The organism is Actinoplanes sp. NPDC051494, from assembly GCF_044454705.1.
Taxonomy (GTDB): domain Bacteria; phylum Actinomycetota; class Actinomycetes; order Mycobacteriales; family Micromonosporaceae; genus Actinoplanes.
In genome coordinates, this window is the sequence record NZ_JBITDZ010000009.1 from 170155 (window position 1) to 227825 (window position 57671).

45 protein-coding genes and 2 tRNA genes (2 of these 47 only partly in view) are annotated in these 57671 nt (G+C 68.4%); 18 read left to right on the top strand and 29 right to left on the bottom strand.

The annotated features are described in order from the left end of the window. Positions 1–444, bottom strand: the 5' portion of a protein-coding gene (locus ACIA6A_RS28355; RefSeq protein ID WP_396100935.1) for a YbaK/EbsC family protein. It extends 117 nt beyond the left edge of the window; 444 of the gene's 561 nt are visible here — the first part of the coding sequence; the start codon lies at positions 442–444; the stop codon falls past the left edge of the window. Between the two features lie 96 nt (positions 445–540). Between ACIA6A_RS28355 and ACIA6A_RS28360 the strand changes: the two genes are divergently transcribed. Further along, positions 541–1056, top strand: coding sequence for a hypothetical protein (locus ACIA6A_RS28360; RefSeq protein WP_396100936.1), 516 nt, complete (start codon positions 541–543; stop codon positions 1054–1056). A 3-nt stretch (positions 1057–1059) separates the two neighbouring features. Here ACIA6A_RS28360 and ACIA6A_RS28365 read toward each other — a convergent pair whose 3' ends face one another. Beyond that, positions 1060–1458: an NUDIX domain-containing protein gene (locus ACIA6A_RS28365; protein WP_396100937.1), complete on the bottom strand. Its 399-nt coding sequence runs from the start codon at positions 1456–1458 to the stop codon at positions 1060–1062. A gap of 79 nt (positions 1459–1537) precedes the next feature. Further along, complete coding sequence (locus ACIA6A_RS28370) at positions 1538–2812, bottom strand: class I SAM-dependent methyltransferase (protein ID WP_396100938.1); 1275 nt, start codon at positions 2810–2812, stop codon at positions 1538–1540. Between the two features lie 117 nt (positions 2813–2929). Here ACIA6A_RS28370 and ACIA6A_RS28375 point away from each other — a divergent pair, with 117 nt between their 5' ends. Then, positions 2930–3481 carry a GNAT family N-acetyltransferase gene (locus ACIA6A_RS28375; RefSeq protein ID WP_396100939.1) on the top strand — a complete coding sequence of 184 codons (552 nt, stop codon included), beginning with the start codon at positions 2930–2932 and terminating at the stop codon, positions 3479–3481. A gap of 423 nt (positions 3482–3904) precedes the next feature. Here the strand turns inward: ACIA6A_RS28375 and ACIA6A_RS28380 are convergent. From ACIA6A_RS28380 to gyrB, 6 genes are all read right to left on the bottom strand, one after another. Beyond that, positions 3905–3980: transfer RNA gene (locus ACIA6A_RS28380), tRNA-Ala, on the bottom strand. Positions 3981–3993: 13 nt separating this feature from the next. Then, a complete protein-coding gene (locus tag ACIA6A_RS28385) occupies positions 3994–4122 on the bottom strand; it encodes a DLW-39 family protein (RefSeq protein WP_396100940.1) in 129 nt (42 codons plus the stop codon). Positions 4123–4158: 36 nt separating this feature from the next. Continuing rightward, a tRNA-Ile gene (locus ACIA6A_RS28390) sits at positions 4159–4235 on the bottom strand. Positions 4236–4334: 99 nt separating this feature from the next. After that, positions 4335–5213 carry a DUF3566 domain-containing protein gene (locus ACIA6A_RS28395; RefSeq protein ID WP_396100941.1) on the bottom strand — a complete coding sequence of 293 codons (879 nt, stop codon included), beginning with the start codon at positions 5211–5213 and terminating at the stop codon, positions 4335–4337. Positions 5214–5216: 3 nt separating this feature from the next. Continuing rightward, positions 5217–7727, bottom strand: coding sequence for a DNA gyrase subunit A (gyrA, locus tag ACIA6A_RS28400; RefSeq protein WP_396100942.1), 2511 nt, complete (start codon positions 7725–7727; stop codon positions 5217–5219). 138 nt (positions 7728–7865) lie between these two features. Continuing rightward, the gene (gene gyrB, locus ACIA6A_RS28405) at positions 7866–9818 is read right to left on the bottom strand and encodes a DNA topoisomerase (ATP-hydrolyzing) subunit B (protein ID WP_396100943.1); all 1953 of its coding nucleotides are present in this window, start codon (positions 9816–9818) and stop codon (positions 7866–7868) included. Positions 9819–10436: 618 nt separating this feature from the next. Between gyrB and ACIA6A_RS28410 the strand changes: the two genes are divergently transcribed. Then, positions 10437–11003: a hypothetical protein gene (locus tag ACIA6A_RS28410; protein WP_396100945.1), complete on the top strand. Its 567-nt coding sequence runs from the start codon at positions 10437–10439 to the stop codon at positions 11001–11003. A gap of 3 nt (positions 11004–11006) precedes the next feature. On the opposite strand, the gene ACIA6A_RS28415 is transcribed toward ACIA6A_RS28410, so the two are convergent. The 5 genes from ACIA6A_RS28415 to dnaA form a co-directional block, all read right to left on the bottom strand. Further along, positions 11007–11570, bottom strand: coding sequence for a DciA family protein (locus ACIA6A_RS28415; RefSeq protein ID WP_396100946.1), 564 nt, complete (start codon positions 11568–11570; stop codon positions 11007–11009). Continuing rightward, on the bottom strand, positions 11563–12690 hold the full coding sequence (gene recF / locus ACIA6A_RS28420; RefSeq protein WP_396100947.1) for a DNA replication/repair protein RecF: 1128 nt from the start codon (positions 12688–12690) through the stop codon (positions 11563–11565). Before recF ends, ACIA6A_RS28415 begins: the two co-directional genes overlap by 8 nt. Before the next feature lie 3 nt (positions 12691–12693). Continuing rightward, the gene (gene gnd, locus ACIA6A_RS28425) at positions 12694–13566 is read right to left on the bottom strand and encodes a phosphogluconate dehydrogenase (NAD(+)-dependent, decarboxylating) (protein ID WP_396100948.1); all 873 of its coding nucleotides are present in this window, start codon (positions 13564–13566) and stop codon (positions 12694–12696) included. A gap of 38 nt (positions 13567–13604) precedes the next feature. Then, complete coding sequence (gene dnaN, locus ACIA6A_RS28430; protein ID WP_396100949.1) at positions 13605–14738, bottom strand: DNA polymerase III subunit beta; 1134 nt, start codon at positions 14736–14738, stop codon at positions 13605–13607. Positions 14739–17014: 2276 nt separating this feature from the next. Then, on the bottom strand, positions 17015–18820 hold the full coding sequence (gene dnaA / locus ACIA6A_RS28435) for a chromosomal replication initiator protein DnaA (protein ID WP_396100950.1): 1806 nt from the start codon (positions 18818–18820) through the stop codon (positions 17015–17017). Between the two features lie 642 nt (positions 18821–19462). On the opposite strand from dnaA, the gene rpmH reads away from it, so the two are divergent. The 9 genes from rpmH (at position 19463) to ACIA6A_RS28480 (ending at position 32519) form a co-directional block, all read left to right on the top strand. Continuing rightward, positions 19463–19600 (top strand): 50S ribosomal protein L34, encoded by a 138-nt coding sequence (gene rpmH, locus ACIA6A_RS28440; protein ID WP_203837280.1) that lies wholly within the window; start codon positions 19463–19465, stop codon positions 19598–19600. Positions 19601–19634: 34 nt separating this feature from the next. After that, positions 19635–19991: a ribonuclease P protein component gene (gene rnpA / locus ACIA6A_RS28445; RefSeq protein ID WP_396100951.1), complete on the top strand. Its 357-nt coding sequence runs from the start codon at positions 19635–19637 to the stop codon at positions 19989–19991. Then, a complete protein-coding gene (yidD, locus tag ACIA6A_RS28450; protein WP_396100952.1) occupies positions 19988–20245 on the top strand; it encodes a membrane protein insertion efficiency factor YidD in 258 nt (85 codons plus the stop codon). The genes rnpA and yidD overlap by 4 nt, the downstream gene beginning before the upstream one ends. A 1-nt stretch (position 20246) precedes the next feature. Further along, entirely contained in the window at positions 20247–21281 is a 1035-nt protein-coding gene (gene yidC, locus ACIA6A_RS28455; RefSeq protein ID WP_396100953.1) for a membrane protein insertase YidC, read from the top strand. A 143-nt stretch (positions 21282–21424) separates the two neighbouring features. Further along, entirely contained in the window at positions 21425–21988 is a 564-nt protein-coding gene (locus tag ACIA6A_RS28460; RefSeq protein ID WP_396100954.1) for a protein jag, read from the top strand. Between the two features lie 813 nt (positions 21989–22801). Continuing rightward, positions 22802–23560 carry a 16S rRNA (guanine(527)-N(7))-methyltransferase RsmG gene (gene rsmG / locus ACIA6A_RS28465; RefSeq protein WP_396101157.1) on the top strand — a complete coding sequence of 253 codons (759 nt, stop codon included), beginning with the start codon at positions 22802–22804 and terminating at the stop codon, positions 23558–23560. 969 nt (positions 23561–24529) lie between these two features. Then, a complete protein-coding gene (locus ACIA6A_RS28470) occupies positions 24530–25552 on the top strand; it encodes a ParA family protein (RefSeq protein WP_396100955.1) in 1023 nt (340 codons plus the stop codon). Beyond that, a complete protein-coding gene (locus tag ACIA6A_RS28475; RefSeq protein WP_396100956.1) occupies positions 25549–26607 on the top strand; it encodes a ParB/RepB/Spo0J family partition protein in 1059 nt (352 codons plus the stop codon). Before ACIA6A_RS28470 ends, ACIA6A_RS28475 begins: the two co-directional genes overlap by 4 nt. Positions 26608–31628: 5021 nt before the next feature. After that, entirely contained in the window at positions 31629–32519 is an 891-nt protein-coding gene (locus ACIA6A_RS28480; protein ID WP_396100957.1) for a hypothetical protein, read from the top strand. 977 nt (positions 32520–33496) lie between these two features. Here ACIA6A_RS28480 and ACIA6A_RS28485 read toward each other — a convergent pair. Next, a complete protein-coding gene (locus ACIA6A_RS28485; RefSeq protein ID WP_396100958.1) occupies positions 33497–34471 on the bottom strand; it encodes a D-alanine--D-alanine ligase in 975 nt (324 codons plus the stop codon). Then, a complete protein-coding gene (locus ACIA6A_RS28490) occupies positions 34468–35760 on the bottom strand; it encodes a PLP-dependent aminotransferase family protein (RefSeq protein ID WP_396100959.1) in 1293 nt (430 codons plus the stop codon). The genes ACIA6A_RS28485 and ACIA6A_RS28490 overlap by 4 nt, the downstream gene beginning before the upstream one ends. Positions 35761–35970: 210 nt before the next feature. Between ACIA6A_RS28490 and ACIA6A_RS28495 the strand changes: the two genes are divergently transcribed. Continuing rightward, a complete protein-coding gene (locus tag ACIA6A_RS28495; protein WP_396100960.1) occupies positions 35971–36639 on the top strand; it encodes a GNAT family N-acetyltransferase in 669 nt (222 codons plus the stop codon). Here the strand turns inward: ACIA6A_RS28495 and ACIA6A_RS28500 are convergent. The 8 genes from ACIA6A_RS28500 to ACIA6A_RS28535 form a co-directional block, all read right to left on the bottom strand. After that, positions 36636–37787, bottom strand: a complete 1152-nt coding sequence (locus tag ACIA6A_RS28500; RefSeq protein WP_396100961.1) for an N-acetylmuramoyl-L-alanine amidase — start codon at positions 37785–37787, stop codon at positions 36636–36638. The two genes, ACIA6A_RS28495 and ACIA6A_RS28500, sit on opposite strands and share 4 nt — an antisense overlap. Positions 37788–37942: 155 nt before the next feature. Continuing rightward, complete coding sequence (gene trxA / locus ACIA6A_RS28505; RefSeq protein ID WP_396100962.1) at positions 37943–38266, bottom strand: thioredoxin; 324 nt, start codon at positions 38264–38266, stop codon at positions 37943–37945. Positions 38267–38296: 30 nt separating this feature from the next. Then, entirely contained in the window at positions 38297–39256 is a 960-nt protein-coding gene (gene trxB, locus ACIA6A_RS28510; protein WP_396100963.1) for a thioredoxin-disulfide reductase, read from the bottom strand. A 139-nt stretch (positions 39257–39395) separates the two neighbouring features. Then, complete coding sequence (locus tag ACIA6A_RS28515) at positions 39396–40283, bottom strand: hypothetical protein (RefSeq protein ID WP_396100964.1); 888 nt, start codon at positions 40281–40283, stop codon at positions 39396–39398. Continuing rightward, complete coding sequence (gene sigM, locus ACIA6A_RS28520) at positions 40280–40999, bottom strand: RNA polymerase sigma factor SigM (protein WP_396100965.1); 720 nt, start codon at positions 40997–40999, stop codon at positions 40280–40282. Before sigM ends, ACIA6A_RS28515 begins: the two co-directional genes overlap by 4 nt. Positions 41000–41086: 87 nt before the next feature. Continuing rightward, positions 41087–42640 carry a protein kinase family protein gene (locus ACIA6A_RS28525; RefSeq protein ID WP_396101158.1) on the bottom strand — a complete coding sequence of 518 codons (1554 nt, stop codon included), beginning with the start codon at positions 42638–42640 and terminating at the stop codon, positions 41087–41089. Between the two features lie 179 nt (positions 42641–42819). Continuing rightward, entirely contained in the window at positions 42820–44655 is a 1836-nt protein-coding gene (murJ, locus tag ACIA6A_RS28530) for a murein biosynthesis integral membrane protein MurJ (protein ID WP_396100966.1), read from the bottom strand. Between the two features lie 52 nt (positions 44656–44707). Then, entirely contained in the window at positions 44708–45634 is a 927-nt protein-coding gene (locus tag ACIA6A_RS28535; protein WP_396100967.1) for a hypothetical protein, read from the bottom strand. A 21-nt stretch (positions 45635–45655) separates the two neighbouring features. Between ACIA6A_RS28535 and ACIA6A_RS28540 the strand changes: the two genes are divergently transcribed. Further along, complete coding sequence (locus ACIA6A_RS28540; RefSeq protein WP_396100968.1) at positions 45656–47086, top strand: CCA tRNA nucleotidyltransferase; 1431 nt, start codon at positions 45656–45658, stop codon at positions 47084–47086. A gap of 4 nt (positions 47087–47090) precedes the next feature. On the opposite strand, the gene ACIA6A_RS28545 is transcribed toward ACIA6A_RS28540, so the two are convergent. After that, positions 47091–48131: a hypothetical protein gene (locus ACIA6A_RS28545; RefSeq protein ID WP_396100969.1), complete on the bottom strand. Its 1041-nt coding sequence runs from the start codon at positions 48129–48131 to the stop codon at positions 47091–47093. After that, a complete protein-coding gene (locus ACIA6A_RS28550) occupies positions 48128–48682 on the bottom strand; it encodes a SigE family RNA polymerase sigma factor (RefSeq protein ID WP_396100970.1) in 555 nt (184 codons plus the stop codon). The genes ACIA6A_RS28545 and ACIA6A_RS28550 overlap by 4 nt, the downstream gene beginning before the upstream one ends. Positions 48683–48717: 35 nt before the next feature. On the opposite strand from ACIA6A_RS28550, the gene ACIA6A_RS28555 reads away from it, so the two are divergent. After that, positions 48718–49197, top strand: coding sequence for a methylated-DNA--[protein]-cysteine S-methyltransferase (locus ACIA6A_RS28555; protein WP_396100971.1), 480 nt, complete (start codon positions 48718–48720; stop codon positions 49195–49197). Positions 49198–49259: 62 nt separating this feature from the next. On the opposite strand, the gene ACIA6A_RS28560 is transcribed toward ACIA6A_RS28555, so the two are convergent. Both ACIA6A_RS28560 and ACIA6A_RS28565 read right to left on the bottom strand, forming a co-directional pair. Then, complete coding sequence (locus ACIA6A_RS28560; protein WP_396100973.1) at positions 49260–50339, bottom strand: inositol-3-phosphate synthase; 1080 nt, start codon at positions 50337–50339, stop codon at positions 49260–49262. Between the two features lie 21 nt (positions 50340–50360). Further along, complete coding sequence (locus tag ACIA6A_RS28565) at positions 50361–50975, bottom strand: PadR family transcriptional regulator (RefSeq protein ID WP_396100974.1); 615 nt, start codon at positions 50973–50975, stop codon at positions 50361–50363. 189 nt (positions 50976–51164) lie between these two features. Here ACIA6A_RS28565 and ACIA6A_RS28570 point away from each other — a divergent pair, with 189 nt between their 5' ends. From ACIA6A_RS28570 to ACIA6A_RS28580, 3 genes are all read left to right on the top strand, one after another. After that, positions 51165–51638 (top strand): DUF5318 domain-containing protein, encoded by a 474-nt coding sequence (locus ACIA6A_RS28570; protein ID WP_396100975.1) that lies wholly within the window; start codon positions 51165–51167, stop codon positions 51636–51638. 391 nt (positions 51639–52029) lie between these two features. After that, on the top strand, positions 52030–54594 hold the full coding sequence (locus ACIA6A_RS28575; RefSeq protein ID WP_396100976.1) for a transglycosylase domain-containing protein: 2565 nt from the start codon (positions 52030–52032) through the stop codon (positions 54592–54594). Positions 54595–54722: 128 nt separating this feature from the next. Beyond that, positions 54723–56270, top strand: coding sequence for a glycosyltransferase family 87 protein (locus tag ACIA6A_RS28580; RefSeq protein WP_396100977.1), 1548 nt, complete (start codon positions 54723–54725; stop codon positions 56268–56270). A gap of 51 nt (positions 56271–56321) precedes the next feature. Here the strand turns inward: ACIA6A_RS28580 and ACIA6A_RS28585 are convergent, their stop codons facing one another. Further along, positions 56322–57671, bottom strand: partial view of a hypothetical protein gene (locus ACIA6A_RS28585; RefSeq protein ID WP_396100978.1) — the 3' portion only. 1176 nt of this gene lie beyond the right edge of the window; the window shows 1350 of its 2526 coding nt (coding positions 1177–2526); the start codon falls outside the window, past its right edge — the gene reads right to left on this strand; its stop codon occupies positions 56322–56324.

A 57671-nucleotide genomic window follows, 5' to 3' on the forward strand; every position in this document is an offset into this window, starting at 1 on the left:
GGCGATGACGCGGGCGTCGACCAGGACCGGCCAGTCCTTCGGGAGGCCGATGGGGGTGATGCCGCCGTATTCCATGCCGGTCAGGCGGACCGCGTCGTCCATCGGGGCGAAGCTTGCCTTCCGGGCGTCCAGGTGGCGGCGGACCAGGCCGTTGACGTCCGCCCTGGTCGTGGCGAGGACGACGCAGGCCGCGTACCTGGTGATGTCGCCTCGCCGGCCGGCCACGATCACGCAGTTGGCCGACTCCTCGAGGCTGACGTCGTAGGCCTCGCAGAAGGCCGCGGTGTCCGCCAGCGTGGCATCGATCGGGGCGACCAGCACCTGGTCACCGTCGATGGGTGCCTCGGCGGGCCAGACCTCCAGGGCGGCGGCCACCGGAGCGGCGAGCAGGTCGAGGCGGGAGATCGCGGGTTCGAGCTTCAGGCTTCCGATCACGCACGACATCCTCCCCCGATTCGGCCGCCCTAACCACTCGGGACCGGCAAGGTCGTCGGGTGTTCCGCCTCAGACCTGGGGCGATCCTGCCGACTGTCAGTGGATGTGAGAGAGAGACGTAGCGGCAGAGTCGGGACCGTCAGTGGCCTCGCCCTGTTGGCCGGTGGTACGGCGGTCGCCGCTGTCGCCGGGGGCGCGCACTCGATCTTCGCCACCATTCTGCTCGGCATGCTCGCGGTCGGGATGGGGCATGCCCTGCTCACCGAGGTGCAACGTCAGGCCCGCCGGCGCAACGTCGGCGGCTGGGCCTCCCATGACACGGTCAACACCGTGCTGCTCGCGAGCTGGGCGGGGGGCGCGCTGAGTGCGACACTCCTGGTTGTCGCGCCGGCGACGGTCCGGGCCGTCGGTCTCCTGCTGGCCCTCGCGTACGCGCTGAGCTGCGTCTATTTCGTCGCCGAGCGCTACCGGACCATCTCGGATCCCCCGCCCGCGGAACCGAGGGAGCCGAAGTCGCCGGCGCAGCTCGAAGCGCAGCGACCGAAGCCGGACGTCACCGGCCTGCGCCCGCATCCCGAGGTCACGTCCCAGCGGCAGGAAGCCCCAGCCGAGACGGTCTGACCGTCAGTCCAGACGCATCGCGACGATCATCGGGGGGATCGGCACCAGCCCGTCCTCCCCGGGCAGCACGTCCGGCAGCGGAACCCAGTCCAGTCCGATCGGTTCCGGCCCGTCGACGTGGGGGCCGAGTTCCGGCTCCCCGTCGCCGACAGTGCACGCGAACACCGAGGTCATACCGGACGGGTACGGCATGTCCTGGAGGTAGCGGGCCTCTTTGACCACCAGCCCGACCTCTTCCAGCACCTCACGGCGTACGGCGTCTTCTGCTGTCTCTCCCGGGTCGATCCCGCCTCCGGGCAGTGTCCACCACTCCCGAAGTCCTTCTCGCCGGCTCCGCTCGTGCACCATCAACACCCGCCGGTCCCGCACGATGATGGCAGCGGCTCGTCTCCGTCCACTCACGAGTGAAGGCTACTCAAGCCGGCCCGCCCGGTGTGCGCCGGAACGGGTACGCAAGCGCGAAGAACTGATGAAACCGGTATCAGGGCAGCCATCCTTCTCTGGTCGGCGCCATCCCGCTGGTGCCGTCTCGTGGGGTCTTGACGCAGAGCACCTGGTTGACGCCGATATGCGCCCGCTCGAACGCGATCGCCGATGCGGCCATGTAGAGGCGCCACACCCGCGCGCGGCCGGGCGTCGTGAGGTTCACTGCGGTGGACCAGTCGGCTTCGAGATTACCCACCCACGCGCGCAGCGTCTTGGCGTAGTGCTCCCGCAATGCCTGCACGTCCCGGACTTCGAATCCGGCCGCTTCCAGGAGACTCACGGTCGTGCCGATCGGCGCCAACTCACCGTCCGGGAACACGTACGCGTCAATGAAGCTCCGTTGTCTGCGCCCGGCCGGCGCCGGATCGGGATGCAGGGCTGCGATCTGGTGGTTGAGGAGCCGTCCACCCGGCTTGAGCAGGTGAAACAAGATCCCCGCATAGTCGGCGTACGGCCCGGTGCCGACGTGTTCGGCCATCCCGACACTGGAGATCGCGTCGAAGGCGCCGTCCTCGACGTCGCGGTAGTCCTGCACGCGGATCTCGACGTGGGCGGTGAGACCCGCCTCGGCGATCTGTTTGCGGGCGTAATCGGCCTGCTCGACCGACAGGGTGATCCCGACCACATCCACGCCGTATTCGCGGGCAGCGTGCAGCGCGAGGCTCCCCCAGCCGCAGCCGACGTCGAGCAATCGCATCCCCGGCTTGAGGTCGAGCTTGCGGCAGATCAGGTCCAGCTTGTCGCGCTGCGCATCGGCCAGCCCGTAGTCGCCGGTCCAGTACGCACACGAGTAGACCATGCTCTCGCCGAGCACGATCCGGTAGAAATCGTTGCCGACGTCGTAGTGATGGCTGATCGCCTGCCGGTCCCGGCGCTTGCTGTGCCGGGTGCCCGCCATCGCGATCTCTTCGTCCGGCGGCTTCGGCTGCGGCCCGGCGATGCCGAGTCGCAGCAGGTCGGCAACGTCCGCCGGCGTCGGCATCGAGCGTCCGCCGGGGGCGGAACCCCAGATCAGGCCGGCGGTCCGGTGCAGGGCTTCATACAGATCACCCTCCACATCAAGATCCCCCGACACGTACGCGCGAGCGAGCCCGAGTTCGTTCGGCTGCCACATCAGCCGGCGCAGGGCCCGGCGCCGCCGCACGATCAGGACCGGGGCATCGGGCGGGCCGGCCTCGGAGCCGTCCCAGGCACGTAGCCGGACGGGAAGCGGCGCCCGCAGCAGACTCTCCAGGAGTCCGAGCAGCTTGGTCGCGGTGGAAGAGGACATCGCACCCCTCTAAAGGTTAGTCCTGCTAAATATCCACCCGGCAAACTTAAAGATGTAAGTACCATGCATTACTTTGTGACGCAGAACTCGCCGCCCACGCCATTTAGGCTGGCAGGCGTGTATGCGATCAAGCTGGGAACCGGGGCCGAGCTACGCCCTCTCGAACCGTGGCAGGGCCAGGAATTTCTCGACCACATGGACCGGGCCCGCGACAGCGTGGACCCCTGGATTCCCTGGGCGTCGCTCAGCACCAACCTGGCGTCGGCCACCGCCACTTTGCAGCGCTACGCCGACAAAGCCGCTCAGGACAAGGGCCGCATCTACGGGATCTGGCAGGAGAACGTCCTGGTCGGCGGCGTGATGTTCGTGTCCTTCGACGCCGCCGGCGGCGTCTGCGAGATCGGTTGCTGGCTCGAACCCGCGGCGACCGGCCGGGGTCTCATCACCCGGGCCGCCCACCACCTCGTCGAATGGGCCTTCACCACCCGGGGCATGTATCGCGTCGAATGGCGCTGCGGCACGGACAACACCGCGAGCAGCGCGGTGGCGGCCCGCCTGGGAATGACCCGCGAGGCCGTGCTCCGCGGCAATTACCTGTACCGGGGCATCCGTCACGACACCGAGATCTGGACCCTCCTGGCCCCCGACCGGCCGCCGTCGACCCGGTGATCCCGCGCGGGAACCGCCGGCACCACCTTTGGTCAACCGGCCGATGTCCGACCCGGCCCGGATACCGGGGAGCACCGCCTCGCGGCCGCCCCGCACATCCCTGACCGCCCGCTGTGCACCGCGTCGGCGTTCGGTGTGAGCCGACCGCGGCGACGTCTCTGACCGGCGAGATACCCGGTGTCCGCCTGGATCCGCTGTGTCTGGGCCACCCCAGCAGCCCGTTCGAAACGGCTACCGGTCTGCGCGCCCCCGTCTCGGCATCATGTGCCGGCTACCGGAGGACAGCGAGGCCGATCCCGCGCTGGCGGCCGGTGCGCAGCCCGGTGGGATGCCCCGGAGGCCGAGGGGAACTCCGTTAAACAAGAACGGGACCACCGTGAGGTGGTCCCGGATGACCCGCGTCGCCGAGGGTCTTGGTCGGTGTGGTGGAGCCCAGGAGAATCGAACTCCTAACCCCCGCCTTGCAAAGGCGGTGCTCTGCCAATTGAGCTAGGGCCCCTAGACGGCCGGACCTATCGCAGGTCGGGTGCCGTGGTGGCTTCGTGCCAGAGGGCGCGCTCGTCGCTGGAGGCCTTGACCTTCTTGACGACCAGAGCCGTCACCCCGACGAGGCTGGCGACGATCAGGAGCTTCTTGAGCATTGACGGTCCCCTTGGTGTAGCGGTGGGAGGACTGCTTGGTGGGGCTAGCTGGAATCGAACCAGCGACCTCAGAGTTATCAGCTCTGCGCTCTAACCGACTGAGCTATAGCCCCGCGACAGCGATAGGAAGATTACCGTAACCGCCTCGCCGTACTCAAATCGGGGGCGGCCACCGCGTCACCGCGGCGGCCGCAACCCGTTTGACGTGCAGATCAGTCGCGCTCGGCGAGCGTGAGCTCGATGCCGCCGACGAGGTCGGCGCACACGTTGTAGATGAACGCGCCGAGCGTGGCCAGGGCCGTGAAGAGCACCACGTTGACCGCGCCGATCAGCATGGAGGTGCCGATGACACCCCAGGCCGTGATGCGGAAGCCACCACCGGTGGTGGCCGCCGCGTCGGCGCCGCCGCTGGCGCTCACCAGGGACGCGAGGCTGGTGTTGACCTCACCCCAGACGCCCATGGCGTCGAGGGCCAGGTACAGCACCGAGGTGGCGACGACCACGACGATGAACAGGACCACGGAGACCGCGAAGGCGAACTTCATCACGGACCAGGGGTCGATCCGCTTGAGGTTCAGCCGCGCACGCCGCGGACCGCGGGCCGCGGCCGACGAGACCGTGGACCGGGCCGAGCGGACCGCCTCGGACACGCGTGCGGCGCCCACCGCGGCCGCGCCGCTGGCCGCGGGACCGGCGGGGCGTTTGGGCGCCTCACCGGGCCGCTGAGGGGCCGTCTGGGGGTTGGCCGGCGGCGGGGTCACCGCCGAACGGCCGGCCTGGCTGCCCGGGGTCGCGGCGCCGCCGCTCTTGCCCTTGGTGACGATCGGCACAGTGGCCGAACCTTTCGCCACCGAGGGACCGCCCGGCCGTTTGCCATCGGCCGGGCCCTCGTTGCTGTCAGCGGCGGGTTCACCCGGCGGCGGGGCCATGCCCGGCGCGCGAGTGAACTTCGGCGAGGACGGGGCATCCGCGGGGACAGCCGCACGGCCAGCGGCCTCGCGTCCGTTCGATGCGGCGCCGTCCTTTTTCGGCTCCTCATCGACGGGAGTGGCCGAAGCCCCCGCGCCCGACTTCGCCTGTGTCTCCGGCATCAACTAGTCCTGTTCGTCAGGCTCGTCGGCATTGCGAGCAAGCGCCACGATGGTTACACCTTCTGGGAGGTCCATCAGCTTGACCCCCATTGTGTTCCGATCCCGCGTGCGCCGTACAGGCTTCACGGGAGTCCGGATGACACCACCATTGCTGGTGATGGCAAACAGTTCATCCTCCGGGTCGATCACGAGCGCCCCGACGAGACCACCACGACGCTCGGTGATCTTGGCCGTCAGCACGCCCTTGCCTCCCCGCCCCTGGACTGGGTACTCCTCGATCGGCGTTCGCTTGGCATACCCGCCATTGGTAGCGACCAAAACGTCCAGGCCATCACGAACCACCTCCATCGCGAGCAGCTCGTCGTTGTCGCCGAAGCGCATGCCGATCACCCCGGAGGTCGCCCGTCCCATCGGCCGCAGCGCGTCATCAGTCGCGTTGAACCGGATGGCCTGGGCCTTCTTCGAGACCAGGAGCAGGTCGTTCTCCTGTGCTGCCAGCGCGGCGCCCACCAACTCGTCGTCCTCCCGCAGGTTGATGGCGATAATGCCACCGCTGCGGTTGGAGTCAAATTCCTCGAGCCTGGTCTTCTTCACGAGACCATTCTTGGTGGCGAGCACAAGGTACGGCTCGACCTGGTAGTTCGGGATCTGGATGATCTGCGCGATGTGCTCGTCCGGCAGGAAGGCGAGCAGGTTGGCGACGTGCTGTCCCTTCGCCGTACGGTTCGCCTCGGGCAGCTCGTACGCCTTGGCGCGGTAGACCCGGCCCTTGTTCGTGAAGAACAGAATCCACGAGTGCGTGGAGATCACGAAGAAGTGGCTGACGATGTCGTCCTGGCGCAGGGTCGCGCCGCTCACGCCCTTGCCACCGCGCTTCTGTGACCGGTAAAGATCGACCTTCGTGCGCTTCGCGTAACCAGTTCGTGTGATGGTCACCACAACGTCCTCGCGCGTGATGAGGTCTTCCATCGAGACCTCACCATCGAACGGGATGATCTGGGTCTTCCGCTCGTCACCGAAGCGCGCGACGATCTCGGCCAGTTCCTCGGAGACGATCGCCCGCTGCCGCTCGGGCTTGGCGAGGATGTCCTTGAGGTCGGCGATCTCGAGCTCGATCTTGGCGAGCTCGTCGATGATCTTCTGGCGTTCCATCCCGGCGAGCCGGCGCAGCTGCATGTCGAGGATGGCCGTGGCCTGGATCTCGTCGACCTCGAGCAGCTGCATGAGGCCCTGACGGGACTCCTCGACGGTCGGCGTGCGCCGGATCAGCGCGATGACCTCGTCGAGCATGTCGAGGGCCTTGACCAGACCGCGCAGGATGTGTGCGCGTTCCTCGGCCTTGCGCAGACGGAACGCGGTCCGCCGGCGGATGACCTCGATCTGGTGCTCGACGTAGTACCGGATGAACTGCGCCAGGTTGAGCGTGCGGGGCACGCCGTCGACCAGCGCCAGCATGTTGGCGCCGAACGTCTCCTGCAGCTGGGTGTGCTTGTACAGGTTGTTCAGCACGACCTTCGCGACCGCGTCGCGCTTCAGGACCAGGATCAACCGCATGCCGGTACGGCCGGACGACTCGTCCCGGATGTCCGCGATGCCGGTGAGCTTGCCTTCCTTGACCAGCTCGGCCACGCGCTCGGCGAGGTTGTCCGGGTTGACCTGGTAGGGCAGCTCGGTGACGACGAGACACGGCCGGCCCCGGGCGTCCTCCTCCACCTCGACCACGGCGCGCATGCGGATCGATCCGCGGCCGGTGCGGTAGGCATCCTGGATCGCCTGCTGACCGACGATGAGGCCCTTGGTCGGGAAGTCGGGACCCTTGACGATCTCCAGCAGCGCCTCGAGCGTCTCCGCCTCGTCGACCTCCGGGTGGTCCAGGCACCACTGCACGGCCGCGGCGATCTCGCGCAGGTTGTGCGGCGGGATCTTGGTGGCCATACCGACGGCGATGCCCTCGGAACCGTTGACGAGCAGGTTGGGGAACCGCGCCGGCAGGATCGTGGGCTCCTTGGCCCGGCCGTCGTAGTTGTCCTGCATGTCGACGGTGTCCTCGTCGATGTCCCGCAGCATCTCCATGGCGAGCGGCGAGAGCTTCGACTCGGTGTACCGCATGGCGGCCGGCGGGTCGTTACCCGGCGAACCGAAGTTGCCGTTGCCGTCGATCAGCGGGTAGCGCAGCGACCACGGCTGCCCCATCCGCACGAGGGCGTCGTAGATCGACGAGTCACCGTGCGGGTGGTAGTTGCCCATGACGTCACCGACGACGCGGGCACACTTGACGTAGCCACGGTCCGGGCGGAAGCCGGCGTCGTACATGGCGTAAAGGATCTTGCGGTGCACCGGCTTGAGGCCGTCACGCACGTCCGGCAGCGCTCGGCCGACGATGACGCTCATCGCGTAATCGAGGTACGACCGCTGCATCTCGACCTCGAGCCCGACCGGCTCGACGCGCTGGCTGACACCGCCGCCGACGACGTCCTGCGGCTCCTCGGCGGGGATCTCGGGAGTATCCGTCACAGTTAACCCTTACTCACGGTCAAACCCGACATATGGGCTTGAAACACGCATCTCGCTGTGGATAACGCTGTGGAAAGTAGTGAAACGCTGTGTATAACCCGAGGTGAGCGGCGCCTGACGACGCCGCTCCCGGCGGGATCAGATGTCCAGGAAGCGCACGTCTTTGGCGTTGCGCTGGATGAACGAGCGGCGGGCTTCGACGTCCTCACCCATAAGGACGCTGAAGAGCTCGTCGGCCGTCGCAGCGTCGTCGAGAGTGACCTGCTTCAACGTACGGGTAGTGGGGTCCATGGTCGTGTCCCACAGCTCGAGGAAGTTCATCTCGCCGAGACCCTTGAACCGCTGGATGTCGTCCGGCTTGGCGTTCGCCTTCTTCTGCTGACGCAGGGCGATCAGACCGTCACGCTCAGAATCTGAGTAGGCGTACTGGGCATCGTCACCGCGCTTGTTCCACTTGATCTTGTAAAGCGGCGGGGCGGCGAGATAGACGTGACCCAGCTCGACCAACGGCCGCATGAAGCGGAACAGCAGCGTCAGCAGCAGCGTCTGGATGTGCTGGCCGTCGACGTCGGCGTCCGCCATCAGCACCACCTTGTGGTAGCGCAGCTTGGCGACGTCGAACTCCTCGTGGATGCCGGTGCCCAGGGCCGTGATCAGCGCCTGGACCTCGTTGTTCTTCAGCACCCGGTCGATCCGGGCCTTCTCCACGTTGAGGATCTTGCCGCGGATCGGCAGGATCGCCTGGATCTGGCTGTCCCGGCCCTGCTTGGCCGAGCCGCCGGCCGAGTCGCCCTCGACGATGAACAGCTCCGACACCCGCGGGTCGGTCGACTGGCAGTCGGCCAGCTTGCCCGGCATCGAGCCGGACTCCAGCAGCGACTTGCGCCGGGCCAGCTTGCGGGCCTGCTGAGCGGCGATCCGGGCCCGCGCGGCCTGCGACGCCTTCGTGATGATCTGCTTCGCGTCGGCCGGGTTACGGTCGAACCAGTCGGCGATCTTCTCGTTGGCGACCTTCTGGACGAAGCTCTTCATGTTCGTGTTACCGAGCTTGGTCTTGGTCTGGCCCTCGAACTGCGGGTTCGTCAGCTTCACCGAGATGATCGCGGCGAGACCCTCACGGATGTCCTCCCCGGAGAGCTTCTCGTCGCCCTTGAGGAATTTCTTCTCGGCGCCGTAGCGGTTGACGATGCTCGTCAGCGCGGCCCGGAAGCCCTCCTCGTGGGTGCCACCCTCGTGGGTGTTGATCGTGTTGGCGAACGTGTAGACCGACTCGCCGTACGACTCGTTCCACTGCATGGCGATCTCGAGGGCCATGCCCTCGTCGTTGGCCTCGGCCTCGAACTCGATCACCGTCTTGTGGATCGGGGTCTTGGTGGCGTTCAGGTGACGCACGAAGTCGGCGATGCCGTTCTCGTACATGAAGGTGACCGTGCGGGGCTTGCCCTCGTCGTCGAAGAACGCGGCACGCTCGTCGGTCAGGTTGATCGTCAGGGCCTTGTTGAGGAAGGCGTATTCCTGGATCCGGCGGTAGATCGTCTGCCAGTCGAACTCGACGGTCTCGAAGATCGTCGGGTCCGGCCAGAACTGGACCATCGAGCCGGTCGTCGTGGTGGTCTCGCCCTTCTCGAGCGGACCTGGCTTCGACGCGGTGTAGTGCTGCCGGTACACGTTGCCCGACTTGTTGATCTCCACGAACATCTTGGTGGAGAGCGCGTTCACGACGGAGACACCGACGCCGTGCAGACCGCCGGAGACCGCGTACGCCTTGCCGTCGAACTTGCCACCCGCGTGCAGGACGGTCAGCGCGACCTCGACACCCGGCTTCTTCAGCTTGGGGTGCAGGTCGACCGGGAAGCCACGGCCGTTGTCGGTGACCGAGACGCCACCGTCGGCCAGCAGGACCACGTCGATGGTGTCGCAGTAACCGGCGAGCGCCTCGTCGACCGCGTTGTCCACAACCTCCCAGACCAGGTGGTGCAGACCCCGCTCACCGGTCGAGCCGATGTACATACCCGGGCGCTTGCGGACCGCCTCGAGACCCTCGAGCACGGTGATGGAACCGGCACCGTATTCCTGCGTGTTCTCTGCCACCCTCGGCCACTTTCTCGCACCGGTCCCACGAGGGGCCCGGTCACGGGGTTGACGGGGAGACCGGCGGGCAGCCGGCACGCCGGAGGGACCACAGATGAGGAGCCGCGGAAGACGGATCACCGGTGGAACCGAGCGCGCCGGTCGCCGCGGTCGTCCCGCGGATCGTGATCGGCTGGAAAAATCGCGTAGCGTGACGAACCCCGTCGCGGCCTGGTTGAGGGGCATCGACGCTCTGCCACGGGTACAACTTTCCCGGTCTGCATCGATTCTACTCCGTCCGGGCGAGTTGCAGAGGGTCCGGCACCCTCGTGCGGGCACCTCAGATTGCCGTAGGCCGGAGAAGGGTCTCTCCCGCGAGTCCCCCTACACGGAATGCGACCCCTCCGCAACGGCGAACCATCGGGCGGGTGGCTGCCGGGGCGCGCCTTCCGGGGCCGGACGCCACGCGCTGCGACACTCCTGTGCGACAGCCCGGTCCCCGCGACACTGCCTCGCGCCGGCGTACGACAGTGTCGTAACCTCGCCCGCGCGGGCCGGGGAAGGCCGGACGGTCCGCGACCGGCGGGTAGGTTCCCTGCCGGCCGCTCGCAGCCGGCAGGTCGAGAAAGGGTGGGCCCCATGGCGCACGACAAGGGGCTGGACAACGTGGCTGTGCTCTGGCCACGCACGAACCGGTTCTACGACCCGGTGGCACCGGCGGAGTTCGTCGACTTCGGCGCCGTCGCGGACGCACCGGAGATCGCCGCACCGACCGGTGCACTCGCGCTGCACATAGCCAAGACCGGAACGGTGCGCGCCACCGCGTACACGGAACTCGTCGATCTTCTGCTCGGTCTTGAAGGTGTGCTCTATGCCACTGACGCCGCGGCCGAGGACGAGGACCCGGTGATCGACCCGGACGGGTGTGCCTGGATCGCCGGCGGGCTTGAACGCTTCGTCGAGGGCCACCAGCCGTACGGCGACCTGGTCACGTTCGACACCGTCGCCACCGTGATGCGGGAGGCGGTCGCCAACGGGCGCCTGGTCGAGCAGCAACTGCGCTGGCTCGACCAGCGCATGACCGCCCTGCGCGACGAGGCGGGAAATGCTCCGCACTGGAGTTTTGCCCGCACCGAGCTCGCGGTCCTGTCCGGCTTCTACCGCCGCTGCGCCGACCGCGGATACGCCGTCTTCGCCGATTACTGAGTTCTAGCCGTACGTGTCTCTCGGGCCGCGGCCCTGGACCCGGCGGGGTCCCTTGTTCCAGGAGGGCGCCGCCGGGCCGTGGATGTTGAGCTTCTTGACGACGTTGTGGCCGACCTCGGCCGCGATGCTCTTGAGCAGCTTGCCGGCGAGCATCCGCAGCTGGGTCGCCCAGGCCGTCGACTCCGCCTCGACGGTCAGCACGCCGTCGTCGAGCTTGATCGGCCGGCTGTGCTTGGCGATGTCCTCGCCGACGACCTTCTCCCAGGCCCCGAACACGGTGGCCTCGGCGGCCGGCTTCTGCCAGCCGCGCTGCTTCATGATCCGTTCCAGCATGACGCCGAACAACTGCGGATCGCGCGGGTCCGGCCCCGGACCGGAATAGCCGGTCAGGCGTTTGCCCGAGCCTCCACCCTGATCGGTACGGTGCCTGGGCTGCTGAAAATTCGCCCGGCGCTTGGCGAGAGCGGCGTCCAGCACCGCGCGGGCGAGCTCCGGCCCCGCGGGCCCGGCGTCCTTCCGCGGCTCTGACGGGCCCGCTGACGGCTTTTCCGCACTCTGGTCAGACACGGGTCACCGTTCCTGCTCCGACGTCGTAGCGCGCACCCTGGAGGGCCTCCGGCACATCCTCCGGCACCGCGCACGTCACCAGCAACTGTGCCGCGTCGGCGACCAGGGCCGCCAGCCTTTCCCGGCGACCGGTGTCGAGCTCGGCGAACACGTCGTCGAGGACCAGGACCGGTTCGATGCCGTCGGTGCGGAGCAGGTCGTACGCCGCCAGCCGCAACGCGAGCGCGAAGGACCACGATTCGCCGTGGCTCGCGTACCCCTTCGCCGGAAGATCTCCCAGGGCCAGGGTGAGATCGTCGCGATGCGGGCCGACCAGGGTGGTCCCGCGTTCGATCTCCGCACGCTGACGCTCCGCGAGCGAGGCGAGCAGAGCCTGCTCCAGCGCCGGGCGGTCGGGGGTCAGGCCTTCACCCAGACGGGACGCGTACGTGATGGAAGCGGACGTCCGTCCGGCGGCGACCGCGTCGTAGGCCTTGGTCAGGTGCGGGCCGAGCGCCGCGACCAGCTCGATCCGGCCGGCGAGCAGCTCGGCACCGTGGTGGACGAGATGCTGGTCCCAGACGGCGAGCGTCGAGAGGTCCTGTCCCCGGGTGCCACCGACCTTGCGCGTGAGGTAGGCGGTCCGCAACAGGGCGTTACGTTGCTTCACGACCCGGTCGTAGTCGGCGCGCACCCCGGCATACCGGGGTTGCCGGGCGACGAGCAGGTCATCGAGGTACCGGCGGCGTTCGGAGGGGTCGCCCCGGATCAGTTCCAGGTCCTCGGGAGCGAAGAGCACCATGCGCAGGGCGCCCAGGACGTCACGCGAGCGGCGTACGGGTGACCGGTTGAGCCGGGCCCGGTTCGCCTTGCCCGGCACGATCTCCAGCTCGACCAGCAGCTGTCGTCCATCGTGGACGATCTCGCACCGGATCACGGCCGACGTCGCACCGGCCCGGACCAGCGGCGCGTCGGTGGCCACCCGGTGACTGTCCAGGGTGGCCACATAGCCGAGGGCTTCGATCAGGTTCGTCTTGCCCATGCCGTTCTGGCCGACCAGAACGGCGACACCGGGGTCGAGATCAACCGCCACCCGCTCGTACGAACGAAAGTCGGTGAGCTCGACCCGGCGCACGTACATGGATCAGCGCTTGACGGCGTGGCCGCCGAACTGGTTGCGCAGAGCGGCGATCGCCTTCATTGCCGGCGAGTCCTCCTGGCGCGACTGGAAGCGTGCGAACAGCGACGCGGCGATCGCGTTGGCCGGCACGGCGAGACGCACTGCCTCGTCGACGGTCCAACGGCCCTCGCCGGTGTCCTCCGCGTAACCGCGGATGTTCGCCAGCTCCGGGTCCTCGTCGAGGGCCCGGTCCAGCAGGTCGAGCAGCCACGACTTCACGACACTGCCCTCCCGCCAGCTCTTGATGACCGCGGGCACGTCGTCGACCAGCTCGGCCGCCTTGAGGATCTCGTAACCCTCGGCGTACGACTGCATCATCGCGTACTCGATGCCGTTGTGGATCATCTTCGAGTAGTGACCGGCACCGACCTGGCCGGCGTGCGCGAAGCCGAACGGGCCGGCCGGCTTCAACGCGTCGAAGATCGGCTGCGCCTTGGCGACGTTGTCAGCGTCGCCGCCGACCATCAGGGCGTAGCCGTTCTGGGCGCCCCAGACGCCACCGGAGACGCCACAGTCGAGGTAGCCGATCCCCTTCGCGGCGAGGCGCTCGGCCCGCGGGCCGTCGTCGGTGAACTTCGAGTTGCCACCGTCGACGATCACGTCGCCCGCACTGAGCAGGTCGGCGAGCTCGTTGATGGTGTCTTCGGTGATCTTCCCGGCCGGGACCATCGTCCACACGACGCGCGGCGCGGCGAGCTTGTCGACGAGCTCGGCAAGGTTCGCGACGTCAGTGACATCCGGGTGGTGGTCGAAGCCGACCACCTCGTGGCCGGCGGCGCGCAGACGATCGCGCATGTTGCCGCCCATCCGGCCGAGCCCGATCAGACCGAGCTGCATGGTGTTCCCCCTAGGTGAGTGTTTCTTCAGGCCCAGTATCAGCGAGTTACCCGAATAGGCATGATCAGATAGCGGTATCCGGGCTTGATTTCGCCGTCTTCGTCTGCGGGGGAGATCACAGCGGGCTTGAAAGCGTCGACAAATGAGAGTACGGCGGTGGGGGCGCCCAGGTTCTGCAAACCGTCGATCAGGTACTGCGGGTTGAACCCGATCGTCAGCGGCTCACCGGTGAAGGTCGCCTCCATGGCCTCGCTGGCCCGGGCCTCCTCGGTGCCGCCGGCCTCGACCACGAGCCCGTCCTCGCTGAAGCTCAGCAGCACCGGGGTGGTGCGCTCGGCAACCAGCGCGACACGGCGGACGACCTCGACGAGCCCGGCGACGCTCAGACTCGCCTGAGCGTTCTGCGTCGACGGGAAGATCGAGCGCACCGGCGGGTAGTTCGCCCCGTCCAGCAGCCGGCTCGTGGTGCGGCGGGCGCCACCGGCGAAGCCGACCATGCCCTCACCGGCGTTGCCCTGCGAGAGCGCCAGCGTGACGGAGCCACCGATCGGGCCCATCGCCTTGGCGGTGTCGTTCAGCGTCTTCGCCGGGATCAGCGCGTTGAGGCTGATCTCCGGGTCGTCCGGCGTCCACTCCAGCTCGCGCATGGCCAGTCGGTAACGGTCGGTCGCCAGCATCGTCATCGTGGAACCGTCGAGCTCCACCCGGACACCGGTCAGCATCGGCAGCGTCTCGTCCCGCCCGGCGGCGATCGCTACCTGTGCGACGGCCACGGCGAAGGCCTGGGCCTCGACGGTGCCCGCGCTGGAAGGCATGTCCGGCAGCGCCGGGTAGTCCTCCACCGGCATCACCGGAAGGGTGAAGCGGGCACTGCCGCACACCAGCTCCAGATGAGAGCCGACCGCGGCGATGTCCACCGGCTTGGCCGGCAGCGCCTTGGTGATCTCGGCGAGCAGCCGCCCGGAGACCAGGGCGGCGCCGTCGGCGTCGGCCTGCACCTCCACGCTGACCTGACTCGAGACCTCGTAGTCAAAGCCGGAAACCTGCAGCCTGCCGTCGGTCACGCGCAGCATGACACCCGCAAGAACGGGCACCGACGGACGGCTGGGCAGGCTCTTGGCTGTCCATGCCACCGCGTCGGCGAGTACGTCTCGCTCCACCCGGAACTTCATGCCATGCCCTCCGCGTCACTTTCCTCGACAAACCAGCTTCGGATGTGCTGATGGAGCCCTCTGAACTCTATGGCGAGCGGTGACGCTGGGTACGTCCGGCCCCCCGGTGATGAGTCCCTGAGCCCGGGTGGATCGGGCCGCGAGCGGCCTGTCCACAGCTTCCCCAACCCCCAAGATTTCTTTTTAGATTTTCCGAGAGAGAGAACAGTCGTAATCATCGGCCCTGTGGATTCTGTGGAGAACTCGAGTATCCGCAGGTCACAGGGTTATCCACCGGTGATTCACATGTGGGCAACCGGGGTACAAACCCGGTCCGTTGTCCACAGCCGCCGGGTTGGCCGAGGTTTTCCACCGCTGTCCACAGGCTGTCCACCGGTTATCCACCGGGTTTGTCCCCCGCCCTGGGGATAACGCCGGGACGCTTCAGACCCGTCGTCCCCAGAACCTTCAACAGGAAATCCACAGGCGTCCACAGGGTGTGGGTAAAGATGTGACTCTCTGTGGTTATCCACATCGATTTCCCCAGGAGTTACCCACATCTGTGGGTAACCGGCCGCTGAGTTATCCACCGCTGGGGACAAAACCTGTGAACGCCTGTGAATTAGTGTGGATAACGTTGGCACGAAACGGTGTCGTCCCGACGTTGACAAACTGCCACCCGGATGATTCGTCGCCGACGCCCATCCGAAAGATCATCGAGGGCTGTCGGCACCGGCCTGTGAGGACAGGTGTGGATAACCTGTGTGGAGCGTTGTGTTTTCCCAGGTGAGAGCCATGGCGTGCGGGCCGGATGAGGCGTACGGCACTCTCGCGGCCCAACCGGCCCGGCAAACCGGTCGAGGGGGCGGTTCCGGCTTGTGCACAACGCGATTCGTAGGGACCCGAACGCTCTGAGCAATGGGGAGCGAGGCACCCGGCTGGCACCCGCCGGCCGCTGCCATCTGAGTCGAAGCCATCTGTAGCCCAGGCCAGCCGGATCGTCGCGAGCGCTCAGGCTCTGATGGCTCAGGTCTCAGGTGACTCACGGGCTGAGGTCTCGGGGCTGAGGTCTCGGGGCTGAGTGCTGAGTGCTGACGGCTGAGTGCTGACGGCTGACGGCTGACGGCTGACGGGGTATGGGTTGGCGGCTTGGCGGCTTACGGGCTGCGGGCTGCGGGCTTGGCGGGTTGGTGCGACCGTTTGAGCCGGCTGTCGTTCCGTGGGGTGTGGTCGCCGAGGAAGGGGTCCGCACTGCTGATCGACGGGAGTGGACTGCCGCGATGACCGCCGGTGGCTGACGGCGCGGTGATGGCCGATTCGCTGACGGCGGCGGTTCGCGCGGGACGGTGCCCGGTTCGTGACGGTGGCTGGTGGCCGGTGGCTTTGCGGCAGGCGTTTGCTATGCGGCGGCTCGTTGCATGACGGTGGCTCGTTGCATGACGGTGGCCGTTTGCTTTGCGGTGGCCGATTGCTTTGCGCTGGCCGATTTGCTGGTGGCTGGTGGCTTTGCGGCAGCCGTTTGCTTGGCGGTGGCTGGTCGCATGACGTCGGCTGGTTCCGTGACGGTTGGTCGGCTCGTCGAGCGCCAGCACCTCGGAGTCGACCGGTTCCGTGGCTGGTGGCTGATCGTGCGCTGGTGGCCGATCACCTGCTCGTCCGGGCCGTCTCGGTTGTGGCGCCTGACGTCCTATCTCCCCGGCATCATTTCGAGGGGAGGGCGGGTGGCTGCCTTCCCGTGGCCGGGATCGCAGTCGCCTTGTCGGCACGGAGTTCGCGGCGCTGTGCGGGTGGGGCTCAGGTCCGGACAGGAAGGCTTCCCTGGCGGAGCGCTCGTAGGAGCAGGACCTCACCCGGGCACCTTTTGTCCACGGGCTTGCCAGCTACGAGGCTCGCTACCTGCGACGTGCCCGATCTCGGCCCGGCTGCGGCCCTGTGGGCTCGGAATGCCGGATGGCGTCTTGCCTGCTACCGCTCGCTCAGCGATGACGTGCGGCCGCGACTTCGGTGGGTGGGCGCGGGTGGGACGGCCTGGTGACTTTCTGGGGTCACGTCGCCGCGGGCTGTTACGAGCTAGAGGTTTGTCTGGCGTGAGTGCCTGTGTCCAGCTGTGGACCAATGGCCACTGTGGATCCCGGCGGCGAATTCGACCTGGTTGTCGCTTGTGGACATCTGGGGCCTGCGGGTGAGTTGCAGGCCAACCCGGCGGCGGCGACGGCCCTGAGTGGTTACGGTCCGGGGCGGTGGGGTGGCCAGCCCCGTCGTGCTTTTGGGGGCTCCGGCTCGCGTACCTGTGTCCGTCAGGTGTTCTGTTTGATGCGGTTGGTCAGTTCGGCGATCTGGTTGTAGAGCGACCGGCGTTCGGCCATGTGCTGGCGGATTTTGCGGTCCGCGTGCATGACGGTGGTGTGGTCGCGGCCGCCGAAAGCTTGGCCGATGCGGGGCAGGGAGAGGTCGGTGAGTTCGCGGCAGAGGTACATGGCCACCTGGCGGGCGTTGACCAGGACCCGGGAGCGGGAGTGGCCGCGGAGGTCTTCGAGGCTGACGCCGAAGTAGTCGGCGGTGGAGGCCATGATCTGGTCCGCGGTGATCTCGGGGCCGGCTCCGTCGGGCATGAAGTCGCGGAGGACCTCTTCCGCGAGCGACAGCTGCACCGAGGAGCGGGTGAGGCTGGCGAACGCCGTCACCCGGATGAGGGCGCCCTCGAGTTCGCGGATCGAGCTGGAGACCCGGCTGGCGATGAATTCGAGGACGTCGTCGGGGGCGTACATGCGCTCCTGGGCGGCCTTCTTCTGCAGGATCGCGATGCGCGTCTCGAGGTCCGGGGGCTGGACGTCGGCGAGCAGGCCCCATTCGAAGCGGGTTCGCATGCGGTCCTCGAGCGTGGCCAGCTGGCGCGGGGAACGGTCCGAGCTGATGACGATCTGCTTGTTGGCGTTGTGGAGCGTGTTGAACGTGTGGAAGAACTCTTCCTGCGTGCGTTCGCGGTTTTCCAGGAACTGGATGTCGTCGATGAGCAGGATGTCGACGTCGCGGTAACGGCGCTGGAAGGCCTGCGTCTTGTCATCGCGCAGGCTGTTGATGAAGTCGTTGGTGAATTCCTCGGTCGAGACGTAGCGGACGCTGCGGGCGTGACCGAGCGTCGTCGCGTAGTGACCGATGGCGTGCAGGAGGTGGGTCTTGCCCAGCCCGGAGCTGCCGTAGATGAACAGCGGGTTGTAGGCCTTCGCCGGGGATTCGGCGACCGCGACCGCCGCCGCGTGGGCGAAACGGTTGGACGAGCCGACGACGAAGGTCTCGAACATGTACTTCGGGTTGAGGCGGTTGCCGTCGTTCGCGCTGCGGCCGCCGGACTGCTGGTTGCCCAGCGGGGAGCGGCCAGGGCCGTTGTCGCCGCGCATCTGCAACGTGTCCTCGCGGCGTTCCTGGGCCTGGCGGTCGTCGGCGCGGCGCTGGCTGTCGCGCAGCTGGGACTGCTCGGCGGCGATGCGGCGGGCGGTGTCGATCTGGCCGTCCTGATAGTGCGGGACCTGCCGGGGCGCATCGGCCTTCGGCTTTTCCTCAGCCATGGAGTTTGCCGCCGGCTCCGGGTGACCCATCGGCAGCGGCGCCGCGAACAGCGCCTCCTGGCCGTCGCGGGCGGCGGGGACGCCGTGCGGGAACGGGGCCTGCGCCGAACCGGTCGGCTCGTCGTAGCTCTCCCCGTAGCTTTCGGTGTAGGCGGACGGCTGGGGGTAACGGTCCGGGTACGCCGCGGGCTGCGGGTCCGCGTAGTGCGCGGGTGGCTGGGTCGGCGGTTCGGGCGGCGGGGTGCCGTACACCGTGCCGGGGCGTCCCGACCCGTCCTCGGGCGGGCGGACGGTGACCGCCACCTGGATGGGACGTCCGAGCCGGCGCGACAGGGCCTCGGTGATCGCGAGGCGCAGCCGTGACTCGATCACGTCGCGGGTGTAGGTGTCCGGCACCGAGAGCAGAGCTGTGTCCTCGACGATGGCGCGCAGGCGTGTGAGTCGCAGGTACGCACGCTGCTGAGCGGACGCGATCTCGTCCGCCAGCTCGTCCGTAGCCGCAGCCCAGACCCCGCCAAGGTCCACCGTGTCGGCCACCGCCGCGCCACCCCCATCGCCACCGGTTTCACCCGGGTGGCCTTGTTCGGCTTCCGCCTGACCAGTCACATCACCCTGTCGGGCGACGGACCGGACTTCCCCCAACCAGCACGGCACCTTGCTTATCCACAGGTTATCCACAACCTGTGCACTCGTCGAAGATCGCTCCCCGGCCGGATGGTCGACGGACTTCCCGGAGCCTGTGCGGGCGCGGGAAAACAGGCTCACAAAGCCGAACGATCGACCGGCTCGTCCGGTTTCTGTCCGTCCCGGCTTTCTGTACGTCCCGGCCCGACTGCCGGGTGCTCGTCGGAGAACAGCGCTGGAAGACCGGCAAACGGGCACGCTAACAGCGCGGCCATGCCCACATCAACCAGCGGTACCCACCCCGGGACAGGCTTGGCACGAAAAGATTCACTCCGTGCGCGCCGCCACCGACCTGGGTGACGGACGGTACCGCATCCGGCGTGCCGAACCCGCAAGTAGTTGACCACCGTCACGGCCTTGCGTAGGGTCGGGCGGTTGCTCCGCCGCGTTCTGCTAAAGTGGCGTCTTGCAGCTTGATGCCCCCTGGACGTTGCACGGCGCGTGGCTCTCGGCCACGTCGCTCAAAGCCACGCAGCACTGAAGACGGAGTTAACAGTGAGCAAGCGCACTTACCAGCCGAACAACCGCCGGCGCGCCAAGACCCACGGTTTCCGGCTGCGCATGCGCACCCGCGCCGGCCGGGCCATCCTCTCCACGCGTCGCACCAAGGGCCGGGCCAAGCTGTCGGCCTGAGCCGACGCTGGCCAGGCCGGATGCCTAGGTAGTCGTGCTAGCCGCAGCGCAACGATTGCGGCGCAGCAGCGAATTCGCCGTCGCCATCCGCAATGGCCGTCGTTCCGGCCGCGGCACCGTGGTCGTACACCTGCTTGTCGACGAGCCGGCGCAAGCCTCTGAGGCGCGCGCCGGCTTTGTCGTGTCCAAAGCGGTGGGCAACGCGGTGGTCCGCAACAAGGTCCGCCGACGCCTGCGCCACCTGGTCCAGGCCCGGCTCGCCGACCTTCCCGCCGGTGCCGCGCTCGTCGTCCGGGCACTTCCGGCGTCCGCGACCGCGTCCTCCGAGACGCTCGGTGCCGATCTCGACTCGGCACTCACCGCCGCCCGGTCCCCCCGGCGGCGGCGATGACACCCGTTGCCCGCCTGCTGACCGCGCCGATCGTCGCGTACCGTCGTTATGTGAGCCCGGCACTGCCGGCCCGCTGTCGGTTCTATCCGTCGTGCAGCGCGTACGCCCAGGAGGCGCTCGCGAAACACGGCGCGCTCCACGGGACCGGCCTGGCGATCTGGCGGCTGTCGCGGTGTCATCCCTTCCACCCCGGTGGGTACGACCCCGTGCCCGACCCGATCCGTCACCGTCCTGCCGATGTGACTGGAGCATGAATTGAGTCTCGACTGGATCTACTACGCCATTTCGTGGATCCTCCTGCGCTGGCACGCACTCTGGGACGCGATCGGCATTTCCGACGGCCGGGTGCTCGGCACCAACTGGGCCTGGATTCTCTCGATCGTCTTCCTGGTGGTGACGCTGCGCGTCATCCTCTTCCCCGTCTTCGTCAAGCAGATCAAGTCCCAGCGGGCGATGCAGGCACTGCAGCCCAAGGTCAAAGAGCTGCAGGAGAAGCACAAGGGTGACCGGGAGACGCTCCAAAAAGAAATGATGGAGCTCTACAAGGTCGAGAAGGCCAACCCGCTCATGGGTTGCCTCCCGATGTTCTTGCAGATCCCCGTCTTCCTCGGCCTGTTCCACGTGCTGCGGCGGCTCAACCCGGACAACCCCCGGCCCACGCTGTACGGGTGGACGGCCGACCAGTTCAGCGACGCGACCCACTCGGCGCTGTTCACGGTCCCGCTGCCGGCGAAGTTCGGCTCCTCCGCGGCCGAGCTGTCCCAGCTGGGTTACACCGGCAGCAGCATGACGGTGAAGATCATCGCCGGCATCCTGGTCCTCACCATGATGGCGACGACCTACCTCACCAGCCGCCAGATGATCCTCAAGACCGGCTGGGCCGAGGACCCGCAGCAGAAGATGATCCAGCGCCTGATGCTGTACGGCATCCCGCTGTCGCTGCTCGTCTCCGGCTCGCTGTTCCCCATCGGCGTGGTCATCTACTGGGTCACGAACAACCTCTTCAGCCTGGCCCAGCAGCAGTGGGTGCTCCGCAAGTTCCCGCCGCCGGTCAACGCCAACGCCAAGACCGGTGCCTCGGGCGCCCGTCCCGCGAACGGTGCGGCGGCCAAGAACGGCACGAAGAACCCGGTGCAGCCCGCCAGCCGTGGCCTGTTCGGTCGCAAGCCGGCCCAGCCCGAGCCGCAGACGCCGGTCGTCGACACCAAGGCCCTCGCCCCCAAGCCCGGTGCCAAGCCGACGACCAACGCGAAAAAGGGCGCTCGCCCCGCCAACAAACCCAAGGGATGACGCAGCAGCGGCCCGGCTTCCCGCCGGGCCGCGCGCGGCCCCGTCAGGGCGGCGACACAGACCTCCCCGCACCCGGTGATGGACCCCGCCGGAGCGGGAACAGCGGACCGAGCAGGTCCGGCCCGAGAGTACGGAGATGAACCGTGACCGACACCAGCACTCCCAGCACCGAGGAGACGGCCGTCGAGGCCGCCGCGGAGTCCGCCGGTACCGAGGAGCCCAAGAAGTCGGAGACCGTGACCTCCGACGCGGACCTGTTCGGCCAGAGCGAGATCGCCGCTGACTACATCGAGGGCCTGCTCGACATCCTCGACTACGACGGCGACATCGACGAGCTGGTCTCCGCGGGCCGCCCGATGGTCGAGGTCGTGGGCGACCGCCTGCAGCCCCTCGTCGGCCAGCGCGGTGCCACCCTGGAAGCCCTCCAGGAACTCACCCGCCTCGCGATCTTCCGCGCCTCGGGCTCCCCCAGCCGCCTGCTGCTCGATATCGGCGGCTACCGGGCCAGCCGCCGCAAGGAACTCACGGCCGTCGCCCGCAACGCGGTCGAGAAGGTCAAGGAGCACGGCGACGCGGTCCGCCTCGAGCCGATGTCGGCCTTCGAGCGCAAGTGCGTCCACGACGTGGTCAACGCCATGCCGGGCGTCGAGAGCGAGTCCGAGGGCGTCGAGCCCAACCGCCGCATCGTGGTCCGGCCGGCAGACTGACCGACAATGACCAACCCACGCTACGGCGAGGGACAGACCGGCCCGGGTGCTGCGCCCGGGCCGTCGTCGTCTCCGCCCATTCCTCCGGTACGCGGTGAGCAGCCCCCCGCCGTCCCCACCCCGTCAGCGACGCCTCCCTCGGCCGGCCGTTCCCCATCAGCCACCCAGCCGGGTGCCGGCGCACCCTCGTCGCGTACTGGTTCGCCCGTGTCCCGCACCGGTTCGCCTACGTCCCGCAGCGGTTCGTCGGTGTCGCGCAGCGGTTCGCCTGCGTCGCGCGTTCGTCGGGGTGTCCCTCTGAAAGGCTTCCCCGGTCGGTCCGCAGGCCCGGAAAACCGCACCCGCAAATCTCCGGCCGCGGATCTTGGTCCAGCTGCTGGCCTCGGTCCGGTCGGGACCTCCGGTCCGGCTGCGGATCTTGGTTCGGCTGGCGACTCCGTCTCGGCTCCGGGCTCCGTCGCTGTTGACCGTTCTGTCGCTGCCGGCGGTTCCGTTCTGACTGGTGATTCGGTCCTTGCTGTGGATGCCGACTCTGTGGCTGCTGGCGATTCTGTCGCTGCGGACGGTTTTGTCCCGACCGCCGATTCCGCCGCTGGGATGTTCCCCTCTCCCTCTCTTCCTGAGAGCCTCTCGTCTCCCACCGCGTCGTCTCCTGCGGTGTCGTCTCCCACCGCGTCGTCTCCGGGAGTCAGGGCCGAGGTTGCATCTCCTCCTCCGGCTGCCGCTGTGGCGTCCAACGGCCAGAGTGAGGCGTCTGAGTCGGCCTCCGCGCCTTCGTCGTCCGAGCCGTCCTCCGCGCCTTCGTCCAGCGGGATCTCGGTGCTCACCCCGCCGGACGAACATCTCGCAGCCGCCCAGCGGGTGTTCGGCGATCGGCTCGAGCTCGCCGGGCGGTATGCGGAGCTGCTCGTCACCGATGGCGTACTGCGAGGGCTGATCGGTCCTCGGGAGGCGCCGCGGGTGTGGGAACGCCACCTGATCAACTGTGCCGTTATGTCCGAGATGATCCCGCTCGGCGCTTCGTTGATCGACGTGGGGTCTGGTGCCGGTTTGCCCGGTATCGTGCTCGCAGTGGCTCGACCTGATCTCACGATCACCCTGGTGGAGCCGCTGGCACGACGGACCGCTTTTCTGTCCGAAGCGGTGACAGCGCTCGGCCTCGATTCGACCGTCACGGTCGTCCGGGGTCGCGCGGAAGACTTCGTCGGAGGACCCCCCGCCCCCGCCGATGTCGTCACCGCGCGCGCGGTTGCTCCGCTCGACCGGCTTGCCGGTTGGTGCCTGCCTCTCGCGGCTGTCGGCGGCCGGCTCCTGGCGCTCAAGGGCGCCTCGGCCGCGGACGAAGTGGCAGAGCACCGCGAAGTGATCGCCGAACTCGGCGGCGGCACCCCGAACGTCCGGCTCTGCGGGGCCGGGCTGATCGACCCGCCGACCACGGTCGTCGAGATCGTGCGGGAGCGCAACGTCGTGGCACCACGGCCGAGGCCGTCCCAACGGGCGGCCACCCCGGGCCGCTCCTCCGGTACCAACGGCGGACGCGGACCCGGGAAGAGGAGATCGCGGAGGGGCTAGATGGCCAGGCGGGGCGTGCGGAAACGAATGGGTAAACAACCCCCACCATCAACTCCGCCGCCCGGCCACCACTCCGATCCACCCACCCTCGCGCCCTCTGCGGCACTCACGCTTGCGGCATCTGACGCCGGGCCTTCCGTACGCGTGGTGCGGTCTTCGTCAGTCCGGTCTTCGGCGGCCGACTGGACGGTCCTGGACGGATGGCGATCGGGTGCGAGGGACGCCGTACCCGCGATCGGTGATGGTGATTCTGAGCCGTCTGCGGTCGGGCTTCCGACTGAGATGCCGACCCGCGATCTCAAGCCCGGGACCATTGATCAGGCCCGTTCCGTCGGGGGTCGAGATGCTGTTCGGGGCCATCGCTGGGCGGGCGCGGGCGGAGGTCGTACCGATGAAGGGTTTGAGGTCGGGTCGCCGTCGGCGGTGGGTTGGCCTTGCGGGAGAATCAGAGGCTATGGCGGCCGGCTGCGGCATGTCGCCGGATTTATGGTTTTCGAGACGCCCCGGATGCTGTCGGTCTCAACTCATCAGGCGGACAAGCGTGGCACCCGTCGCCCTACGGCCGTAGGCTGGCCGCGCGTCGATAGTGTGGACCGGATGGCAGGCGCAACACCCGCGCCGCCGTTTCCTGCCGGCCTGCACGCTCGCGGTGCCGACTCCATCCAACCAGGCAGGGATAAAACGGTGCATGAGTATGGCAGGGGGCCCGACGGCAACCCCGGCTGGGACGGTGTTTCACGTGAAACCGAGCCCATCGCCGAGCCCGATCGGAGTGTGAGCTTGACCGTGACCTTCAACAGTGGAGACCCGGGCGTGCCGCAACCGCGCGCAGGTCAAGGCCAGGTGTACGGCACGCCGGTGAGCTCCCCCGACGTGTCCTCTGCCGAACCGCGTCGTCCCGCTCCTGCACCACGTTCAGCACCACCTGTACCCGTGTCCGCCTCAGCTCCGGTGTCGGGCGCTGCAGCCATGCAGCAGCAGACGACCGGAGAGTTCGCCACGGCTTCGCCCACCCAGCCGACGTCCGCGCCTCCGGCGTCGTCGGCTCCGCCAGCTGATTCGGTAGATGGTGCGGCGGCAGCCGAGCATGTTTCACGTGAAACGCCGACTGCGGATGAGGCCGATCCGCCCCTTGCCATGGAAGCGTTGCGAGCTGTGCAGATCCTCAATCCGAGCGGCGAGATCACTATGCCGCGCCCCGACCATCCCCGGGTGTTCTGCGTCGCAAACCAGAAGGGTGGCGTCGGGAAGACCACCTCGACGGTCAACCTGGCGGTCGCGCTGGCACTGCACGGAAACCGCGTCCTCGTGGTGGACCTGGATCCCCAGGGCAATGCCTCCACCGGCCTCAACGTGCCGCACCACGCCGGCGTCCCCGATGTGTACGACTGCCTCATCGACAACGTGCCGCTGGCCGAGGTCGCGCAGGCAGTTGAAGGCATCCCCAACCTGTTCTGCGTCCCGGCCACGATCGACCTCGCTGGTGCGGAGATCGAGCTCGTGTCGGTGGTCGCGCGAGAGTCGCGGCTGGCCCGGGCGATCAGCGCACACCCGGAGAAGTTCGACTACGTCTTCATCGACTGCCCGCCGTCGCTCGGCCTGCTGACCGTCAACGCGCTCTGCGCCGCGCAGGAAGTGCTGATTCCGATCCAGTGCGAGTACTACGCGCTGGAAGGCCTCAACCAGCTGATCAACAACATCAATCTGGTACGGCAGCACCTCAACCCGACGCTGGACGTGTCGACCATCCTGCTGACCATGTACGACCGCCGTACTCGCCTCGCGGACGCCGTTGAGCAGGACGTGCGGAACCACTTCGGGTCGAAGGTGCTCGAGGCGGTGATTCCTCGCAACGTACGGGTCTCGGAGGCCCCCAGCTACGGCCAGTCCGTGATGACCTACGATCCGGGATCGCGGGGCGCCACGAGCTACTTCGAGGCAGCATTGGAGATCGCGATGCGCGGGGTCAACACAGTAGGAGGCGCGGCATGAAGAACCGTCCACGGGGCGGCCTCGGCCGCGGTCTGGGGGCGCTGATCCCGACAGCGCCACCGCCGGCCGAGACCGAGGCTGAAGCGCCTGCGGTGGCCTCGCCGGCGCCCGCGCAGTACGTGGCGCCGGCGGCTCCTGCCATTCCCGTCGCCCCACCTGCCGCCACTCCGGTCATCGTGGACGAGCCGGTGGTCGACGACCGCGGCCTGGCACCGGTTCCGGGTGCACGGTTCGCGGAACTCGCCGTCACGGCCATCGTGCCGAACCCGAAGCAGCCTCGCCACGTCTTCGACGACGACGCGCTCGAGGAGCTCAAGACCTCGATCGAAGAGGTCGGTTTCCTGCAGCCGATCGTCGTACGCGACATCGGCGACGGCACGTACGAGCTGGTCATGGGCGAGCGCCGCTGGCGTGCGGCTCAGGCGGTCGGTAAGGAGTCCATCCCCGCGATCATCCGGGAAACCCGTGATGACGCGATGCTCCGCGACGCCCTCCTCGAGAACATCCACCGCGCGAACCTCAACCCGCTCGAAGAAGCAGCCGCATACCAGCAGCTTCTGGAAGAGTTCGGCGCAACCCATGAGGAGCTGGCCCGGCGGATCGGCCGCAGCCGCCCCCAGATCTCGAACACCATAAGGCTTCTCAACCTGCCGGCCCCGGTCCAGCGCCGGGTGGCCGCGGGCATCCTGTCGGCCGGCCATGCCCGGGCGCTGCTCAGCCTGGACGAGAGCGAGACTCAGGAGTCGCTGGCGCTGCGGATCGTGGCCGAGGGTCTTTCGGTACGCGCGACCGAGGAGCTGGTCTCGCTCGCCATCGCGGACGGACCTGCCAAGAAGTCGGCCCCGAGCCGCCGAGCCAAGGTCCACGCACCGGCCCTCAACGACCTAGCGGACCGTCTCTCCGACCGCTTCGACACCCGGGTCAAGGTCGACATCGGCCGCAACAAAGGCAAGATCACGATCGAGTTCGCCACGGTGGACGACCTCGAACGCATCGTGGGCATGATCGGCGTCGAGGAAGAAGGCGCCGGCCCGACGGACCCCAACGCGGACTGATTGTCAGCAGGCGCACGCACCACCAGGCGAAAACGGCAGGCACGTGATCTAGCGGATCACGTGCCTTCCTCTTTTCTCGCAGCTGTTCGCCCTGCAATCCGTGCGAAGCCCCTGTTTCTGTAGGCCCCGATCCTCGTGCTCCCCCATTGGCGTCCGCCCTATGTTTGAGAACGCGGAACCCCGACCCTCAAGGCTTCATTGCTCCCCTCACATCGGCCACTGGGGAGACTTCCTGTGTAAGTGGGCCTCGTCCCGGGATCCGCCGCAACCCCCTCGTTTCCTCTCGCACCTCGCGTCGGCCGCGGAGACGGTGTTGTCTCAGATCCCGTGTACGCGTCAGAGTCCGTGTTGGAGCCCGAGCCTCGGATGCCGATCCGGTCGCCAGGTTGGAAGGGCTGTCGCCGTCGCTTTCCACGGTCCGAGGTCGCCTACGTCTGAGGTCGTACTGCGCGTCTCTCCGCGGTGCCTACGCCTTTCGTGGCCGTCGTAGCCTTTGCCCGACCAGGAGGCTTCGACCGGCGCGACCGAAGATCATTTCAGCGTTCAACCAGTTCTGTCAGAACGATTCTCCTGAGATTTCGCCACCCGCCGTTTTCCCCCGCCCCGCCATCCCAGAAGCCCGATTCGCCGACTTTGTCGTCAGCGCAGCACGATCCGATTGAGGTCGTTTGCTGGAAGCGAAATCCAATCGCATCTGACAGTCGCTGACTCACGAGACGACTGGCTTCGAAGCCAGTCGTGGCCCTCATGTGCTTGGCAGCTTCTCAGTCCAGGGATCAACGGAGTGACCGAGTAGATGATCTGTCATGTCCGGCCGTGGGCCAAAGGAGCTGTCGCCGTCGTAATCATCAGACCATCGCAGTCATTTGATGGTGGGCTCATCGCGTGTGCAGTTGCCGTGGCTCCCTTAAAGCTGACCTCACCAACGCCAACTCGGGGGACGCTTCAGGCTGAGAGACAAACTGGTCCTCGCCAGCTGCCGCTCTGTGCCTGCCCAACTCAACGTTGAAAGCCCTCAAGCAACACCAGCGCTGGGGCTAACCAGTTGTCGCTGCGATCGATCCGGACGGAGTCCGGTGCGACAGTCCTCTTGGCGCGACTCTGCGGATGCGAAATTCGCGGCCGTTGCACGGATGCCGCCGGCACGGACGACTGGGAAGGAGTTCGTTACTTACCCGCCAGATGGCAGGGGGTCCATGCGACAAGCGCCCCGCGCAAACTTCGCGGCCCGGCTGCCGAAGAGGCGGCTGTCCGAGCACACCCGCGCCGCCTACCGCTGCGAGATCTGCTCACTAGGCCATGAGCCCGCCCCGCGCCCGCCCTGCCTGAGACCGCAGCCATACCCGACCACGCTGGTCCGATCTTGGGCGAGGCTCGGCCGTGTATTGCCTGGCACCTAATGAAACGCGACCCCCAGCCAGGGAGCGTTCATCCTGCTGGCTCCGACGGCGTGGCCGCACTCGACTGATCTTCTTGGGCTAGTTCCACCTAGACCGAGATAGAACGGAACGCACGAATCAGTCGTCGGACTTCTCTCGTCATGGCAGCGATTGGCTGTCTTCCTGTGTCTACGCAGCATGCTGCCTACTGACATTGGGCACCGAGGCTTGCAGCCGCTCCATCTCAAAGATGCCGCAGCCTTATCCAAGAGTCTGGCTGTACCGATCCTGCCTTCTGACCCAGAGGCCACTCAAAGGCCAACGCCGAATCGTCTCTGCCGGCGAACTACGCCTCGCGGCCTAGCCCAATAGCCGGTTCCTGACCACCCACGGCACCTTCCTGGAGGCAGTGCTGGACCAATCCTCCCAGCGAAGGCGTAGGGGCGGGTGTGTCGTTCCACGTGAAACATGTACGCCCGAGTGGCAGGGATGATCCCGAACTCAAGCACCGATCAGTAGGAGAGGCCATGTAGATGATTCGTATGTTGCTGTCGAGCACTCCGTGTTCAATACTTGCCCGGAGCCCGGAGCCCGGAGCCCGGAGCCCGGAGCCCGGAGCCCGGAGCCCGGAGCCCGGAGCCCGGAGCCCGGAGCCCGGAGCCCGGAGCCCGGAGAAGGTCGATCGCATCGGTTCGGATGCGCCAGTGCTCTAGCTATTTTCGATGTTCTCAGAGACGGTGACCGGCAGTTGGTTTCCGACTCGCAAATGACTCCCAGGGCCGGGTTAGGTGCGTTTCACGTGAAACAAGGGCAGTCCTGCGGCCAGTGATACCGCACGCGTCTCAGAAGCCAGCGCGCGTTGATAGACGCGCAACACGCATGAAGGCTTTGCATGCCTGGGGTCTCGGGCTCAACCACGCGGTTTGATGCAGACCTCAGCGTTCGGCTTGCCTGCCGCTGGGCCGCTGGGCCGCTGAGCCGTGCCGGGCCGGGTCGGTGCCTGTTTGCTTTGCTCGCGCTTGCTCTTTTGAGCATTGGCCCGTGGTCATCGGATCCTCGTCGTCCTGGCCGCCACACCGGTCCGTTGATTAGATCCCGCCGGGTCACCTCTGGACGCTTCACCTCGATGCCAGCGGCGGTAGCTTCTGCAGGGCGATGCCGTCCGTGTTTCACGTGAAACGTGCGGGCGGATTCAGGACTCCATCGCCGTAGCGCCGAGTGTCGAACGCGGATCCCCGCCCCTGGATGAGCATCTCGGGATTTTGGGGTGGCCCTTCAGATCTTGAGTTCCGTCACCGTGAGCCAACCACTCTCGGTGGCCTGAGTGGTGGAGCCCTAGGTGGGCAGTCTGGCCGCAGGGAGCGTGATGCCCGCCGGGCAGTGGCCGTATACGCGGCCCATGAGTCTGGAGACCTCTCCGGCGGTGGACCCGGGGGTCCTGTCCCAGGGTCCAGGAGTCCATGGCTCACGGCTGGCGGTGTTGCATGGCCTCGGACGTCGGTTTCACGTGAAACGGTGCAGCGATCGATGCACCGAGCGTCTTGCGGTCACCTGGGTACGCGACAGCCCCGCAGTGATTGCAGGAGGCGTTCCTTCGGACCGCCAGTACCGGTCTGCATCCCAGACGTCTGCTGATCGGGCGCGGACCTAACTGGATTCCGCCTCATGATCGCCACTTCGGGAACCCGCCTGTTTCCTCACGGCGGCCGCGCGAATCGGGCAGGAACGCGGACGCATTCGGCGGCAGGTCTAGAAATCGTCGTACGGCTATCGTCCGGGGCCAAGCAGTAATGCCAGGAGTGGGAGCGCTCATCGGCGAACCTGAGGCCTGTGTGCGCCGACACCTGGGAGGCGCAGAGTCTGTCTGCGTAGCCCGGTGAGTCCGTACAGCTGGAAGAGCCTGGGGCGCACTCAAAGGGCTGATGCGGCATCAGGGTCGGTCTCGCTGCTATCTGGGCTAAGCATGCCGACGACTCGGCGGTGCCCGCAGGCTCGCGAGGCGAACTCGTGAGTGGCCGATCAGACAGATTTGGCACGGCGGTGCTACAACGGTGCGTCCGCTAAACAAGGCGACTCGACAGGGCAGCGACACGGACGGCGGGTTGGCCGGGCGGGCAGTGTGGTGGGCTCCTTGCGGCGAAGCCGGACAGCTGAGCACGTTGAGGTCCTGATTGAGATAGCCGACAACTGTGGAGAGCTGGTTAGCCGGCTGAAGGACGGGCCTAGGCGATGTCCTCCTCTAGATCAAGCCGGATTCTGCTCAGATGCTGGCATCCCTGAACGCCGCGCGCGCATGTCCGTCAGGCAGGCGTACGAGTGAACGCTATAGCCGACTGGGCTCGGTAGCGTGGGCTGCTCAGATCTGCGGAGCGAGGTGAATGCGGGATCCAGCGCGGACGAACAGCGAACCGACGAACGAGCGTCGGACTCAGTGAGACCTGCTCTGCCCGATGGTAGGCGAGCATGGTTGGTAGAGCCGACGGATGAACAGACCGAATGGGCGGTTCTGCTGCGCCTCCCCGGGGGCACCTGCGCACATCCGGAACGGGCTGTCTGTGGTTGCGGATGTGGGCGGGAAGCGCACTGGTATCTGCCGAACGTGGACGGGAACAAGGGCGCGCGATTGCCGGACCTCTGGAGGTGCCGACGGTGACCGAGGGCCCTCACTGCGGGTCCGCCCAAGGGGTTCGAGTCCGGTCGTAGACGTCGGCCTCTCGGCCTCTGCGCCTAGAACGCAATGTCGTCGCGACCGAGAGGGCGGCAATGTGGGTCCTGTGCCAGGGAAGCACGAAGGGATTGCGCGTGCGGTGGTCACGGTGGCAAGCGCGGTGGGGATCGTCGTGAGATGTGGGCCCGGGAACGCAGGAGGATCCGATAGGGATGGGATCGGGATAGCAACCAGCTTTGGCCGGAGAGCCTGTTGGCCATCGTCGGCTGGAGGCTGAGTGACCGCGGCACGGGGTGAGGTTGGGCTCTCTGAGCCGCCGCGGCTTCCTGGTTTTCGTGGACCGGCATCTTCACCCGGAGCGGTGCTTCCCTCTCCATCAGCCGGCTTCCTGGCCGGGTCGCTCTACTTGGTGGCGAGGACACCAGCGGAGACTGAATTGAGCCACTGAGACCTGCGGCGGGAGATGTAGGCGGGCGGGGCGTCCCGGTCGCGGGCCGTGGGTTACCAAGTTGACGTGAGCTCAGCTCGACTTTCTCGAGCCATGCGCTGAGGTTGGCAAGAGGGATCCAGGCACTTTGACCGTGCGAGGAGCGGGTCAGCTTTAGGGCGGATTGATGTCGTGCTCGAGGGGGTCGGCGCATCGGCGATGGGCACTATCCACAAGCTGTGTGCAACCGCTGTTGAACAAAGTTCGAGGTGCCGTTTCACGTGAAACGTTGCCGATGTCGTGGGTGTTGTCCACGGCAGTATCCACAGGGGGTACAGCGCTGCGACGTCGCGTTTCACGTGAAACGGCGGAGCCTGTGGATAACTTCTGTGGATAACTTTGGGGCGTGTGGACGCGTCTACCGAGGGTGATCGGTGTCGACGTGGTGGGCACCTTGAGGACGCCTGATGGGCCAAGCTCGGGGCTCTGTCCACAGGCCTGAAATTGACCCGGGACATGGCTGCCTACCTGGACTAGGGTCAGCGGCGTGCCCGATGACACGCCCTCGCTTCCGGACTTCACCCGCTGGCCTTCCTTCCCGTTCGAGGGCGAGATGCGGGTCAAGCGACTCAACGATGCTGTAGCTGTGGAGCCCCCTCGTCACGGCGAGGACGCTGCTGACTGTGTTGCCTGCAATACGCCTGACGACTCGTACATCTGGGTTAGTGAGCGGTGGAGGGTCCGCGGGATGGACCGGCCGACGGGGTTGCCAATGGTCTTGATCCTTGAGTGTCGTTCGCATCTTGACCTTGGGGATCTTCCCAACCTCCTGGCCGCCGAGTTGGGTGTCATGACGGTGCGGCTGGAGCGGGCGATTCGTTCGCTGGACGGCGTTGCTCGGGTGCACGTGAATCGTTGGGGCGATGGGTCCGCGCACCTGCACATGTGGTTTCTTGCGCGGCCGCTCGGACGGTTGCAGCTGCGTGGCACGTTCCTCTCGCTGTGGGACGACATCCTTCCGGTGATCCCGGAAGAGCAGTGGCTCGAGAACCTTGCCCTCGTTGCCGCATGGCTGGCTGGGTTTGGCGGGCGGGCGATTGCCGAGCCTCCGCATATCCATTGGGAATCGCCATCGACGTTCGGCGCTGAGCCGACTGCGGCCGACGAGGAGGACGCGCAACCGTCGAGCGGGAGCGGTGATGACGGCGGAATCGGTCGGGTAAACGGCGGTGTGTCCGAGGCTGAGGCGGGGCCCGGGGATACGGACGAGGCCGGACATGGAGATGGGGCTCTGGCCGGGTTCGGTGGAGGTGCCAGGGCCGGGCAGGGTGATGCGGCTGAGCTGCGGCCTGAGGACGCGGTTGAGGCAGAGCCCGGAAGGGTGGTTGAGGCTGGGCGGACTCCAGGCCCTCAGAATGTGACAACCGGCCAGCCCTGAGGGTCGGCCGATCGGCAGGGGCTGGCCGAGCCGCAGACGGTTGGTTGACCGCAGGGGTTGGTCTAGCTGTCGGGATCGGTCGAGCGGCAGAAGTTGGTCAAGCGGCAAGGGGTTGGCCAAGCAGCAGGGTTGACCAACCCGCGGGGTCGACCTAGCGGTGGGGCCGAGCGGCGAGGGTCGGGCCATGCGAAATGCAGCTAGCTCGGTGGTGGGACTGGGTCCAGCCGTGGAGGTGGGTCCGTCGGTGGGCCGGTGGCGGGGTCGGATTTAGTGCCGCGGGATCAGCGAGACGGATGCTGCGCCGCGGGTGTGGCGAGCGCGGGTGTGGCGAGCGCGGGTGTGGCGAGCGCGGGAACGCCTGATGAGTCAGATCGCTAGTGACTTTGGGCCGGGTGGCTTTCCGAGGTTCTTTGGGTGAGTCGGGTCAGGTTCGTGGCCGCCGAGCGGTGGGGCTCTGGTTTTGAGGTAGATGCTGGAGTGGGGTCGCAGCCTGGGTGGATTGCTGCGATGTCAGCCGGCGGGTCTAGGCGGGCCTGAGTTCAGCCATAGCCCCATGGGTCATGGGGTGGCGTGTTGTCTGCTCGGTAGGAAGCGTGAGTGGACGGCGGATCGCGGGTTGCGTGGGCATAGTGCGGTAGGTGGTACGGCTGCGGGGCCGGTGGGAGACGCGTGGCCCGAGGTTGCCGCGCGGACGCCACTTGGAGAAACACTGCGGGGGCCACGCGCAGGAAGCGGGAAGCGGAGGCGCGCAGAGAGACCCGCGCCGACGGCACACGGGAAGCGACGCATAGAACCCGCACGGGCCCGCGCTTAGGAGGCCGCGCACGGGAGGCCGCGCACGGGAGGCCGCGCACGGGAGGCCGCGCACGGGAGGCCGCGCACGGGAGGCCGGGTGCGGGAGGCTGCGCACGGGAGGCTGGGTGCGGCGGTGTTGACGGTTGGGCTTTGGTGGTGGTCAGGCTGTGGGGTGGGCCTGGTTAGCGGGCACCGCGGGTGACTGCCGCACCGACCAATTGTTCGAGGACCCTGCCGAAGTCCAGGCCTCCCGCTTGGATCGCGAGGGGCAGCAGCGACGTCTCCGTCATCCCCGGGGAGACGTTGACCCCGAGCACGTGCGGCACCTCGTCAGCATCGACGATCAGGTCGACGCGGGACAGGTCCTGGAGGCCCAGGGCCTTGTACGCGGCCAGGGCCATGGATGCCACGTTCTCGGCCACCGGGGCCGGGTGCCGGGCCGGGGTGTGCCATGTCGTCAGGCCTGCCGTGTATCGGGCCGCGTAGTCGTAGACGCCGTTGCGGGGGACGATCTCCACGGCGGGGAGCGCGAACGGCCCCTCCCCCAGGTCCAGGACCGACACCGCGACCGACGTCCCGGCCACGTACTTCTCGACCAGGGCCGTGGAGTCGTAGGCGAAGCAGCTCACCATCGCGGCCGGCAGTGCCGTCGAGTCGCGGACCACGGATGCTCCGAGGCCGGAACCGCCCTGGGCCGGTTTGACCATGAGGGGCAGGCCGAGGCGGTCCTCGATGCGTTCGAGGACCGCCACCGCACCCAGCTCCGAGAACCGGTCGTGGGGCAGGGCGACCCAGTCCGGCGTACGGATGCTGTTCTCCCTCAGCATGGATTTGGCGGAGGGTTTGTCCCAGGCGAGCCGGGATGCCGCCGCGGTGCAACCGACGTACGGGATGCCGCAGAGGTCGAGGACCCCGCGCAGCGACCCGTCCTCGCCGGTTGCCCCGTGGAGCGCGATCACCGCCGCGTCCGGTGGGTCTTCGCGCAGCGTCGGCAGGAGGGTGACGTCCGCGTCGCGTAGTTCGGCCGAGATGCCGGTGGCCCGGAGTGCGTCCAGGACCCGGCGGCCTGAGCGCAGGGACACGTCGCGTTCGTAGGAGAGGCCGCCGGCCAGGACGAGGACATGCGGTTCGGAGGACGTACCCATGGGGTTGATCATGCCAAGTCGGGGCCGGGGGTGTCCGCGGCGGCCGGGCCACGACGGTGGTGGGGGGTGGTCGGTCCGAAGACCGCTCGCAGCGCGAGTTCCTGTTCCATGACGCCGGCCAGCCGGCGCACGCCTTCGCGGATGCGTTCGGGGGGCGGGAACGAGAAGTTGAGCCGCATGTTGCCGGCGCCGGTGCCGTCGGCGTAGAAGCCGGTGCCGGGCACGTAGGCGACCCGGGCGGCGATCGCCCGCGGCATCATGGCCTTCGAGTCCAGGCCGGGCGGCAGGGTGGTCCAGACGAAGAGGCCGCCGTTGGGGCGGGTCCAGGTGGTGCCGGCCGGCATGTAGTCGCGCAGTGCTTCGAGGAGGGCGTCGCGGCGTTCGCGGTAGATCTCGCGGTACGTCTTCACCTGTTCGCGCCACGGCATGGTCGCCAGATACTGGGTGACCGCGCCCTGGGCGAACGCGCTCGGGCACAGGATGTTCGCTTCAGAAGCCATGACGAGCTTTTCGCGTACGGCGTGTGGGGCGAGGATCCAGCCCACGCGCAGCCCCGGGGCGAACGTCTTGGAGAAGGTGCTCAGGTAGAAGACCCCTTCACGGCGCCGGGCGCGGAGTGGGCGCGGGGCGTCACCCTCAAAACTGAGCATGCCGTACGGGTCGTCCTCGACCACCAGGAGTCCGTACCGCTCGCAGATGTCGAGGATCTCCTCCCGGCGTTCCTCGGTGAGCGTGACACCGGCCGGGTTCTGGAACGTGGGGATCGTGTACAGGAACTTGATCCGTCCCGCGGCGGCCGTGATCGCTTCTTCGAGTGCTGCCGGGATGAGCCCGTCGGCGTCCATTGCCACGTGCCGCACCTGTGCCTGGGCGGCCTGGAACACGCCGAGTGCGCCGACGTAGGTCGGCCCCTCGGCGAGTACCACGTCACCCGGGTCCAGGAACAGCCGTGCCACGAGGTCGAGGGCCTGCTGTCCGCCGACCGTGACGACCACGTCGTCGGGGGAAGCGCCGGTGATCCCGGACAGCGCCATGACCTCGCAGATGTGCTCGCGGAGTTCGACGGTGCCCTGACCGATGCCGTACTGGAGGCTGGTCGTGCCCATGTCGGTCGCGAGTTTGCTCATCATCTCGCCGACCGCGTCGAGCGGGAGCGCGGCGATGTAGGGCGAGCCACCGGCCAGCGACACCACCTCGGGGCGGCTGGCGACGGCGAACAGGGCGCGGATCTCGGAGGTGGTCATTCCCCGGACCCGTCGCGCGTAGCGATCGGTGTAGTCGTCTTGAGTCGTGCCGGTCATGCGGCTTCACCTCGGAACAGTCGGTTGATCACATTGCCGACCATGCTAGTGGCCGGGTCCCCGGGCGCACGGGAGTTGTTCACCGAGCGGGATGGTTCCGCTGCCGTTCACGGCGGTTGCGGCGTAGGATCCCTGCGGGGCGCGGGCAAGCACGTGACGAGTAACCGTGCCGCAGTCCGGACATCTTCACCGATCTCAAGGGGCCCCGCGATGTCGCGACGCCTGGTCAATCTGACCCTCGACACCCTCGAAGACCTCCCCCGGCCGTGCCGCGGCTGCGTCTACTGGGAGCTCGATCCGGTTTCCGCCGAGCGGGCCTGCGCCACCGGCGATCCGGGGCTCGAGAAGGAGGCCTGGGTTTCCCAGACCCTGCTGGAGTGGGGGTCGTGCGGCAAGCTGGCGTACGTCGACGGCATGCCGGCCGGGTTCGTCATGTTCGCACCGCCGGCGTATGTCCCCCGGTCGATGGCGTTCCCCACCTCACCGGTGAGTGCCGACGCCGCGCTGCTGATGACGTCGCACGTGGTGCCCGCGTTCGCCGGGGGCGGGCTGGGCCGGATGCTTGTCCAAGGGGTGGCCCGCGATCTGACCAAGCGTGGGGTGAAGGCGATCGAGGCGTTCGGCGACCAGAAGTTCGGTGAGGCCGGCGAGGGCGAGGAGGGCTGCGTCGCCCCGGTCGACTTCTTCCTGTCGGTCGGGTTCAAGACGGTGCGCCCGCATCCGCGCTATCCGCGGTTGCGCCTGGAGCTGCGGACCGCGTTGTCGTGGAAGTCCGACGTCGAGTACGCGCTGGAGAAGCTGCTCGGCTCGATGAGCCCGGAGACGTTGCTGCGACCGGTCCGCCCGGTCGCAGCAACCACGTCCACGGAAGCGCCTTAGGCGTTGCGGGAGGCGAGCGCGAGCCGGAGCTGGCGCACGTCGATCGAGCCGGTCGGCACGTCGGCTTCGACCGGGAAGTACATCCGCTGGACGGCCGCGAGGATGGCTTCGACGATCTGCTCGCGGATGAGCGGGTCGATGAGGCGCTCGCGGTCGACCGGTGACGAGAGGTAACCGAGGTCGACGCGGACGGCCGGCATCCGGGTGAGGCGCAGCAGCTCCCACGTCTTGGCGTGGATGCGGCAGTCCTGCATGCCGGTGCGCACGACGACCTCGCGCTGGACGAGGTTGGCGAGCCGCTCCCCCACGGTCGAGGTGACGCCGTTGCCGGTGCCGTAGTGGTAGGTCGCCACGCCGTCGGCGGACGGGGTTTCCTGCCCGTCGAGGTGCAGTGAGATGAGCAGGTCGGCGCCGAGGCTGTTGGCCAGCGCGGCGCGTTCCTGACCGGTCATCTGCTGGGTGGGGTGCGGGCCGCGGGTCAGGTGCACGCGCATGCCGGCGGCGGCGAGCCGGCCCTCGAGCCGGGTCGCGATGTCGAAGACCAGGTCGGCCTCGGTCCAGCGCAGCTGTCCGTCCGGCACGACGACGCCGAGGTCGTCCGGGCCGCCGTGGCCCGGGTCGATGACGATGGTCTTGCCGACGAGGCTGGAACCGGACTGCCGGAACGCCTCGGCCTCGCGCAGCCAGTTGGGACGCCCGCCGACGACCTTGCGGCCGAGCCGGCGCAGTGCCTTCATGGTGTTCGGCCCGCAGGAGCCGTCCGGGGTCAGGCCGACCTCGCGCTGGAACTGGGCGACCGCGCGGGCGGTCCGGGGGCCGTAGAGGCCGTCGGCGCGCCCGGTGTCGAAGCCCATCTCGAGCAGCCGCTCCTGCAGCGTGCGGACATCCTCGCCGACCAGGAACGTGGGCACCGAGTGGAACAGGGTGCGGGCACCGAGTTTCCAGCGGGCGCCGTCGAGTGCCGCCCAGGTCTCCGTGCCGACGATGCCGTCCACGCCGAGTCCGCGGCCCTGCTGGAACGCTCGCACAGCGGTCTGGGTGGCATCGTCGAACTCGGTGCCTGCGGTCTCGAGCAGCTCCAGATCCACCAGGATCGACCGGATCTCCTCGACGGCCGGACCGGTGTCTCCATGTCGGATCGAACGCACGCGCGGCTCCCTAACAACTTTGAGGGGGAAGTGCAGAGGGCAACTACCGGGGAGCGTACTACCCGTTGTCCGGAACGGCCGGGTGGCGATAGCGCTCCACGCCAAAGAGCAACGCCCCGCATCCGGGTGGATGCGAGGCGTTGCGAAAAGCCGGTTTAGAGGGCCGACTCGATGAAGTTCACGAGGGCGCCCTTGGGCTTGGCGCCGGCGACGGAGTTGACCGGCTGGCCGCCCTTGAACAGGGTCAGCGTCGGCACGGACATCACCCGATAGGCGCGGGCGGTCTCCGGGTTCTCGTCGATGTTGAGCTTGACGATCTTGACCCGGTCGCCCATCTCGGCGGCGATCTCCGTGAGCAGCGGGTCGATCTTCTTGCAGGGTGCGCACCACTCGGCCCAGAAGTCGACAAGTACCACCTTGTCGGACTGCAGCACGTCACTCGTAAAAGTGGCGTCGGTGACGGCCTTGTTTGCTCCCACTCGGACCTCCTGGTGTGCGGCGCTACTGATTTACAGCTCGATGAACGAGGCGATGAAGTGCTCGGCGTCCAGCGCGGCGGAACAGCCGGTGCCGGAGGCGGTGATGGCCTGACGGTAGGTGTGGTCGACCAGGTCGCCGGCGGCGAACACGCCGGGGATGTTGGTCCGGGTGGACGGGGAGGCGACCGTGACGTAACCGTCGTCGTCCATCGCGACCTGGCCCTTGAAGAGCTCGCTGCGCGGGTCGTGGCCGATCGCCACGAACACGCCGGTCACGTCCAGGACCTTGGTCTCCCCGGTCTGCAGGTTGCGCAGACGCGCACCCGAGACCTTGCCGTCCTCGCCGAGGATCTCGTCGACGGCGGTGTTCCACTCGACCTTGATCTTCTCGTTGTTCATCGCGCGCAGCTGCATCACCTTGCTGGCCCGGAACGAGTCGCGGCGGTGCACGATCGTCACGGTGTCGGCGAAGCGGGTGAGGAACGTGGCCTCCTCCATCGCGGAGTCGCCACCGCCCACCACGATGATGTTCTGCTTGCGGAAGAAGAAGCCGTCACACGTCGCACAGGACGAGACGCCGTGGCCGAGGAATTCCTCCTCGCCGGGGACGCCGAGCCGGCGCCAGGCCGAACCGGTCGAGAGGATGACCGCGCGGGCGAAGTACTGCTTCTCGCCCACCCAGACGGTCTTCAGACCCTCGGTGCCGGCCTCGGTGGGCTTGTCGCCCAGCTCGACGCGGGTCACGTCGTCGGTGATGAACTCGGCGCCGAACTTCTCGGCCTGCTTGCGCATGTTGTCCATGAGCTCGGGGCCCATGATGCCGTCCGGGTGACCCGGGAAGTTCTCGACCTCGGTGGTGGTCATCAGCGCGCCACCGGACTGGACGCCCTCGATGACCAGCGGCTTCAGGCTGGCCCGGGCCGCGTACAACGCCGCGGTGTAGCCGGACGGCCCGGAGCCGATGATGATCAGATTGCGGACCTCGTCCACTGCCGACTCCTCAGTCTGGTTTCGCCGTGAACCGGCGACGTCGCACGCTAGAACGTCATGGTAAGAGAGCAACATTCCCGCGTGTCACGGCTTGTGGGCCGCGGCATAGTGGGCGGCCTCACAACGATGGGATATCCGTTCAGCCTACCCGCAGCGAACCGAGCCGTGCGGCGCCGGAACCGGGCGATCCGCACGCCGGGCCGACGGCCCAGACCCACGCCCCGTTGGCCGCGGTGAAAGCGACGACGACGGCCGCCGAGCCCTGGAAGCGGGCGTAGTCGACGGTCTGCGCGGTGATCGTGGGAGTGCCGTTCTCGGCCGCGATCGCGTCGAGGCACGCCGCCAGCGCCTCCTGCACCCGCAACGGGGTCAGTGCGTCCTCAAGGAGAACGGAGGCGCTGGGGACGGACTTGTTCGCGGTCGTGCCCTCCGGGGCGGAAAGATCGGTCTCCGCCTTCCGGGCCATCTGGCCGAGGGACTGCTCGGTGTAGTCCGCGCCGCTCTCCAGCGTCCGCAGGGGTGCGGCGATCATCGGCTCCGGCGCCGATCCCGCGGCCGAGGTGGCCTCGGAATCCGAGCTGTCCGACACCGCGAGCTGCTGGATGCCGAAGCCGGCGAAAGCCAGGACCGCCGCCGCGATCCCGATCGGAGCGGCCCACTTCAGGCGCCGGGCGGTGGTGGGCCGGGCGGATCCGGAGGGTACGGAGACCAGGTGCCGGACAGGAGCAGCACCGGCGGGTTCAGCGGCCGGCGGGGCTGTGGAAGCGTCGGCACCGGGGGCGAGCAGTGCCGCGTCCAGCCGCGCCACGATGTCCGCGGGCATGGGCTCGGGCTCGGCGCCCCAGGCTCGCAACGCTCCGGAGACGGTCTCGGCGCCGTTGGTGAGCTCGACGAACGCGTCCTGCCAGGCCGGGTCGGCGGCGATGCGCCGGGTCACGAGGGCCTCGTCGGGGGTGCCGTCCAGCGCGCCGCCGACATAGTCGGCCAGCAGGTCGATGTCGACCTCGCTGAACTCTGCCCCGGTCACGGTCGGTCCCCTCTGTCACCCGGGCCAGGAAGCGGCCCGGTCGCACTCGACCCGGTTGAGACGCGCCCGGACGCGCCCGGGTTCCCCGAGTGACGCTGCTCTCCCACGGATTCGGGGTCGGCGCCGGTCCGGAGGTGTTTGAGCGCGATCGCCATCCGGGCCCGGCCCCGTGCGCACCGGCTCTTGATGGTGCCCTCGGCGACCTCGAGGATCACGGCGGCCTCGGCCACCGAGTAACCCTGCACGTCGATCAGCACGAGGGCGGCGCGCTGATCGGGCGGGAGGTCGGCCAGCGCGGCCCGGACCACCAGTGCGGTGTCGTGGTCGCGGACGGGGGCGGCCGGCTCCGGACCGCCGCCGGGTCCGCCCCTGTCGGTGTGGGTGCCGTCGGGCAGCGGGATCGTCGGGTGTGCCTGCCGCCGCCGGATCCGGTCGAGGCAGGAATTCACCACGATCCGGTGCAGCCAGGTGGTGACGGCCGAGTCGCCCCGGAACTTGGCGGCGGCCCGGTGTGCCGACAGCAGCGCGTCCTGCACCGCGTCGGCGGCCTCCTCGCGGTCGCCGATGGTGCGCATCGCGACCGCCCACAGCCGGTCGCGGTGGCGGCGGACCAGCTCGCTGAAGGCCAGCGTGTCACCCTCGACGTGGGCGCGCAGCAGCTCGGCATCGGTCGGGCCGGGAAGGTCCGCACCGCCGGGAGCCCCGCCAGTAGTCACGCGAGCAATCTAGCCGAGTCACGCATCCCGGGGGAAAACAAGAGGCCCCCACCGAGCGATCGGTGGAGGCCTCGTCGAGCGTGGCGGTCAGTTGCCGTAGACCTCGACCTTGGAGACCTCGAGGCGGTACTTCCCGTCGTTGTCCTGGGGCAGCTCGGTCACCCACACCAGGATGTACTGGTATTTCTGCGCCGGGTCGAAGACGTTGAAGATCGAGTTGGTGCCGTCGGTCTTCTCGGTCTCACCGTCGCCGAGCTTGGTGAACGTCTTGGCGATCTTGTCGTCGCCGGTGGAGCTGTCACCCGGGTCGTTCGGCCCGGTGCGGATGTCCATGGCGACGCCGGGAACGGCGGTCTCGACCCGGACGTCGCTGAGCGTGCGCGGGCTGCCGAGGTTGATCAGCAGACCCATGCCGGGCTTGTTGTAGAACTTGGGGCCGTCGTCGAAGCCCGGGGTCCGCCAGACGGAGTCCTTGTCGTCGTCGACGACGTTCTTGGCCTCGGGGGCATCCTCGCGGTCGCCCTTCGGCGGGTCGACGATCCGGACCATGTCGGCGGTCAGCGGGATCTTCTTCGGCGCCGGGTTGTTCGCGTCGTCGGTGCCGGTCGCGGTGCCACCGTCGGAACCACCGGTGGTGCCGTCCTGCTGCGCCGTGGTGGTGTCGTTGGTGGACGGTGCCGGGTCGCCGCCGGAACTGTTGATGGCCTGGATGCCGAAGACCAGGCCGATGATGGCGATCACGGCGAGCGCCGCGATGCCGAGCACGATCTTGTTGGTGCTCCGGACCGGCTCGGACGAGGCGCCCTGGGCGAAGCGCAGCGGCCCGACGTCGTCGTAGTCCTCGTCGGCGGCGTTGAGCCGGGACAGCTCGGCGGTGAGCGCCTCGGCCTCCGGCGACGCGACCCGCTTGTCGAGCAGGTCCATGGTCAGGTCGTCCAGGTAGGCCGGGACGCCGGCGCGGACCTGCCGCGGCGTGGTCAGGCTGCCGTTGCCGTCGCGGGTGGCGTCGGGCACCGTGGACGGGCTGATCTCGGCGTGCGGCCAGTGGCCGGTCAGCGCGTAGTAGAGGACGCCGCCGACCGAGCGGACGTCGGACTCGGTGCTGTCGGCGGAGTCGGCGCGGGCGTCGGCCAGCACGACCCGTCCGTCGTCACCGATGAGCACGCTGCCCGGGTGGATGTTGCCGTGCACCATGCCGGTGGCGTGCACCGCCGTCAGAGCGTCGGCGAGCGAGTGGGCGATGGCGGTGGCTCGTCCCGGCTCCAGCGGGCCGTCCCGGCCGACCAGCTCGCGCAATGCCTCACCGTCGACCCACTCACGCACCACATAGGCGCGTTGTCCCTCGTCGATCGCGTCGTAGACGCCGACCAGGTTGGGGTGTATCACCCGGCTCGCGTCGACCGCGGCCTGCAGCATCTCGGTCGCGGAGTCGCCGCCCGGATGCCGCAGCACGACCGCGACGGGACGCCGGAGGATGACATCGATGCCTCGCCAGACCTGCCGGCCGGCACTGTCGTTGTTGACGTGCTCTTCGAGCTGATAACGCTCGGCCAGGATCTCACCGACGGTGGGCGCACCGAAGGTCATGACCGGTCCGGCCTCGTCGGCCGAGGTCTCGTGGCCTTCGCCGACCTGGGTCACCCGTCCTCCCTCGATGAGTCGCACGTGTCGTCCCAGACCTTACCCGCCCGGGGCCGGAACCCCACAGGTCATCCCTGGGCGCGGCACCCGTCCGGGCCCGCCTTCCAGGGCCCTGTGGGCCGGTTGGGGCGATGAAAATAGCTGTTCAGGGGGTTATCCACACGTTATCAACAGGTCGCTCAGCGCCCGAGTTTGCGGCGCACCATCCCGACGACCTGATTGACTTCCTGAACCTTGAGCAGCGTAGCCGCCACCAGGTAGGTCAGCATGATCGCCCCACCGCCGGCGAAGAGTTGCAGAAGCGCCGCGCCACGTCCGGGCGTGTCGCCTCCGGGAAGCACGTGGAGCACCAGCAGACCGACCCCGGTCGCCACCGCGGCGGCCACCAGCACCTTCACCAGTGCGCGGGCCACCGAGCCCAGGTTGAGCCGGCCGATCCGGCGGCGCAGCAGCACGAGCGAGAGCACCGCGGACAGCAGATAGGAGATGGCGTTGGCGGCGGTGAGGCCGGCCGCGGTCAGCGACTCGGACAGCATCTCGACGACGATGACGTAGCCGACGACGCGCAGCGCCACGACCGGCAGGTTGATCAGTGCGACCGTCTTGTTGCCCTGCAGCGCATAGAACGCGTAGTTGCAGAGGTAGCTGATCGACAGCGGGATCACGGCGAACGCGGCCACGGCCAGCACCCCGCCGGTGGCGTACGACTGGTTGTAGGAGAGCCGTCCGCCCTGGAACAAGGTGACCGCGATCGGGACGCCGAGCACGCCGTACATGACGCAGATCGGGGCGAGCGCCGTCGTGGTGAGCCGGATGCCGCGGCTGAGGTCGCCGCTGACGTCGCTGAACCGGCCCTCGGCGGCGGCCGCGCTCATCTTGGGCAGCAGCGCGGTCATGACCGAGACGCCGATGATGCCGTGCGCCATCATTGTCAGCAGGAAGACGTTGTTGAACGCCAGCAGGCTCGCGTCGTCGTCGCCGGAGACGCCGCTGAGCACCCGGGCCACGACGAAGACCGCCAGCTGGTTGGCACCGACCCAGAGCAGCATCCAGCCGGCCAGGCCGCCGACCTCGCCCAGGCCGAGCGCGCGGGGGTTCCACTGCCAGCTCCAGCTGAAACCGACCTTGCGCAGCGCCGGCAGCAGGCCGATCGTCTGCACGATCATGCCGAGCAGGGTGCCGCCGCCGATCACCCCGATCTCCGCGGCCGACATGTCGCCGGGCTTGAGATCCGACGTCGAGCCGAACACCACGATGAAGACGCCGCAGGTGGCGATGACGACGAGGTTGTTGAGGATCGGTGCCCACATCGGCGCGGCGAAGTGGCCGCGCACGTTGAGCACCGCGCCGATCAGTGCCGAGATGCCGGTGAAGAAGATCATCGGCAGGATCAGCCACGACAGCGAGGTGACCAGTTCCTGGTATCCGGGGGCGGCGTCGGAGCTCGACTGGATCGTGGTGATCACCGGCGCCAGCACCGTGACGATCACCGTCGCGATGCCGAGCGAGACCACCGACAGGGTGAGCAGCCGCTGGGTGAACAGCTGACCGCCGTCCGGGTCCGCCTTGCGCCGCCGGACCAGCAGCGGGATCAGCACACTGGACAGGACGCCGCCGAGCAGCAGCTCGTAGATCTGGTTGGGCAGGAACTGCGCGCTGGTGTACGGGTTACCGATCGCCGAACCCAGCGTCATGCCGATGAGCATGTTGCGGACGAACCCGATGATCCGGCTGACCAGGCTCCCGGCCGCCATGATGGCGCTGTTGCCGACCGCACTGCGCTCCGGTTCCGGCTCCGGTTCGGTGTCCGCGAGATCCCCCGCGGGACTGCCGTAGACGGTGCCGCTCGAGGCACGGACGTCGTCCGGGATCACGCCGGGGGCCAGCGGCTGGTCGGCCGCCGCGGAGGGCAGCGTGGCCGTGCTGTCGACCGCGATCAGGAACGAGCCCTCGTCGGGCCCGTCCGGCTCACTGTCGGGCGCGGCAGCCGCGCTGCGGTAGATGCCGCCGCTCACCAAGACCTCCCCAGGGGTACGAACACAGACGCCACCCTAGCCAGCGACCGTTTCACACGTGATGGCGCAGGAGTGTGCCGGGCGCCGCACCCGCGAGCGTCTCGACCATCCAGCAGGCCTCGATGGGCACCAGTGGCTCGCTCAGGGCGTCCAGCACGGTCGGGTGGTCGCAGCCGGCCTCGGTGAGGACCCCGAGCAAGGCGTTCACCGTACGGAGGTCACCGGTGTCCGCGATGTGCCGGGCGAGCGGGCGCCCCTGGTCGTACACCCGGTCCTCCGGCAGGTCGGACAAACGGCGCACGGCGCTGCGTACCATCTCGGCCAGTCCCTCGTGCGGGAAGCGTTTGTCCGCGCGGACCTGGAGCGGCAGGCCGGCCGGGGCGGTGTATTCCGCGATAGCGGCCTCGTCGAGCACCTGCGGTGACGGCTCCGGTGGCCGCGGCCACCAGTCGTCGGTCGCGAACATCGGCAGCGGGGCCTGCTCCGGACCGGAGGGCTCAGGAGGCGGCACCGCCCGGCGCAACGATCGGTACGCCGCCTCGCGGACCGCTCCGGCCGTGGTCGCGTCGTCCTCGGCGGTGACCGGCGCGAACGGCCCGAGCAGCGCCACGACCAGCCCCGGATGCGGCAGGGTCGGATCCTCCAGGGCGATCACCCGGGCGCAGAGCTCCAGCTCGTGCCAGCGCAGCGCGGCGGGGAACGGACGGCCCGGCGCGACCCAGCCCAGCTGCACCGGCTCGCTGGTGGCCGGGCCGCGCAGCCCCAGCGCCTGCTCGCCGGTGGCGAGGTCGATGTCGAGCACCAGACCGTAACCACCGGTCACCGGCAGTGAGATCCGCAGCTGGCCCGGATCGGGGGCCGAACCGTCGCCGCCCTCCGCCCGCAGCAGGGACCAGAAAGCGGGATCTTGGCTGAGGCGGCGGAGCACCTCGGGTACGGGCACGCTCCCATCCTGCCCGCTGCGCTCGGTGACCGCCACGACCGATACCCTGGTAGTCCCATGTCTGTGTTGAATACGGCCCAGCGCAACGCCGTCCAGGAGCTGTTGCGGGTCTCCCCCGTCGCCGACGAGCTGGGGCGCCGTTTCGGCGCCGCCGGCCATGAGCTGCACCTGGTCGGCGGCTCGGTACGTGACGCGCTGCTCGGGCAGCTCGGCGACGACCTCGACTTCTGCACGGATGCCCGCCCGGAACAGACGCTCGCCGTGGTCAAGGGCTGGGCCGACGCGATCTGGGAGACCGGTCGCGAGTTCGGCACGATCGGTATCCAGAAGAACGGTCTGCGGATCGAGATCACCACCTACCGGGCCGAGTCGTACGACGGGGTCACCCGCAACCCGACCGTGGAGTACGGCGACAACCTGCTCGACGACCTGCGCCGCCGTGACTTCACGATCAACGCGATGGCGGTCAGCCTGCCGGGGCACGTCTTCACCGACCCGTACGGCGGTCTCGAGGACCTGGCGGCCCAGGTGATCCGGACCCCGTCGCGGCCGGAGGAATCCTTCGGCGATGATCCACTTCGGATGCTGCGCGCCGCCCGGTTCGCCGCGAAGCTCCGGTTCACCATCGACCCGCCGGTGCTCGCGGCGATGACCGCGATGGCCGCCGACCTGGACCGGATCACCGCCGAGCGGGTGCGGGACGAGTTCACCAAGCTGATGTGCGCCGCCGACCCGATCGGTGGCCTGCGGCTGCTCGTCGACACCGGGCTCGCCGACCGCTTCCTGCCCGAGCTGTCCGGGCTCAAGCTCGAGATCGACGAGCACGCGCAGCACAAGGACGTCTACGAGCACACGCTGATCGTGGTCTCCAACGCCGTACGCCTCGAGGGTGCTGCGGGTCCGGACTTCATCCTGCGCATGGCGGCACTGATGCACGACGTCGGCAAGCCGGCGACGAAGGCCGTCGGGCGCGACGGCCGGGTCAGCTTCCACCACCACGAGGTGGTCGGTGCCCGGCTCACCCGCCAGCGCATGAAAGCGATGAAATACCCCAAGGACGTGACCACCGAGGTGGTCCAGCTGGTCGCGCTGCATCTGCGCTTCTATGGGTACGGGCGTGGCGAGTGGACCGACTCCGCGGTGCGCCGCTACGTGACCGACGCCGGTGAGCTGCTCCCCCGCCTGCACAAGCTGACCCGTTCGGACTGCACCACCCGCAACAAGCGCAAGGCCGCGAACCTGTCGGCCGACTACGACGCGCTCGAGGAGCGGATCTCCCGGATCGAGGCCGAGGAGGACCTCGCCCGGGTCCGGCCCGACCTCGACGGCAACGCGATCATGGAGCTGCTCGGGGTGCCGCCCGGCCCGATCGTGGGCCAGGCCTGGCGTTTCCTCAAGGAGCTCCGCCTCGACCGCGGCCCGCTGCCGCGTGACGAGGCCGAGGCGGAGCTGCAGCGCTGGGCCCGCGAGCAGGGCCACATCGCCTGACGGCTCACCGCGCCGGGCCGTAGCCCAGCTGCGCGTTCCTGAGCACGGGATCGAGGACCACCCGTTCGAGCACCCGGCCGTCGAGGTCGATCAGCGCCGCGACGCCGTCCTCGACGGTCAGCACCCGGTCCACGCTGACGAAGTACGCGATCGTCGCGGTGAGCTGGGTGCGGATCGTCCCGGTGGTGGCGTCGGCGATCCGGAGCCGCTGGGCCTGGGTGCCGTCGCCACGGATCAGGACGTACCGGCCGCCCGGTGACCATGCGTCGTGGCTGGCCGGCGTGCCGGGCAGCGCCAGGTCACGGGTCCATTTCCCGGTCTGCACGTCGAACACCGACAGGAACCACACGGTGCCCTCACTGGTCTCGGAGCCGTTGACGCCCGGCTTCGCCCACGCGATCTCCTGATCACCGGGCAGCCAGGTCAGCAGGCAGTAGTTGGTGCAGGAGTAGTCGACCGGCCGCCGTATCACCTTCCCCGACGCCGCCTCCACCAGGTAGAAGCGATCCTGACCGGTGGCGAGCAGGCGTTTGCTGTCCGCGGACCAGATCGGCTCGAGGATGTGGCCTGCGGTGGTCCAGCGCACCTTGCCGGTCGCCGTGGTCAGGATGCCGAGCCGGTTGTCGTGCGCCTCGTCGGTGACGGCCACGTACCTGCCGTCCGGGGAGACCGAGAGACTGGTGAACGCGCGGCTGACCGAGCGGTAGGAATTCGTGGCCGGGTTCAGGACCGCGGTCAGTTTCTCGGTCTGCACGCTGGTCACCGCCCAGCCGCCGGGCAGCGCGTAGGGGACCTTCGTCGACCAGTCCGGGGCGGTCGTGGTCACGGCCGGGGGTTGCGGGGCCTGACGCTGGGTGCGGCTCAGGATCGCGTACGGGACGGTGGTCAGCAGGACCAGCGACGCGGCCGCGGCGATCATCCCGGTCCGGCGCCGGCGGCGCAGTCTGCGGCCCCGGGCCATCGCGGCGGCGGCGAGCCCGGACGGCGGCCGGGCCTCCCCGGCGAGCTCCCGGACCGTGTCGCGCAGCAGGTCGTCCGTGGTCATCGCAGCACCTCCGCAGCCATGTCGTCGTCGAGGGCGGGAACCAGGTCCCGTAATTTGGCGAGCGCCCGGGACGACTGGCTCGCCACCGTGCCCGGGCGGCAGCCGAGCACCTCCGCGGTCTCCTCGACCGTCCGGTCCTCCAGGAAACGCAGGACGAGCACGGCCCGCTGCCGGGGCGGCAGGGTGAGCAGCGCCTGGCGCAGCGCCAACCGCAGCGCGATGTCGTCGTCGTGCCGGTCGGGCGCGGCCCGCTCCGGCGGTTCGGCCACTGACAACTCGGCCTGCCGGCCCCGCCGCCGCCAGTTCGACGCCCGGTCGTTGTAGATGATCCGCCGCACGTACGGCTCAGCGTCGCCGCTGATCCGGGGCCAGCGGGCGTACGCCTTGGCCAGTGCGCCCTGCACCAGGTCCTCCGCGGCCCGCTGATCACCGGTCAGCGCGTACGCGACGCGGATCAACGCGTGCGAGCGCTCGGCCACGAACGTCGTGAATTCTTGCTCCACCGGCCACCTCCGTCCGTACAGACGCGGGCGGGCGACGGAACCTTGCATCGATTTCTGTCGGACCCGGGGAGCAGAATCGGGGCATGAGGATGCTCGTGGACTCCCCGATCGGGCCGCTCGGCGTCGAGGTGGACGGCGGCACCGGGGCTGGCGGCACGGTGGTCGGCGTGCGGTTCGGCGCGTCCCCGGCGTGGGATGTCGACTCCGATCCCGAGGTCGCCGGGCAACTCGCCGGCTATTTCTCCGGAGTGGTGACCGATTTCACTGTGCCGATCGAGATGCGGGGCGGCTCGGAATTCGAGCGGGCCGTGTGGGGGCAGATCGCCACGATCCCCTACGGCGAGATGCGCACGTACGGAGACATCGCCAAGGCGCTCGGTGACCCCGGCGCGGCGCGCGCGGTCGGGACGGCGTGCAACCGGAATCCCGTACCCGTGCTCGTGCCCTGTCATCGGGTCGTCGGAGCCGGCGGCAAGATGGTGGGCTTCGGGGGTGGTCTGGACCGCAAGCGCCGGCTGCTCGAGCTGGAGGCCCGGGTCACGCTCGAGCGGACGTGGCGCTGACGGCGTACCGGAAAAGGGCCCGGACCATGGACGGCCCGGACCCCTCTCGGCAGTGCTCTTGATCAGCTCTCGATCTCGCCCTTGATGAAGGCGTCGACCGCGTCCTTGGCGTCGTGGTCGTTGTACTGCACCGGCGGGCTCTTCATGAAGTAGGAGCTCGCGGACAGGATCGGGCCGCCGATGCCGCGGTCCAGGGCGATCTTCGCCGCGCGGACCGCGTCGATGATCACGCCGGCCGAGTTCGGGGAGTCCCACACCTCGAGCTTGAGCTCCGCGTTGAGCGGGGTGTCGCCGAAGCTGCGGCCCTCGAGCCGGATGTAGGCCCACTTGCGGTCGTCGAGCCACGGCACGTGGTCCGACGGGCCGATGTGCACGTCGCTCTTGATCATCTCGTGCGGGATCTGGCTGGTCACGGCCTGGGTCTTGGAGATCTTCTTCGAGACCAGGCGCTTGCGCTCCAGCATGTTCATGAAGTCCATGTTGCCGCCGAAGTTCAGCTGGTACGTGCGCAGCAGCTCGACGCCGCGGTCCTCGAACAGCTTGGCGAGCGCGCGGTGCACGATCGTGGCGCCGACCTGGCTCTTGATGTCGTCACCGACGATCGGCAGGCCCGCGTCCTCGAACTTCTTCGCCCAGACCGGGTCCGAGGCGATGAAGACGGGCAGGGCGTTCACGAACGCGCAACCGGCGTCGATGGCGGCCTGGGCGTAGAACTTGTCGGCCTCCTCGGAACCCACCGGGAGGTAGGCCACGACGACGTCGACCTGGGCGTCCTTCAGAGCCTTGACGATGTCGACCGGCTCGGCCTCCGACTCCTCGATCATCTCGCGGTAGTAGGTGCCGAGACCGTCGAACGTCGGGCCACGCTGCACGGTCACGCCGGTCGGCGCGACGTCGGTGAGCGTGATCGTGTTGTTCTCGCTGGCCACGATCGCCTCGGCGAGGTCCATGCCGACCTTCTTGGCGTCCACATCGAACGCCGCGACGAACTTCACGTCAGAGACGTGGTAGTCGCCGAAGGTGACGTGCATGAGACCCGGGACGCGGTCGTTCGGATCGGCGTCTTTGTAATACTCCACGCCCTGTACCAGGGACGAAGCGCAGTTACCGACACCGACGATGGCGACGCGGACGGAACCCATCGCGTTTGCCTCCTTGATTCATCACGGCCGGTCCTGATGCGGAGCCGGTTCTTCGGGGGGTGTCCCGGTGGCCTTGTCGGCCGCCGGGGCGGAGGGGGTGCGGCCGGAGCGCTCGTTGGTGATGAGCTCCTCCAGCCAGCGGACTTCGCGTTCGCACGAGTCGAGCCCGTGTCGCTGCAGTTCGAGCGTGTAGGCGTCGAGCCGGTCGCCGGCCCGGGCCAGCACGTCCCGCAGGCCCTCCCGGCGTTCCTCGACGCGGCGCCGGCGGCCTTCGAGAATGCGCAGCCGGGTCGCGCGGTCGGTCCGGGAGAAGAAGGTGAAGTGCACGCCGAAACCCGCGTCGTCGTACGTCTCGGGGCCGGCGTGCGCCAGCAGTTCGGCGAAGCGTTCCTTGCCTTCCGCGGTGATCTTGTAGACCACGCGGCCGCGCTTGCTGGTCATCGGCGGGGCGAGGTCGGCCGCGGTGGCCTGCTCGCTGATCCATCCGGCGGCGAACAACCGCTTCAGGGTCGGGTACAGGGTGCCGTAACTGATCGCCGCGCGGATGGTGCCGAGCTTGGTGGCGAGTTCCTTACGGAGCTCGTATCCGTGCATCGGAGCTTCTTGGAGGAGACCGAGGATCGCCATTTCCAGCATGCCCTGATCCTCCTCCTCCAGGATGCGACCGGCCGCCCAGTTTCAGCGACCCACGATGTATCGGTCCGATACATCGCAACCGTAAGCGGAGACCCCCGCGTTGGCAAGATAGTCACGTCATGGCGGTCGGATCGCCACGCTGCGTGATGGCTGTCGCCCTTCGCGTGTGGACCGCGTACTCTCTTCGCCATGCGCACGCAGCGGCAGATCGTCGACTACTCGCTCCAGAAGCGAGTAGTGCTGCGTGACCTGCACAATGGGAAGATCGGGGCACTCGAGGTCTGTGATGCCTCGCCGTACCTGAAAAACGCAGCTCGGTTCCATGGCGAGCCGACCGACGACCGCTGTCCGGTCTGCCGCCGGGACAACCTGACCCTGGTGCACTACATCTATGGCGACGAGCTCAAGCAGTCCGCCGGCCAGGCCCGCAAGCTCGCCGAGCTGCCGGTCCTGGCGATGACTCTGCGTGAGTTCCAGGTCTTCGTGGTCGAGGTGTGCCAGTCCTGCGCGTGGAACCACCTGATCGAGCAGTATCTGCTCGGCCGGGACGCGCTCACCACCGACGAACTGGAAATGGGCGCGACGGCTCTCGCCGCGTCCGCCTCGGGCCGCCACCGCGAGACAGGGTCGTCGTCGTCACCTCGCCGGGAGGGCAGACAGTGATCGCCCTCTACGTCGCTAACGTTGACTCGACCCCGACCGACACGGGCATCCAGCGCCGCAATCGGTCACTCTTGACATCCGACAGGGCGGCTGCGCGGGTGCAGCCCACAAACGTCCGTCCGTGGCGTGGCCCCCGGGAACCCCTCCAGGGTTCCGGGGGCATTCCACTGCGACCGGTAGGTGTAACCGAATGAATTCGTACGGCGATTCGCAGTCTGCGCGAGCCAGGGCCAGCGTGCCCGGGTCGCCCGCAGCCTCCACGCCTAACGACGATCCGTCCGGCTACGACGATCGTCCCGCGCCCGACGCGTACCGGCGGCCGTCCGGCTCCGCGCGCCCGGGTGCGAGCGGCTCGGCGCCTCGCGGTGCCGCGTCCGTCGGGTCGGCGTCCGTGGGCTCCGCCTCGGTCGGCTCCGCCGGCGCCGGCGGGCGGGCCTCCGTGGGAGGACCGGGCCGGGCGCCGGTCGGTGCGGGCACGGCGTCGGTGGGTGGCCGGGCCGCGGTGGGCGGACGTGCCGCGGTCGGTGGCGCCTCCGTGCCCGGCGGCGGTGGACGTGCCTCGGTGGCGCGCGCCGCGGTGCGCCCGGTGGATCCGGCGGCCGGCGGTGGCGCCGGTCCGGACGGCCCGGGTGGCAACGGCAAGAAGGGCAGCGCGGCCAAGATCCTGAACAAGGCGGCCAAGAAGCGCCGCCGGGCCAACATCCTGACCGCCGCGGCGGCTGTCCTGGTGATCATGGCCGGTGGCGGCGTGGTCGTGGGCACCTGGTTCTTCGACGGCGTGGATCTGCCGGCGCCGAAGACCGAGAACCAGATGAACGTCATCACCGACTCCAAGGGCCAGACGCTCGCCAAGGACGGCACCGACCTGATCGTGGTGCCGCAGGCCCAAACCAACAAGTACGTCCAGTTCGCGGTCGCCGCGGCTGAGGACAAGAACTTCTACACGCACAACGGCATCGACATGAAGGGCATCGTCCGCGCCGCGTGGAACAATTTCACCAACGGTGCGCAGCAGGGTGCCTCGACGATCACCCAGCAGTACGCCCGGCATGCGGCTGACCTGAAGGACATCAGCTACAACCGCAAGCTCCGCGAGGCTGTGATCGCGCGCAAGCTCGAGTCCGAGTACGACAAGAACACGATCATGGAGTTCTACCTCAACTACATCTACCTGGGCGAGGGCCGGTACGGCATCGAGGCCGCCGCCCAGGGGTATTTCGGCAAGTCGGTGCTCACGCCGCTGGACAACAAGAACGCCATCACGCCGGAGGAAGCGGCCGTCCTGGCGTCGATCATCAAGCAGCCCGAGCCGGACAGCATCACCGGGCACAAAGGCTTCGACCCCAACGTGAACCTGCCGGATGCCAAGGACCGGTGGGAATACACGATGAAGAACATGCTGGAGATGAAGTGGATCTCTCCGGAGCAGTACGCCGCCCGTAAGTACCCCAAGGTCAAGGGCAAGTCGACCAGCGCCTGCAAGACCTGCGCCGACGGCAAGCCGGTCGGCATGATCATGCGGCACGTCAAGGCCGAGCTCGCCGAGATGAACATCTCCGCGGACGACTACCAGCGCGGCGGCCTGCGGATCACGACGACGATCGACCCGGTGGTGCAGAAGGCCGCCGAGGAAGCCGGTTCCCGCAACAGCAAGACGTCGCCGCTGTACAAGCGCGACAAGAAGTACCAGTCCGCGGTCATCGGCATCGAGCCCGACAGCGGCCGGGTGCTGGGTTACTACGGCGGCGACAATCCGGCCGGTCTCGACTACGGCAGCTACATGAACGGCGACGGCACCGGCTTCTCCGGCAGTGGCCAGCCACCGGGCTCGACGTTCAAGATCTATACCTTGGCGGCCGGCCTGCGCGAGGACATCTCGTTCAAGACCACCTGGGACGGCACCAAGAAGAAGATCGACGGCACCGAGATCAGCAACGCGGGTGGCGACCCGGGCAAGATCTGTGGCGGCAAGATCAAATACTGTGACCTCGAGACCGCGACGATCCAGTCGTACAACTTCCCCTTCTACCAGATCGCCGAGGGGATCGGCGTCGAGAAGGTCGTCGAGGCCGCACGTGACGCCGGCATCAAGCACATCTTCAACAACGACAACAAGGTCGTCGATCTGACCAAGACCGACGCGGCCGACTGGAAGAAGAACTTCGGTCTCGAGATCGGGTTCGGGCAGTACAACATCTCCCCGCTCGAGCACGCCCAGGGCGTTTCGACGATCGTCAACGGCGGGGTGCGCCAGGAGGCCCACTTCATCAAGACGGTGAAGCGGATCGACCAGAGCACCGGCAAGCCCGTCGCGCTGAAGAGCGAGAAGCGCACCGGCAAGCAGGTCTTCCCGCCGGACCAGATGGCCAACCTCGAAGGCGTCATGGCCAAGATCCCCGACCACGCGAAAAATGTGCTTCGCAACGGCCGCGAGTCGATCGCCAAGTCGGGCACCTGGGAGTTCAACGACGGCAAGAACAAGACCGCGGGCAGCGGTGACACCTGGTTCGTCGGCGGGATCCCCCAGCTGGCGGCGACCGTGTGGGTCGGCGGCTCGAGCGGCAAGTTCGAGATGAAGGAGAAGGACGGCGGGGAGATGTTCGGCTCCGGCACCCCCGCCCAGATCTGGGAAGACTTCATCAACGCCGTCACCAAGGCGAAGGACATGAAGAAGGAAACTTTCCCGACGCCGGTGGACACGGGCAACAAGGACAGCGAACTCGCCACCGGCCAGGAACCCCCGCCGCCGCCTCCGGTCGTCCCGCCGACGCCGGAGAACAACGGCAACGCGATCTGCACCCTGTTCCCCGAGCAGTGCCAGAACGGCCAGCCGACGGGAAACACCGGTAACCAGGACAACGGGAACAACAACGGTGGCATCCAGTTCCCCGGCACCACCAACAACGGCATCAACAACGGTCAGAACGATGACGATGACGATGACGGGGACGGCTGACCAGCCCGACTGACGTGAACGGCGTGCCCACCGGCGACGGTGGGCACGCCGTTTCGCTTTCACCCGGTAATGGACCCGGACGGTCCGGGTCGCCCCATCCCGCCGCCGATGCGGCATGATGCCAAGTCATGAGCGCGCCTTCGTCGTCGGAGACCGACCGGACCGACCCGCCGGCCCGGCCAGGTCCCGCCACCCCGGCAGAACCGGCCGACCTTCCCGCCCACTCCGACGGCTTCATCCGAGGGCTGTCCCAGGCCATCGGCGGGCCCGTCGGCGAGCACGCGGTCAATCCCGCCGCTCGCCGCAGCCGCTTCTGGACCGCCCCGCGGATCATCATGGCGCTGCTCTGCATGACGCTGGCGTTCAGCTGGGTGCAGAAATCGCCCTGCCAGGACGGCAACTGGCAGGAGAACGTCCAGTACACCCGGTTCTGCTACACCGACGTCCTCGCGCTCTATTACGCCGAGGGGCTCAACGAGGGCAAGGTCCCGTACAAGGACCACGCCGTCGAATACCCGGTCGTCAGCGGCTACTTCATGGGCGCGCTCGGCCTGCCGGTGCACGAGCTCGGCGAGAAATACCCCGAGATCAACCAGGGCAAGTGGTTCTACAACGCCAACGCGCTGGTCCTGTCCCTGCTCGCGGTCGCCTCCGGCGCGGTGATCCTCGCCCTGCGCCGGCGCCGCCCCTGGGACGCCGCCATCTTCGCCCTCTCCCCGATCCTGCTGGTCACCACCACGGTCAACTGGGACTTCCTCGCCATCGGGCTCGCCCTGCTCGGGATGTACGCCTGGACCCGGCGCTGGCCACTTGTCGCGGGCCTGCTGCTGGGCCTCGGCGGGGCGGCGAAACTATGGCCGCTGTTCATCCTCGGCCCGCTGTTCGTCCTCGCCCTGAGATCCCAGCGCTTCAAACCGTTCCTGCTGGCGCTCGGCGGGGCGGTCTTCGCCTGGGTGGCCACGAACCTGCCGATCGCCGTGCTGTACCGGACGAGCTGGAACCGTTTCTTCGAGCTCAACGACACCCGGCCCATCGACTGGGGCACATTCTGGTACATCGGTCGCTTCCTCGACTCCAAGTGGAACAGCGGCGCACCGGGCGACCAGGGCCCGTTCCAATGGCTCAGCGACAACATCCCCACCCTCAACCACCTCTCGTACGCGCTGACGGTGCTGGCCTGCGCGGCGATCGGCCTGCTGTGCCTGCTCGCCCCCCGCCGCCCACGCCTGTCCCAGCTCGCGTTCCTGGTGGTGGCGGCCTTCCTGATCTTCAGCAAGGTCTGGTCCCAGCAGTACGTCCTGTGGCTGCTCCCGCTGATCGTCCTGGCCCGTCCCCGCTGGGGAGCGATCATCGCCTGGACCGTCGCGGAGATCGGCTACTTCACCGCGTTCTACGCCGAACTCCTCGGCGCCGGCGGCAAACCGGTCATCCCGGAGGGCACGTTCGTCCTGGCGTCGACGCTGCGCCTGGTCACCGTGGCGATCCTGGCCGGCCTGGTGGTCCGGGAGATCTGGCGCCCCGAGCTCGACGTGGTCCGCCACACCTACGACGACGACCCGGACGGCGGCCCCTTCACCGGCACCCCGGACGCGCCCTGGACGGTCGGTATCCGCCGCTGGCTCAACCTGGACCGCACCCCGGCCCCAGCCCCGGCCCCGGCCGACACCACCTCGTGAAAGAGCACAGGCCCGCCGGAACGTACCGGCGGGCCTGTGCTGTTTCTCAGCTCAGTTCAGGCGGAACAGCACCGACTCGTCGTCGAGGTCCTCCCGGGTGATCCCCAGGTTGTCCACCGGCAGGTCCCCCGCACGCGCCCAGGACGTGCCCGGGACCTCGGAACGCAGCAGAACCACCGTGCCGATCCCCTCGGAGCGCAGGAACCGGATGCTCGCCTCATCGGGGAACGACGCCACCGACCGGCGCAGCTCCGCCTGCCGCAGCGGGGCGAACCCGCCGGCGCCGTTGGCCAGATCCTGGAACCGGGTGGTCGACCAGAGCAACACCGTCTGATCGGCGAGCGCCGCGGTCGGCAACACCAGCATCGGTCCCTGCACCGTACGCATCGCGGCCGGCTGCACCGGCATCACCGGATGAGCGGTGGCATTCCAGCCTTCGAGCAGAACCAGCGCCAACGGCACGAACGTCGCCATCCGCAGCCACGGCCCCGGACCCGCCCCGGGCTGCACCCGGGCGGCGGCGAGCCCTTCGGCCCGCCGGACGAACTCGGCGACCGCCCCGGCCGCCAGAATCGCCAGGAGCAGCGTCACCCAGAGCATCAGCCGCCCCGGGATCCGAACCCCGAACGACGCCGGCAGATGACCGAAGAGCGGCAGATAGGTCCAGCGACCCTCGAAGAACGTCGTTCCCAGCGTGAAGATCGCACTGACCACCACGGCGCCGAGCAGCGCCAACCGCTGCCACACCCGCCACACCGAGAAGACCAGACCGACCAGCGCGAGCGCATAGAGCACGAACCCCGGCAGCAACGTCATCTCCGCGGGCCAGCCCAGCGTCCCCCGGGCCACCTCGTGCGGAACCCCCCAGATCCGCGACTCAGCCGGCCCGATCAGCAGACTCCGCACCGGTGCCGAGAAGAACGAGATCTCCGTCCCGGCCGGACCGGTTCCCGCCACCCGGAAGTACGGCACCGCGATGAGCGCACCGACCCCCACGAAGATCAGCACCCCCAACAGGTCGGCGACCAGCAACCGCCACCCGAGCCCAACCCTCACAGGCCCATCCCCGACCCGCTCCACGGCCGCGGGCGCCGGCTCGCTCACGGCCGGATCGGCACCGCCGGTCGCCCGGTCCGCCGCGGGCATCGCCACGGTGTCGTCCCTGGCCGCCTTCTTCTTGCGCGCCGGCTCGCCGGAGACTCTCGCGTGCGCGGGCGCCTTCCCCCGCCGGGACGCCGGTTCCTGACCGGATGCGGTTCCGCGCGCGAAGACGGACCTGCGCTTGCCGGACTTCTTGTCCCCAGGCCGCTTCCCCTGGACTGTCTCGTCAACATCCGGAAGCAACTTCCGGCTCCGCGCCGCCTCCTCACCAGCCGGTGCCTCCGCGCCGGTCGCCGCCCC

Excerpts from the sequence above, each read along its gene's own strand:
- ACIA6A_RS28370 (WP_396100938.1), bottom strand. The coding sequence starts at position 2,812 with ATGTCCTCTTCCACCGCGACCAAGCTGCTCGGACTCCTGGAGAGTCTG.
- ACIA6A_RS28385 (WP_396100940.1), bottom strand. The coding sequence starts at position 4,122 with ATGCTCAAGAAGCTCCTGATCGTCGCCAGCCTCGTCGGGGTGACGGCT.
- ACIA6A_RS28395 (WP_396100941.1), bottom strand. The coding sequence starts at position 5,213 with ATGCCGGAGACACAGGCGAAGTCGGGCGCGGGGGCTTCGGCCACTCCC.
- ACIA6A_RS28410 (WP_396100945.1), top strand. The coding sequence starts at position 10,437 with ATGGCGCACGACAAGGGGCTGGACAACGTGGCTGTGCTCTGGCCACGC.
- recF (WP_396100947.1), bottom strand. The coding sequence starts at position 12,690 with ATGTACGTGCGCCGGGTCGAGCTCACCGACTTTCGTTCGTACGAGCGG.
- gnd (WP_396100948.1), bottom strand. The coding sequence starts at position 13,566 with ATGCAGCTCGGTCTGATCGGGCTCGGCCGGATGGGCGGCAACATGCGC.
- dnaN (WP_396100949.1), bottom strand. The coding sequence starts at position 14,738 with ATGAAGTTCCGGGTGGAGCGAGACGTACTCGCCGACGCGGTGGCATGG.
- yidD (WP_396100952.1), top strand. The coding sequence starts at position 19,988 with ATGACACCCGTTGCCCGCCTGCTGACCGCGCCGATCGTCGCGTACCGT.
- ACIA6A_RS28470 (WP_396100955.1), top strand. The coding sequence starts at position 24,530 with ATGCAGCAGCAGACGACCGGAGAGTTCGCCACGGCTTCGCCCACCCAG.
- ACIA6A_RS28475 (WP_396100956.1), top strand. The coding sequence starts at position 25,549 with ATGAAGAACCGTCCACGGGGCGGCCTCGGCCGCGGTCTGGGGGCGCTG.
- ACIA6A_RS28485 (WP_396100958.1), bottom strand. The coding sequence starts at position 34,471 with ATGATCAACCCCATGGGTACGTCCTCCGAACCGCATGTCCTCGTCCTG.
- ACIA6A_RS28490 (WP_396100959.1), bottom strand. The coding sequence starts at position 35,760 with ATGACCGGCACGACTCAAGACGACTACACCGATCGCTACGCGCGACGG.
- ACIA6A_RS28495 (WP_396100960.1), top strand. The coding sequence starts at position 35,971 with ATGTCGCGACGCCTGGTCAATCTGACCCTCGACACCCTCGAAGACCTC.
- ACIA6A_RS28540 (WP_396100968.1), top strand. The coding sequence starts at position 45,656 with ATGTCTGTGTTGAATACGGCCCAGCGCAACGCCGTCCAGGAGCTGTTG.
- ACIA6A_RS28545 (WP_396100969.1), bottom strand. The coding sequence starts at position 48,131 with ATGACCACGGACGACCTGCTGCGCGACACGGTCCGGGAGCTCGCCGGG.
- ACIA6A_RS28550 (WP_396100970.1), bottom strand. The coding sequence starts at position 48,682 with ATGCAAGGTTCCGTCGCCCGCCCGCGTCTGTACGGACGGAGGTGGCCG.
- ACIA6A_RS28555 (WP_396100971.1), top strand. The coding sequence starts at position 48,718 with ATGAGGATGCTCGTGGACTCCCCGATCGGGCCGCTCGGCGTCGAGGTG.
- ACIA6A_RS28560 (WP_396100973.1), bottom strand. The coding sequence starts at position 50,339 with ATGGGTTCCGTCCGCGTCGCCATCGTCGGTGTCGGTAACTGCGCTTCG.
- ACIA6A_RS28565 (WP_396100974.1), bottom strand. The coding sequence starts at position 50,975 with ATGCTGGAAATGGCGATCCTCGGTCTCCTCCAAGAAGCTCCGATGCAC.
- ACIA6A_RS28570 (WP_396100975.1), top strand. The coding sequence starts at position 51,165 with ATGCGCACGCAGCGGCAGATCGTCGACTACTCGCTCCAGAAGCGAGTA.
- ACIA6A_RS28580 (WP_396100977.1), top strand. The coding sequence starts at position 54,723 with ATGAGCGCGCCTTCGTCGTCGGAGACCGACCGGACCGACCCGCCGGCC.